We start from the raw sequence: 57,280 nt of genomic DNA on the forward strand, positions 1-57,280 counted from the left end.
CGCCTTGGCGCCCGCTCCAGCCCAGCCGCGCGGCCAGGTCCGGCTTTTGCGAGCGATGGTTGTCTGCCCAGCCGTTGCTGCTGGTTTCCGCCACATGGCTTTCCGGCTTTTCCAGCGCAACATGCAGCGCCAGGCCATCGCCCAGCGGCTGGGAATAGCGCACCAGGGGCTGGCGCACGAAAACCAGTCCTTCGGTGGCGCCGATATAGTCGGTCGATTCCGGCAAGGCCCCGGTGAACTGGAACGTGGTCCAGTCCTGGCCCACCGTCCAGCGATCGACTTTCACGAACGCGCGGCGCAGATAGGGCGTTTCGCGGTTGGGCACCGTCAGGTCGGCATCGGGCCCCGGCAGTGGCTGGAAATCCACCTCGACATAGCCGTCGATGGTATGGCCGGCCACGATGTGGTGGGTGGACAGGTGCAACTCGGTCTGGCGCAGGCTGGTATTGGTAAACCGCCGGCCGCTGCCAGTTGGCGATGGGATCATGGTGGGCACATAGATGTCGCGCCCCAGCGCATTGTTGGCCAGGCTGGTGGATTCCACCCGTGCGATCGACGCCACCATCTTGATCGTGCCGCCCAGGTGTATCGCCGGCTGGCCCTCATCGCGCGGCGACGCCGGGCGATCGGGGGTGATTGCAGCAGATGCCCGTTCCGCTGTGGGTGCCGAGGCGGCAGCCAAGGCCGTTGGCGGAGGCGCTACAACAGCAGGTGCGGGGCCGCCTTGGGGTGTGGCGCGCGCGGCGGCCAGTTCCTGGCGTGCTGCGGCCAGGTCGTCCTGCATCTGCGCCATCTGCGCTTCGATCCGCGCAATGCGCGCTTCCAGCGCTTTTTGCGGGTCGTCGGGCGCCTGGGCAGCATTGTCTGCCGCCGCCGGGCTGGCAAAGGCCGGGGTGCCAAGGGCGGGCGTGGCCAGCATGGTGGCGGCCATCAGCAAGGCGGGGAAGCGAGGAGATTGGGTCAAAGGGGCACCTGGTCCGAAGATGAAACCTTGAACCGCCTGGCGGCGGCATGCGGTGCGACCCGATGCGTTGCTTTGTCTGGCACGCGTTTTATTGCGGGAATGTATAAGGATAATTGCGTATTTTGTCCAACGGTTTGCCGCCTTGCAAAACCGCTTCTCGCACACGCCACAAAAAAGGCGCACCCGGCAGGGCGCGCCTTTTTTGGTTTGGGCTTGTCCGGCTCGACCGGGGCCGACGGGTTCAGCCCTTGGGGGCGAGCACCATCAGCATCTGGCGGCCTTCCATGCGGGGGAACGCCTCGATCTTGGCGATTTCAGCGACATCTTCCTGCACGCGCTTGAGCAGGTTCATGCCCAGCTGCTGGTGCGAAAGCTCACGGCCGCGGAAGCGCAGGGTGACCTTCACCTTGTCCCCATCCTCGATGAAGCGATGCACATTGCGCATCTTCACGTCATAGTCGTGATCATCGATGTTCGGACGCATCTTGATCTCCTTGATCTCCTGCGTCTTCTGGCTCTTGCGGGCGGCGTTGGCCTTTTTCTGCGCCTCGTAGCGGAACTTGCCCACGTCGAGGAACTTGCACACCGGCGGATCGGCGTTGGGCGAGACTTCGACCAGGTCCAAGCCGACTTCGGCTGCCTGATCGATCGCTTCACGCGTGTACATCACGCCAAGATTCTCGCCGTTTTCGTCGATCACGCGCACCTTGGGCACGTTGATCATCTGGTTGTAGCGAGGGCCGCTCTTGACGGGGGGCGCCAACATGCGCCGGGGCGGGGGAGCTATAGTGCTATCTCCTGAAGTTGATCCGGGTGCGAGTCATGGAAAGGACTCAAGGCGCGCTCATATCACAACAGCGCGGTAGATAAAGGGCCTTCGGGCGAATGTGGGCCTGCAATCGGTGTCTTTCAAGCCGCAGCGGCCTGCCACAGTGGGAATTGGGCCACACGTGCGGCCGTGGGCACCAGTGCCGTGATGCTGCGCGCCGGTTGCATTGCCTTGAGCAGCGCGGGATGTGCAGCATCGAGGCCGCCGGTCAGCGCGCCGAATGCCGGCAGGATCAGCTTGCGTTCGCTCATCACCGCGCAGGGGCGGCTGACCCGGCGGCCGCGCGTGGCCAGGCGCAAGCAGGGGTGAAAATGGCCGGAAAGCTCGGGCCGGGTTTCGCTGGCCTGCGCCTCGTGGCGCAGCACGATCCCGTCCACTTCCAGTTCGGCCAGCATTGTCCCCGATGCCGCCCCATCCTTTTCATCATGGTTGCCGGTGATCCACACCCAGTCCACCCGCGCGGCCAGTGCCGCCAGCCGCTCTGCCGCGCGCGGCTCCAGCCGGGCAGGGCCATGGGCATCGTGGAAATTGTCCCCCAGGCAGAACACACGCCGCGCGCCGGTGTGGCTGATCAGCGCAGACAGCCGGTCCAGCGTTTCGCGGCTGTCATAGGGGGGCAGCATCTGGCCGGTTCGCGCAAACCAGCTGGCCTTTTCCAGGTGGAGGTCGGCCACGAGCAGCGCCTGCTGCGCCGGCCACACCAGCGCGCGCGCCGGGCCGAGCAGCCATTCCTGGCCGGCAAAGGGGAAGGGGGCGAACGAAAGGAGAACCATGGCTTTCCCTTGCCGCAGCCCCGCCGATTTGGCAAGCGCTGGTACCCAAGGAGATGGCATGACCGACTGGACCACCCACACCGCCCGCGCCCGCGCCTGGTTCGAAAGCCTGCGCGACCGGATCTGCGCGGAATTCGAGGCGATCGAGCGGGAGGCGGGCAGTGACGCGCGCTTTACCTATCGCCCGTGGAACCGCGAGCACGAGGGCGAGCCGGTGGAAAACGGCGGCGGCGGCGTGCAGGGCCTGATGAAAGGCCAGGTGTTCGAGAAAGTGGGCGTCAACGTCTCCACCGTGCACGGCGCGTTCAGCCCGGAATTTGCCCGCACCATCAACGGCGCGGACCCGGAAAACCCCACGTTCACCGCCACCGGCATCAGCCTGGTGGCGCACATGGCCAATCCCCATGTGCCGGCCGTGCACATGAACACGCGCTTCCTCACCACGCGCAAGGCCTGGTTTGGCGGCGGCGGCGATCTCAACCCGCCATTGCCCTATGAAGAAGACACCGCCGATTTCCACGCCCGCTTCCAGGCGGCCTGCGACGCGCACGATCCGGCCTATCACCCCCGGTTCAAGGCCTGGGCGGACGATTATTTCTTCATCCCCCATCGCAAGGTCCATCGCGGCGTGGGCGGCATTTTCTACGATCACCTGGAATGCGACAGCGACGCCGCGTTCGAGGCGAACTTTGCCCTGACGCGCGACGTGGGCGAGGCGTTCCTCGATGTCTATCCCCGGCTGGTGCGCCGCCGCATGGGCCAGGCGTTTACCGCGCAGGACGAGCAGCAGATGCTTGAATGGCGCGGCCGCTATGCCGAATTCAACCTGGTCTATGACCGGGGCACGCTGTTCGGCCTCAAGACCGGCGGCAATATCGATGCCATCCTGATGAGCCTGCCGCCGCGCGCGGTGTGGAGCTGAAGTCATGGCGATTGCCGACGTTGCCGCGCCGCTGGGGCAGGGCTTTCACGCGCTCGCGCCGGGCGACCTTGCCGCCGTGGTCACCGCGCTGGACATGCGCGAACCGCCCGCCAGCCTCAAGCGCCTGGTGCCCGAAGCCGACGTGCCACTGCAACTGGTGCGCTGGAAAGCGGCTGACCCGGCCAAGTACCGCCTGCTCTACCGTCGCGTGGGCGCCAAGTGGCTGTGGTGGTCGCGCCTGGCGCTGGACGACGCCACGCTCGCTGCGATCATCCACGATCCCCAAGTGGAGCTTTACGCCGTGGCCGACCGCGCAGGGGTGGAAGTGGGCATGCTGGAACTCGATTTCCGCAAGGGCGGCGAGGCGGAAATCGCCTTCTTCGGCCTGATCCCCGGCGCCACGGGCAAAGGCTTCGGCAAATGGCTGATGCGCCGCGCCCTGCAAAAGGCGTGGAGCCATGAAGGCGTAGGCCGCGTGTGGGTCCACACCTGCACGCTCGACGGCCCGAGCGCGCTGCCGTTCTACATGGCGCAGGGGTTTGTGCCTTACGCGCGCTTCGTGGAAGTGTTTCCCGACCCGCGCGGGTTGGGGCTGCTGGGCGAGGAGTCGCCGCAGGTGCCGGTTTTGGGGTGAGAGGGCGATTGGAGTAAGGGGGCGGCATGCTTCGACCAGGGTCGGTCGTTCTGGTGTAATTCTGAGAGCGTCAGCTTACGTTGACACCGGTCATTCCGATATCATTGAGCCCTGGCGTTTAAGCTCGCCTTCATCGCCGCTGTTCGAGGCGGCAAAACGATTCCCTGAAAGCTGCCATCTATTAACCCGCAATCGGCGATCGAGATTGACCGAAGTTGGGACCTCGGCGCCAGTCGGCTTAGGGTAGCCCCACCGACATGGCCGCCGTTTAGGTGCTAAGGAGGCGTTCCGAACAGCGGACGCCCCCCTAATAACCTCATACCACCTAAATGCCCGGCCGATTTACCACACCCTTTGCAGTTCGCTTTAGAACCGCTCGAAACCCACGATCATTCTGCAGACTTGCCTGCTCCGCGAGGTAAGAAACCATCGCCTTCTGCGGAAGCGTAACTCCTCCGGCCAGGCCCACTCGCTCGTTTACATAAGCAAGTGCAAAGAGTTTCCCCGGAGCGAACGTAATCACATTCTGACCTTTTCTTCTCAAATTCTTTATCACTATGCGTTTCGCAATCAGATATTTTTCCCGACCGCTCTTTAAGATAGCCGCGTGAACGATTTCGCGAAGTCGCAATCGGATTAGACTGGCGCTGGGGCCAATCTTCTTCCCTCGAACTATGTGGCCAACAGACGGCGGATTTATGGCAGAAACCCTTCCGTCTAGAGAAAGCCTGCGCGCTATCGCCAGAGCGACAATATATGGAAGCAAATGATTCTGCATATCCCGAAATAAATTATCGATATCACATCTGGAGTTGCACGTTTTTTCATCGAGGCTAGGACATGAAAATCGAGTGTAGTTCTTGATGGCATCAATATCTATTAACAAATTCTCCAGGCTATAGACGTTCAATCTGTAGAGATTTTTTATTTTTTCACTCCTCGCCCTTGAAAGAAGGTCGAGATCTCCATCAACGATATAGAGCCTGGGGCGGTGGTGCGGTCCAGTATCTGCTTTTGCAGTTGCCTCGACTACGGCGCGAGGCCCAAGCGGCGTCACTCGTGATACCTTTGCCCGCCCACCCAATATGCGATTTATTATTTTCTCGTAAACTCCAGTATATGTCGAATCTTCAACGAACACGTCTATATCATTGTATTGCTGATATAGACGTGCGTAAGCGAGCCGCGCGCGACTAGATAGCTCCATTAAACCAGATCTACACAATATTGAGTTTGATCTAGGATAATGGATGGGCTGTGTGTAGCCAATATTAATTGCGTGTCGGGACTCGATTCGGAGATAGCATCGACAAACATTTCCTGCCACTTTAGATGGAGCGATAGTTCCGGCTCATCAATAATGAGAACTGATGATCGATTACTGTCTTCGCCGAACATGAGGGTAGATATAAGAACGAATAGCTGTCTTTCGCCCGATGACAGAACATGTACACCCTCCGATCCAATCGGAAGGCGAATGACGACTTCACCATCTTCTCTGAATTCCAGTTTTTTTCCGGAATCAGAAAGGAAGGAATTCATGATACGAGCATAATTTTCAGTCTGAGAAAATATCGATCTCTCATGTGAGCTGAAATCGTTTACAAGCTTCTCGACGTCTTCAAGCAACGGAAGCCTCGGACCCAACTCCATCCATGTAGAAAATATGGAATCTAGCTCTTTATCCTTACCTGTGTAGAGGTCATTTAGATTTTCGCGCCCACTCAATGCAGACGCCGCCCCTATAAGCATGGAAAAAAATGGGTCCACGGTTTCGGATACCCTAGCTTCGTCAAGGCCTAGTACACGAAAAGCCTGCTTTAAGTTTTTGCGATATTTTTCATACTTTACCAAATCTCTCTTGGAGGGGATGGTCGTTTGTCGCCCCAGCGGAATCGAGAACAATGTCAGGAGCATATTCTCGCGGAGGTGACTGGCCCGCCTCTGGCGCTGCACATTTGCCCTTATCCTGGCTTGTGAAACAGCATGCTCCGCATGCCCGACGCTCTCGTCGAGGAATGCTCTTAGCGTTGCGTGCGGCGTCCTACTGGGCCTCGCCCTTCTCGGCAACGTTGTCCTGCCGAACGGCAGGTTACTTCGGTCTAGCCCAAGAAACAATGGCGTTGGGAGGCGACGTATCTCTTTGATGACATCGATGCCGGTAAAAACGTCTACCGACGTTTCGCGCATCCTAATTATGCCTCCATCTTCATCATACACGGTCTCATGACTATGGCGGAGCATATTCCGATATTCAGAGGTTGAAATTATTCCATGTGAGACCATTATGCCGTTTAATAAAAACGATATTGCCTTGCCATCGCCATCGGGTTTTGCATTTATGACAACGGGCGATCCTTCGTGTTCAAGGAAGACAGAAATAGACTGGAATTTGGCATTCATTAGCCAGTCCACGTCAGGGGTAATTAGGCCCATTATGGCTTTTAGGACGCTGGTTTTACCGGACCCATTGATGCCAATTAAAAAATTTCGTGAAGAAAACAGATCTATATCAAAATCGAGATAGCCGTTTAATCCTTTTGCTTGAAATTTCTGTATCTTCATGTCGCATCCCACCCGCAGCAGGGCATGTTCCTAAAGACTGTTTGCTGCACTGGCTAGGCTATAGAGGGGCTGCCTTGGCCTAGTGCACCGTTCGTTGACCGGGACATCAGTCGTGCTGAGCGATGGCAAGTCAAATTTTGCCGCACGATCGGACTGGGCCCTCTGCATTCGCAATCCGATTCAGGTCAGTCTCTGAGGGCGACTAGCCGGCCGGCGAGTGGTGTAGCTTAACCAAGGGCGGCTTTGACGATCAAGCCTTTGATTCCGGTCAGTCCGTGACGTCAGCAGATCTAGCCGGAGGTGCGAGGACATAATCGGTTCGATAAATGGCGGGTTTCTGCGCAACCGGACGTTCCCGATCACGACGGCGACCGGCAGGAAAGTCCCAATCGAAGCCAGTCCAAGGCTGCGCTTGCGACGCGACGCATAAGCAACCCCAGCGGGCAACGGCAGGTCGGTCCCCAACACCCCCCCAAATCACACTTATCGCCAAAATCCGCCAGCCTTTCCCCTTGCCCTAGGCCACTGCTTTCCCCCATCTAGGGCGAGTAATGCTCCGCCAATATGAACTTGTCGAACGTGTGCTGGCCTATGCTCCCCAGGCGGACGAGGCCATGCTCAACCGTGCCTATGTCTATACCGTGCAGAAACACGGCACGCAGAAGCGCGCCAGCGGGGATCCCTATTTCTCGCACCCGGTGGAAGTGGCCGGGTTGATGACCGAGCTGAAGCTCGACCAAGAAACCATCGTCACCGCGCTGCTCCACGATACGGTGGAGGATACGCTGGCCACGGTCGAGGAAATCGAGCGCCTGTTCGGCCCCGACGTGGCGCGGCTGGTCGATGGGGTGACCAAGCTTTCCAAGATCGAGACGATGACGGAAAGCGAGCGCGCGGCGGAGAACCTGCGCAAGTTCCTGCTGGCGATGAGCGAAGACTTGCGCGTGCTGCTGGTCAAGCTGGCCGACCGCCTGCACAACATGCGCACGCTGCATTTCATCAAGAGCGAGGACAAGCGCCGCCGCATCGCGCGCGAGACGATGGAGATCTATGCCCCGCTGGCCCAGCGCGTGGGCATGTACGAATATATGCGGGAAATGCAGTTGCTGGCGTTCGAGCAACTGGAACCCGAAGCCTATGCCACGATCACCGGGCGCCTTTCGGCCATACGCAGCGAGGGCGGGGGCGAGGTGGGCGACATTGCCCTGTCGATCAAGCAGGCCCTGGCAGAAGCGGGCATGCGGGTGGAAGTGGCGGGGCGCGAGAAGCACCCCTATTCGATCTGGAAGAAGATGGCCGAACGGCACGTCTCGTTCGAGCAGATCACCGATATCATGGCGTTCCGCGTGTTGGTGGACGATGTGGGCGATTGCTATCGCGCGCTCGGCATCCTGCACCAGACCTGGCAGATGATCCCCGGGCGGTTCAAGGACTATATCTCCACGCCCAAGATCAACGGCTATAAAAGCCTGCATACCTCGCTGATCTACAACAACGCCCGCCGCGTGGAAGTGCAGCTCAAGACGCGCGAGATGCACCACCGCAACGAATACGGCCTGGCCGCCCATTGGGCCTACAAGCAGGGCGGGGAGCCCGATGCCCAGGTGGGCTGGCTGCGCGACCTGGTCGAGATTCTCGATGCCAGCCACGATCCCGACGAGCTGCTGGAAAACACCAAGATGGCGATCTACCAGGATCGCATCTTTGCTTTCACGCCCAAGGGCTCGCTGTTCCAGTTGCCCAAGGGCGCCACGCCCATCGACTTTGCCTTTGCCGTGCACACCAACCTCGGGGCGCAGGCGGTGGGGGCCAAGATCAATGGCCGCCACGTGCCGCTGCGCACGCCGCTGGGCAATGGCGACGTGGTGGAAATCATCAAGAGCCGCAATTCCGAGCCGCAGCTTTCCTGGCTGGGCTTTGCCGTCACGGGCAAGGCGCGCGCCGCCATCCGCCGCGCGGTGCGGCAGAAGGAACGTGCCGAAGTGGCCCTGATCGGCCGCAAGCTCTATGAGGAAATCACCGAGCGGCTGCCCACGCAAGTGGGCAAGAAAGCCCTGGCCGATGCGATCAAGCGGCTGAAAATGAACGGTGAGGAAGACCTGATGGTGGCCATCGGCACCGCCAAGCTGGACGATCGCCAGGTGATGGAAGCCTTGGTTCCCGGCAGCACCGCGAACTTGCCCAACCCGGAAGACTGGCCGCGCCAGCAGCGCGCCATTGCCGTGCGCGGATTGACGCCGGGCATGGCGTTCAAGCTCGCCGAATGCTGCCACCCGGTGCCGGGCGACCGCATCGTCGGCCTGCGCCGGCCGGGCAAGGGCGTGGAAGTCCACTCGATCGATTGCGAGCGCCTGGCCGATGGCGTCGATGCCGACTGGATCGACCTGTCATGGGACAAGCGCACCGACGGCGCCGTGGGCCGCCTGCGGGCAGAGCTCTACAACCGCCCGGGCACGCTGGCGGAAATGGCCGGGATCTTTGCCAAGAACCACGCCAACGTGGTCAACCTGGAAATGACCCAGCGCGAAAACCCGTTTCACACTTATCTGGTCGATCTGGAAGTGCGCGACCTGGCCCATCTGACGCGGATCGTCAGCGCCTTGCGCGCCAGCGATGCGGTAGCGCAGGCAGACCGCATCTAGCCGATCCAGCCGTCCTGCCGGCGCGCGCCCTGGTCAGCGATAGCGCTCGATCGCGGTCAGCGGCTGAAACGCTGCTGCGCCGTGCCCGGCATAGACTTCCTGGCGCAGCCAGAGGCTTTCCGCCTCGGCTTCGTCGGCGGCAATGTCGCGCGTCCAGAACCGCAGGGTTGCGTTCCAGCGATAGGCGCGCGCCTTGAGGCGGTCCTTGGCTTCGAACGGCGCATCCACGGCGTTGACGCGAAAGCTGTCGCGCGCCGACGCGGCGAGCAGGTGCGAGAGGATCGTGCTGTCGTCGTCCAGCCGATGCGCGAGCAGGGTGAGCAGCGCGAGAATGTCGTTTTCGGCGCGGTGCCCCTCGTAGAACCAACCGCATTGCGCGACGAGATGGGCCAGCGCCCGCCCGTCGAACCCCAGCGCCAGCCAATCCAGTTCGGCCATGGAGCAGGCCCAGGCCTTGCCGGCGGCGGCGGGCAGGCGCTTGTCGACGAAGGGACGGTCGAACCGCGCGTTGTGGGCGATCACCAGGTCGGCCGAGGCGAGCAGTTCGAGCGCCATGGCTTCGTCGATCGCCTGGTCCCTGAGCACGGCATCGGTGAGGCCAGTCAGCGCGGTGATCCGGGGATCGAGCGGAAACCCAGGGTCTTCGCGCCAGACGCGCGGCTGGCCCACTTCCACGATATGCCCCGCCGCATCATAACGAAAACGCTGGATCGCCAGTTCGATGATCTTGTCGCTCTGCGCGTCGAGCCCGGTGGTCTCCACGTCGAGCACGACCCCGATCCTGAGCGGCGCGCCTGGATCGGCCTGGTGGAACCGGCGCACGGGGCGCAGGCGCCGCAGCACGCGATAGTCGGCGCTTTCCGCCAGGAAACGCGCGGCACGGGCAAATTCGTCGGGGGCAACGGCGGACATGATCGCGCCCTACCGCCAAAATGGACGGAATTGAACCCGGTCCGCAGGCGGCCTCAGGGTTTGCGCATGGCATGGCGGACGAAAACCGCCCGAACGATGGAATCGAGATCCTCGGTGCTGATATCGGGCCGGTCTTCCAATTCATCGAGGACTGCGGCCAGGTCGGCAGGATCATAGTCGATCGCCATCGGCACGCCATGTTCGGGCAGAGTTTCGTTGTGATGCGGATAGCGGCTGCCGGTGCAGTTGTTGAACAGCCACCCCGCCGCCAGCAGCGCCAGCGTATTGCTCGCCGCGGGCGACAGCAGGAATGTCCAGGGCCAGGGCGCGCCATGCGTCCCCATCGCCGCGACCAGCGCCATCGCCCCGCCCGGCGGATGCAGGCATCGCAATGCATGCATGGCCAGAATGGCCAGGCCCACCGCGAGTGGCAAGACCAGCCACGGCCCCAGCCCGACCCTGGCCAGCAGCATCCCGATCAGGGCCGAGACGAGATTGCCGCCCAAGACGGCGCGCGGCTGGGCAAGCGGGCTGGCCGGAACCGCAAACACCAGCACCGCCGATGCGCCGATCGGCGCGACCAGCGCCGCCGACGCTCCAAACGCCCCCATTGCCCAGGTCCCGAGCGCCAGGCTTGTGCCCATGCCCAACCACGCACCAATCGACGAGCGAAGCGGATGTTGGCCGCGCGCCAGCCACGAGCGGCCAGCGCGGGAAGGGGAGAACGCCGCCATCCAGTTCATGCCTCGCTGCCTGGCCATCGCCCCCCGGTCCCATCCTTGGGCGGCAATTTGGATCAAGGCCATGCCGCGCGCTACCGGCCGATAGCGACCCGCGCCGAATTTACCAACCGCGTGAGAGGTTTGGCCCTGGAAAACACGTACGATGATGCCGGTGCATAGCCATGGGGCGAAGCGACGCGCCTTGTCGAACGACCTGGCTTTCGCACGCAAACCTTCGAAAAGGCGCGCATATTCGAAATCATAGCGGGCCTTTGGCGCATCACCTGCCTGCCAACGGTTCGCGTTCCACCCTGACGCGCTGGCGGATCAGCTTCATCGCGCGGCAACCCAGGGCGAACGTGCGCCGATCGGGCCCAGCTTTTCCAGCAAGTGCATGCCCTGCAACTTGCCATCGTAATAACGATGCATCTGCGCCACGGTGATCGAGGCGGGGGTGGGCAGAAGCTCGGGCTGCGTCTCGTATCGGCCGGTGCGGTGCTGCGCTGCCAGCAGATCGAGATAAGGCTGGCCCAACGAGGTCGGCACGAACGCCGAGATGGTGGGGTGGGTAATGAGGTAAGGCTGCACCAGCCCCGACATGGTGCCGATGCTGACGACGATCCCCTGCTGCACATCGACGATGTCGGTGCGTGCATCCGGGTCGGTCGGGCGGATCGGCGGCGCGCCGCAAGGAATCGGCACCGAACCGTCGGGATTGGCCGGAAGCTGCGGAGCGTCTCCGCCAATGACCTTGAGCACTTCGGCGTCTTCGGCAACGGGGCCCCCGTTCTCCATCATGCGGCAGCTTTCCGCCGGGGGCGGACCTTCGATCGCGGTGTCGAAAATGGAACGTCCGGCCCGCAGCAATGTCGCGCGGTCGGGCAGCCGGTTGGGGGTGACATTCTGCGTCCACGCAGCGGGCAGATGCGCAAGCCCGTTGGGGTTGAACATGAAGCCGCCATCGCTGCGCGATCGGTCGACATAGAACTCGATCTCGGTGATCTTGCGATCCGCGAGCCTGATGCGGCCGAACAGCAGGGCCTGGTGCGTGCCCTCGGCGATGTTCGCCAGGAGGAACAGGTTCTGGGTTTCCGGGTCGATGACATAGAATTTGTCACTGGCGCGCGTGGCGGTGCGCCAGATCGTCATCATCGCCAACGCGGCCGGAACGCCGTTTTCGGTGGCGCGATAATGGCGCGCCAACGGCACCGCGCCGGGATCGTGCGCGACGATGGAGGCGAGCACCTGGTCCGCCGTCTGGGCCAGGCAAGCGCGGCTGCAGGCAGTGCCGGCCGGTTCGGCGTGAACCGCCGGTGCAGCGGCAAGCATGGCAGAGCAGAGCAAGTGTCGAAGCGAGAGGCGCATCGTCGGTAGTCTCCAGTAGGAAGGCAACAAATTCATGCCGCTTTGTGCTTGCGCACGCGTGCAAGGGCGGCAATTTGACCGTCATGACCGACGATCAACGGCGAATCCGAACCAAGGCGGCAACCTCTTTCGATGTCGCGCGGCTTGCCGGCGTTTCGCGCTCGGCGGTCTCCCGCACCTTTACCCAGGGGGCCAGCGTTGCCCCGGAAACACGGGCGCGGGTGATGGAAGCGGCCAAGGCCCTGCGATATCGGCCCAACCTGGCGGCGCGATCGCTGATCACGCGGCGCTCGATGATCGTGGCCATCGCCGTCAGCCATCTCGACAACCAGTTCTACCCGGCGATCGTGCAGCGCATTTCCGAGCAATTGGCGCCGCTTGGCTATCGCCTGCTGCTTTACGTCACCCATGGCGAGGAAAGCCACGAGCCGCTGCTGGGGGAACTGCGCCATTTCGGGGTCGATGCCCTGATCCTGGCATCGCGAGGCTTTGCGCCGGAACTGCTGGCCGAATGCGACCTCGCTGGGTTGCCGGTGGTCATGCTCAACAATGCCAGCCCGGCTTCGCACGGCGTCATGGTGGTGGGCGACAATTATCGCGGCGGGGCCGCCCTGGCGCGCTTCCTGATCGCCGGAGAACACCGCCGTTTCGCCTACCTTGCCGGTGATCGCGGGGTTTCCAGTTCCGAAGAACGGCTGGCAGGATATGCCGCCGCGCTGGCCGAAGGCGGCAGGGACGCGCCGCTGGTGGTCGACGCCGGCTTCGAATTCGAGCGCGCCTTTGCGGCTGCCGGCGATGTGCTGCGCGGTCCCGCGCGGCCCGATGCGCTGTTCTGCGCCAACGACAACATGGCCTTTGCCGCGCTGCAGGTGGCCCGGCAAAATGGCCTGGCCCCGGGGCGGGACATTTCCATCGTCGGGTTCGACAATGTCGCGATCAGCGGTTGGCCCGACCTGGCGCTGACCACCTATTCCCAACCGGTCGACGCCCTGGGCGCCAAAGTTGTCGAAGTGCTCGTGGCGCTGATGGCAGGCAAGGCGGATGATACGACCGAGCATCGCGTGCCCGGCCGCCTTGTCGTGCGCGACACCGCACGCCAGCCGGCCCACGGCATCTTCACCTACGCCGATGGCGAACGCGGCTGGCATCCTGGCGCGCCCTAGAACCGCACGGTGGCGGCCACGCCATAGGTGCGCGGCGGGGCGATCAACAGCACGCTGTCGATGGGATTGCTCGCGCCCAGGGTGCGCACCGCCCGGCTCTCGATATTGCGCACAAACGCGCGCACATCCCAGGCCTTGGTGCCCGCGTCATAGCGTAGGAATGCATCGCTGCGGGTGAAGCTGCCCTGATAGGAATCGGTCGATCGCTCGACGGTCGTCCAATAGCCGCTGCTGATATGCGTGTTGGCATGGAACGTCACCGTGCCGCCATTGCCGAGATGGAAGTCGTGATCATAGGCAACGTCGAACGCGGCTGTCGGCGAGTTCGGCATTTCCTCGGCCGTATGATCCACGCTGCCAGCTAGCAACGAGGTATAGCGGAATGCCCCGAAACGGGTGTGCAGGTACGTGGCATTGACCATCAACCTATCGTCGGCAGACAAGCGCAGGCTGGCCTCTGCTTCGGCACCATAAATCTTGGCCGTGGCAGCGTTGGCCGTTACCAGCGCAAAGGAACCGTCGACGAGATCGGGATATTGCGCCTGATAGTCGCGATAGCTGTAGTGGAAGGCTGCAAGGTTCAGCGTAAGCAGATTGCCGAAGAAGCGGTTCTTGCTGCCGATTTCGACCGAAGTGATCTTTTCGGGATTGTAAGAGGCGGCCGGGAACTGCTGCGCAAAACCGCCAGCCTTGAACCCGCTGGCAACTTGCGCATAGAGCAGCGAGGCCGCCGCGAGATCGGCCTCCACGCCCGCTTTATAGGTCAGCGAATTCCACGCCCGGCTGGCAACGGCGTCAGACGCCCCGCTGCCATCGGTATAGACAAAACGCGCGTCCTTGCTGTCGCGCGTATAGCGCAGGCCGCCGGTCAGGCGCAGGGTTCGTGTCAGCGGCACGGTTACATTTGCAAAGGCGGCATAGGACTTTGCCGTGGCCGTGCGCAGTTCCGGGTTGGAAGCGGCCGCCGCCGTGGCGTCGATCGGGCTATCGACCACCTGGCGCAATTCCTGGTCGTGGTAATAGAACAGGCCGGTGACCCACTTGATGGCAGAGCCATCGGGTGAACTCGCGCGCAACTCGACGGAATTCTGGCGCCCCTCGCGATGCACCGACACTGCTGTAGGCGAAAGCAGGACGTTTGCCTCGTTTTTGCTGAAATCGTTGTGCGAGGCGAGCAGCGCGAGATTGGCGATCGAGGTGGTGTAATCGATCTGCGCGCGAGCGTTCCAGGAATCGATATCGAGCAAGCCCTTCGGCTTGTCGCTATACCACGCATCGCCATGCGAAGAGAGCGGCGCCTCGACGCTGCCGACATCGTGGCCGCCTGAATGCAGGTAATCGCCGGCGATCAGGATGCGCAGCGAATCCGTCGGCTTGGTCAACAGCTTGAGCCGACCGGCCGTCATCCTGGCGTCGTTGTTGCCGTTGGATAGATAGCCGCTGTGATTTTCCGTGGCGATGGCCGCGCGCACGGCCGTGTCTTCGCCGATCGGGGCGTTGATGGCGCCTTCGGCATGAACGGCATCGTAGTTGCCGACCTGGGCCGTGGCATAGCCCTCGAAGCGCCCGAGCACCGGATCGTTGGTGACGATGTTGACCGCACCCGCCGTGGCGTTGCGGCCATAGAGCGTTCCTTGCGGCCCGCGCAGCACCTCGACGCGATTGACGTCAAACATCAGGCTTGTCGGCACCTCGGTCTGCTGCTGATAGACGCCATCGACGTTGAGATTGACCGCCGGGTCGCCCAGTTGCGCGTCGGCGTTCGACCCAACGCCACGAATGTAGATCTGGGCGCCGTTGGCATTGCCTTGCACTTGCACCGAAGGCACGGTCGCGATGGCATCGGCCACGCTGTTGCGCGCCTGGTTGAGCAAATCGCCGCCGCTGAACGCGGTGATGGCAACGGCTGCCTTTTGCACGGACTCGCTATGGCGTTGCGCGGTAACGATGATGTCCCCCGCGGCCGAAGCGCCTCCGCTCCCGGCAGACACTTGGGCGTCCTGCGCCCATACGCCGGGGGCGTAAAGCAATGCCGCTCCGGCGAGCAAATGGAAACCAAGGCGCATCGATCCAATCCTCTCTCTGCGTGGTCAAAGGCCACGCTTGCGCCTGTCTTTGCACAGGTGTGCAAAATCCGTTTATCGATTATTTGGGAGCGTATTCATCCATTGCGGCGATAACCGGAAAACCGCATGGCCGATCGGCACCGGCACGATCGGTTCGCGTGGACGGCCCCATGGAAGGCGGTAACCCCACCATCGGCTTTTGCACGCGAGACGCTGCACGCCACGGCGTCCCAGGCCACTATCTGCTTTCCGAGCAGGATCGGGCGCTGTCGCCCATGCTCCAGCGCTGGATGGCGGACCGCATGCGCGCCACCGTGCGCAGCGTGCCTTCCACATGTCCCCATCGCCCAGATAGTCTGGATTTATCGCGCCTAGGCGGCGCTGCGCGATCGACGATCAAGATCGATTTCTCGTTCCCGTCGGATTTGAACTTCATCCGCGAGAGCGCGGAGCCCTGGGTCGACCCGTAGAGATCGAGCTGGTGTGTGCCCACCAGTTTGCAGGCCTTTGGCACGGGCCTGGCGGAGCGGAAGGTCCCCGCCGGCAGAGTCCCTCGCGCGCTATGCGATCGAGCGCACCGCTTGATGCCCCGCGCCCGGTTCGGGCGCGGGGCGGTCCGCTCAGTCGGCAGGGTTCCAGATGGTCGCGAAGGCGTCCTCGTCGTCCTGCCCGGTGGCGGCCGAGGTTGGCGTAGAGTCGGCGCGGGCCGAATTCGGAGGCGGCGAGCGACAGCGATACATAGTCGCGGCCAGACATCTCGCCGCGCCGGATCCATCCGGCCCCGACCTCGACACCGGCCGCGTGTGATTTTCATCGCTTGCGGCCGGGTTGCAGCGACAAAACGGACGGGGCACGTTTTCAGGGCTGCGCCACGGTTATTGCGTTCCCGAATGGCTAGGCGGCGTGGACAAATTCCACAGCGCCACGGCTGGAGGCAAAAACCGCCAGTTCAAGGAGGCGAGGTGAAGCAATAGTGGGCCTAATGCTAGCCGAGCCGACGTGGAAATGGCGGTTTTTGGTCCAGCCCCGCAGGGGTTGCCCTGTAAAAGGCCCTGGCAGCGTTGCTCTGCCTTGAAAGAGGCCCACTCTTCCTGCGGCTTCGCGCCTCGCCAGGGCCTTTTACAGGGCAACCGTGGCGTTGTGGAATTTGTCCGCGCCGCCTAGCGCGATCAGCAATTTCTGACCACTTGGAGATCTTCCAGGTTCGGCGTGTGAACATCTCCTCCCGACGAAGGCCGCCCTTTGCACAAGAACCAAATACTTTCGCTGACACTAAAGCCGATCTAATGTCGGGCCGCTGATGTAATCCCAGTTTCACATTGCGGATGCGTGAAGCAAAGAGGAGGCGTGCCATGGACTATTCCATCGATTATGTTCGGAAGCATCTGCCACCCGAGGACCCGCCGCTCGAGCGAGTGCCGCGCGATGTTGTAAACGAGATCGCGCGCTGGCGTGATGTGATCAAGGATGGCGATGTCGAACTGACCGCGAGGGCGACTCGTTGGACCTATGCGGTGTTCGCCGAGCTTGACCTTGGTCGCTTCCTGTTCGAGCGGGACTTTCCGCTCTTCTGGCCGTCCGTTGCGTTGCCCTCGAGTCCTTTCGAAGCTGTGTCGTTCGGGCTGTTCGACGAGAAGAGCGAGGCAGCGGGCCTCGGCATAATCATCGATGTGCCGGGAATGCGGGACCGCAGGTTTGAAATCGTCGATTACCTTCTGTTCCCGCGCCTCAACAACCAGAAGTTCCCGCTCGCTATCCGTTACTCCGAACTCGACCTACACGTTGCGCACCCGCAGGGCGCGACCAGTGCTTGCTGGGCCAAATGCAATCGGAACAGCTCTGTCTGGGGCGTGCTGACGGCGGGGCACGCGGTCTCGACCCGACCCGGTGGATCGGTGCCCATGGTGACGGGGGGATCCGCGAGCGTGGCCAGGACCTACTATCAACCGGTCGATGCGGCGTTCGTGAAGACTGCCGCGCCGACCGGGGCTACATATCAACTCGGCGTTTTGTCCTTCCCGGCGATGACCATGACGGTGACAGTGCATTGCCAGGGCGGCAGCACGACGCGCACGATCGTCGATGTGACCACCAATTGCGGCGTCACCCACACGCGCAAGATTGGGATTCGCTTCTGCATCGACCGTCCAGCGAGCCCGGGAGATTCCGGCGCGTTGGTGACCGTCGCCAACGGCGATGCGGTCGGCATCTACACTGGCGACATGAAGGTGCCGGGACCACCACCTGGCGTGCGCGGCCACGCCCAGAATTTCGAGCAAGCAGTTTACGCGCTCGACGTCACCCCTTACCTTTGAGGAGCAGGCCGATGGCCGATGAATCGCGAGAAGACTGGGAACTCTCGATCTTTGTTCCGGAGGACACGACTGCAATCGAAGTCACGCCTGATGACGCGGTTGGCGAACATTCGCTGCGAGATTTGCTCTCTGGCGCCAAGCGGGTCACGCGGGTCGGCGCGGTCGAGATCCAGGCGCAATGGGTGCGGACCGTCGATGCGTTGATGAAGTTGAGCTCGACTATCGCCAATCGCTCGAAGGAATGGACGATCGACGAGATCGAGGTCGGATTGACGCTGAGCGCCAAGGGCGAGTTGCTGTTCATCGCCGAGGCTGGAGCCGAGGCCAGCATCAAGTTCACGCTAAAGCGCCGATTGGATGCAGGTGCAGCGGCAAACCCGCCGGCGGCCTTGCCGTAGGGCAACTGATCGCGGCGTTCGGGAACATTCCTTCGTGAGGTAGCCCGAACCGGCCATCGTAATTGTCGCCGCGCAGCCTGGCGCATTTCGTAAGGCACTGACACCCGCCTCGCTGGGCAGAGCACCATGTGAATGCAGAAGGTCGCCGCATGAACGGCGGCTTCTCTGAAACCGGCCATTCGCTGTTGGCCTCCTGAATGACGGGAATGTCCAACGACGCGGCGTTCGCCGCAGGAAATCCGACCAAAGCCGGTCATGCGAGCGATTTCCTCTGAACGTCTCCTTCGAACATGAGCTGCCGTTTGAATGCACCGCCCAGCAGGACCGGGCGGTGCGTTCGATCACGCTTGGGCGGCCAAAGTGCGGGCTACGTCAGCGGCGCTTATGCCCTCTAGCGCGAGCCCGTAGCCGGTCCCTTCATCGATCAGCCGCCGGAGCGTCTGGGTCAGCGCGATGCGGGTGTAGCGGCCGGTGAGCGGCGGCAGCGCGGCGATGCCGTCGGCGATCTCATGGGCGCGGGCGAGCAGGCGATCGGCAGGCACGATCTCGTTCACGACGCCGTAGTCCTTCGCGGTTTCGGCATCGAGCACCTGCCGGGTCAGCAGGAAGTAGCGGCCGCGCACCGATCCGATCACGTGTGGCCACAGGACGTGTACGCCGTCGCCCGGCACGATGCCGAACTCGAAATGCGGCTTGTCCTGGAACACGGTCTGGGGCGTGGCGAGGATGATATCGGTAAGCAGCGCATATTCGCTGTGGAGGAGCACCGGCCCATTCAGCGCGGTGATCATTGGCACCTCGATGTTGAGGATGTTCGACAGCACCTTGCGGCCCTCGCGCAGTATCTTGTCGTAGCCTTGGGGCGTAAAGAAGTCGAAACCGTCGGCGTCGATCGTGTCCATGAAGGCATCCCCCGAGCCCGTCAGGATCACCGCGCGGTTCTCGCGGTCCTCACCGATCTGGTGGAACAGTTCGACGAACTGCTCATGCGTGTGACCGTTAAACACGAGCTTGCCGCCGTCGGTGTGCAGCGCCACTTCGAGCACGCCATTGTCCTTGCGGGTGAGGTGGGCGTTGGGGAATGCGTCGCGATAGGTCTCGAACTTTGCCATGCTGATCCTCTTGGGTAGACCGCCCGGAAGCGGCGGCGTGAGCATCAGCTAGGCGGTTCAAGGCAGCGACGGACGATGGTGCAGGGCGATAAGGCTTATGCCTTGCCGGAATAGCTGCCCGTTATTGCCGCTTCCACAAAGCTCGCGAACTGGCGTGCCTTGGCACTCGCCATCCTCCCGGCCGGGAACACGGCCCAAAGATCGATCGGCGGAAGCGCCCAGTCGGTGAGCACCCGTTTGACCGCGCCGCTCGCCAGTTCGGGCACGAACATCCAGTCCGAACCGATCGTCAGGCCGATGTCGGCCAAGACCGCAGCGCGCAATCCCTCCGCCGCGCTTACCCGCACACGGCCGCGCACCGTAACCGATGCAACCGTCCCCTCCCGTGTGAACGACCACGTGTTCGACAGCTGACTGTAGATGATCGTCTCGTGCTCGGCGAGATCGGCGGGGGTGCGCGGTTCTCCGGCGCGCGCGAGGTAGCTGGGTGTGGCGAACACGGAGCGACCGCCCGTCGCCAGCCTGCGGGCGACTGCGGCGGAATCCGGCAGCGACCCCATACGAAGCGAGATGTCGATGCCCTCCGCGACCAGATCGATGACGCGATCGTCCAGGATCACGTCGATCTCCAGTTCGGGATGGTGTTCGAGGAAGTGTGGCAGCAGCGGTATGATGTGAAGCCGCGCAAAGGTGGTCGCCGCTGAAACGCGCAGGCACCCTGACAATCCGGCGCCGGCACCGCGCGCGGCAAGCTCGGCTTCGTCCGCCTCCTGAAGGGCGGCCTTGGCACGCTCGTAGAAGCGTTGGCCGGCCTCGGTCGGCGTCAATCCGTGAGTGGAGCGGATCAACAGGCTGACCTGAAGCCTGCCTTCGAGCTGCGCGATCGTCTTGGAGACGGCGGGCTGGCCGACATTGAGCTGGCGTGCGGCAGCCGAGAATGACCCGGTTTCCACCACTCGGACAAGAGTCAACATTGCCTGATACCGGTCCATGCCATTCCTCCTTGGAATGAGCGTTATCGCTCAGGCCCTGCTGCCGTGTCGAGCGGAATAGAGGCATTTGTCTTTCACGCCTTCGGATGGGCCGAAGCGATGGGAGCGCCAGAACATGATGACGTGGTTGATGCGGGCTGCTGCGGGGTCGTCCGTGCTCGACAGCCTCCTCGTCTTTCAGATCACCGGCAGCCCGGTTCCGGCGCTCCTCGTGCTGGCGGCACCGATCCTGCACTCCCGTCTGCCTCTCAAGGAAAATGATCATGTTTGACGTCTACGCCTTCGCCACGCCCAACAGCATCAAGGTACCGATCGCGCTTGAAGAGCTGGGCCTCGATTATGCCCTCCACACCGTCAACGTACGCAAGGGCGAACAGAAGGCTTCCGACTTCCTGACGCTCAACCCGAACGCCAAGGTGCCGGTGCTGGTCGACCCCGACGCGGAGAACGGACGGTTCGTCCTGACCGAGTCCGCCGCCATCCTCGTCTATCTCGCCGAGAAGACCGGTCGCCTGCTGCCCACTTCGGGGGCGGGTCGGGCGCGTGTATTCGAGCAGCTTTTCTTCCACGCCTAGGCTCTCAGTCCGGCCTTCGGTCAGTCCGGCTTCTTCCAGCGCTTTGCCACCGAGCCGCAGCCGATCGCCATCGAGCGCTTTTCCAGCGAAGCCAGGCGCACGGTCGCCGTTGTCGATGGCCTGCTGGCCAAGCACCGCTTCGTTGCCGGGGACGCATTCACGATCGCAGACATCGCCCATTTCGGCTGGCTGTGGCGCCGCGAATTCGCCGGCGTCGGGCTCGACGACACGCCCAATGTCGCCCGCTGGTACACCGAAATCGAGGCTCGCCCCGCGGTTCTGCGCGCCATCGCCCGCGTGAATGCACTGATCCCTGCCGCTTGAGCGCCCATCTAGGAGTAATCGTCATGTCCAAGTTGTTCACGCCGGTTGCGGCCGGTGCCCTCTCCCTCGACCACCGCGTCGTCATGGCTCCGCTTACGCGGATGCGGTCCGATCCGGGTGATCGGCCGAACGCGCTGATGCGCGACTATTACGCGCAGCGGGCCTCGCGCGGTGGCCTCATCATCTCGGAAGCGACCCCGATTTCGCGTCAGGGCTATGGTTATGCCGGCGCGCCTGGCATCTATGATGACGCGCAGATCGCGGGTTGGCGGGCGATCACCGATGCCGTGCATGAGCGGGGCGGGCAGATCGTCATGCAGCTCTGGCATCTCGGCCGCCAGTCGCATCCAGACATCCAGCCTGATGGCGAGGCTCCGGTCGCGCCATCGGCTATCGCGGCAGAGGGCTATGGCTATGCCGCACATGGGCCGGTGCCTTTTACGATGCCACGTGCCCTGGAGCGCGCCGAGATTCCCGGCATCATCGCTGAATTCGGTGCAGGCGCCGCGCGTGCCAGGGCCGCCGGATTCGACGGCGTCGAGATCCACGGTGCCAACGGCTATCTGCCCGACCAGTTTCTGCAGGACGGCACCAACAAGCGCACCGACGATTATGGCGGGCCGATCGAGAACCGGGCACGCTTTCTGCTCGAGGTCACCCAGGCCGCGATCGCCGCTTTCGGCGCCGATCGGGTCGGCGTGCGCCTGAGCCCGAGCGGCACTTATGGTTCGATGTCGGACAGCGACCCGCAAGCGACCTTCGGTTACGTGGCAGGCAAGCTCGACGAGCTGGGTATCGCCTATCTTCATGTGGTCGAACCCCGTATCAAGGGAACCGAGCTGATCGCGGCGAGCGAGCCGATCGCGGTGCGTCACCTCCGCCAGCTCTTTCGCGGCACGATCATTGCCGCTGGCGGGTTCGACCGCGTGGGCGCCGAAGCCGTCCTCGACAGTGGCGACGCCGATGCGGTGGCATTCGGTCGGGCCTTCATCGCCAACCCGGATCTGCCCGAACGGCTCCGCCTCGACCGGCCGCTCACGCCTTATGACCGGGCGACCTTCTACGGCGGCGATGCGCGCGGTTACACCGATTACCCGTTTTACGCCCACGCCGCCTGAACGCCATTTCGCGGCGGAATGGGGCGATAGTCCGCTTGCGCGACGGCCAGTCCGGGCGGGACCAGCCCACCTTTCCCCGCTACCCGATACACGGAGACCTGACATGACCCTTCAAGCCAAACTCGACGCCTTCAAGACCGATTTTGAAGCGGGCAATCCGCCCTACAATGTTCCGCCGGCCGTTATCGAAACGATGCACCGCGCAACCGCTGAATTGATCGCTAGTGGCGCCACTACCCGCGTGCTCAAGGCCGGCGACAAGGCGCCATCGTTCACGCTGAGCGACCCGGACGGCAATTCCGTCTCGTCAGAGGACCTCCTCGCCAAAGGGCCGCTTGTGGTAAGCTTCTACCGCGGGGTTTGGTGCCCTTATTGCAACATGGAGCTACAGGCGCTCCAGGCGGCGCTTCCCGAGTTCGAGAAACTTGGCGCCAGCCTGGTCGCGATCTCGCCCCAGACTGCGGTGAACAGTCGCAAATCGGTCCGCCAGAACCAACTCGGCTTTCCGATCCTGTCCGACGCGCACAACGACGTCGCGGCCGTCTTCGGCCTGCGCTTCGAACTGCCCGACTATCTGGTCGAACTCTATAAGGGCCTGAAGAACGACTTGCCGGCGTTCAACGGTGACCCGAGCTGGACGCTGCCGATGCCCGGTCGCTTCGTCATCGCCCGGGATGGCGTGATCCTCTACGCCGAGGTGAACCCGGACTATACCCGCCGCCCCGAGCCCGAGGACATGCTCCCGGCGCTGCGTCGCGCCGCGACCGTCTCTGCCTGAACATCGACCCTGGCTGCTGTTTGCGGCCGGGGCCTTTCCTGACGAGGTGCCTGATGTCTCGAACCTTCCTCATCACCGGCGCCAGCAAAGGCATCGGCCTGGCGCTCGCGCATTGGCTGACACGCGACGGGCATCAGGTCGTCGGTCTTGCACGCCATACTGTGCCAGACTTTCCTGGCGTGCTTCTGCCTGTCGACCTCGCCGACGCACAGGCGACCGATGACGCGCTGATGGATCTTACGGCCCGCTTTCGCTTCGACGGCGTGATCAACAATGTCGGCCTCGTCCGGCCGCAACGGCTCGGCGCGGTGGAACTGCCCGCGCTGGACGAGGTCATGCGTGTCAATCTTCATCCGGCGCTTCAAACCGTTCAGGCGCTACTTCCGGGCATGGCCGAGCGACGCTGGGGGCGGATCATCAACATTTCCAGCCTCACCGTCCTCGGCTCGGTCGAGCGCACTGCCTATGCCGCGGCGAAGGCTGCGCTGGTCAGCTTCAGCCGATCCTGGGCGCTGGAACTGGCGACCACCGGTATCACCGTCAATGCGGTGTCGCCCGGTCCGACCGAGACTGAACTCTTTCGCGCCAACAACCCGCCCGGCAGCGATGGCGAGCGCCGCTACTTGTCCGGCGTGCCGATGGGCCGCTTCGGCCAGCCCGACGAGATTGCCGCCGCGATCGCCTTCCTCTTGTCCGAGAGGGCGGGCTTCATCACCGGCCAAACCCTGCACGTCGATGGCGGAGCCTCGATCGGCAAAGCTGCCTTCTGACGGCGACACCCAATATGGAGATCGAAAATATGACCGATCAAACTGTCCTCGTCGTTGGCGCTTCCCGCGGGCTGGGCTTTGCTCTCGCTGCCGAATGGCTCGACCGCGGCTGGCACGTCATTGCAACGGCACGCGGCAGGTCGGACGGACTGGCCGCACTCGCGGAGCGCCATGACGACAGGTTCGAGATTGAGACAGTCGACATCAATGACGCTGACGGCGTGCGGGCCTTGCGCAATCGGTTGGACGGCCGTCGTCTGGACGTCCTCTTCATCAACGCGGGCATTGCTCGCGCGATCGAGGAGAGCCCCGCAACTGCAAGTGAGCGCGATTTCCTCGACATGATGCTGACCAACGCCTTCTCGCCGGTACGCGCGGCCGAGATGCTACGCGACGTGGTATCCGAAGGAGGGACGATTGCGATCATGACATCCGAACTCGGCAGCATTGCGAACGCCAACGGGGGCTGGCAACTCTACTCGTCCAGCAAAGCCGCGCTCAACATGCTCATGAAGGGCTATGCTGCGAAAAACGCCGCCGACGGGCACACGCTGCTGCTCGTCGCGCCGGGCTGGGTTCGGACTGAAATGGGCGGCAGCGAAGCGACCCTTTCGATCGAGGAGAGCATCCCTCTTGTCGTTGATATGATCGCAGCAAGTCGCGGCAAGCCGGGTTTGCGCTATGTTGACCGCTTCGATGAAGAACTGCCTTGGTGAGCGTTATATAGCTCGCCGCTCGGAAAAGCAGCGCGGAGGCGCAACCGCGCTGCGGGCGCACATACCGGTTGAGTAAACGCTGGTCGTTGGGTCCCGACGGGACATGCCGTTCGATAGATCACTCGGAAACGGCAAAGCGCGTCCCAAGCGCGCGTGTCCGGCTCTCTATCGGAAACGGGCGCCGAAGAGTTCCGATCTCGGTGTTTTCGGCGTGGGCAAACAGGGGCTTGGCGGAGCGGGAGGGATTCGAACCCTCGATACGCTTTTGACGTATACTCACTTTCCAGGCGAGCGCCTTCGACCACTCGGCCACCGCTCCGCGTGCACTGGAAGGCGCGCACTAGCGGGCTGTGTGGGGTTGCGCAAGGGCGGTTTGGCGATCACAACAGCAAAATGTGGATACGCCCCGTTGCCGCGCTTGCGCTGGTTGTTGCCGCCCCCGGTTTTGCACAGGGACAGGCTGCTGCGCCTGTTGCCGCGCCCAGTTCGGCGCCCAGCCCCGCGCAGATCGTCGCGGCGGCGCCGGCTGCGGATTGGGTGGCGATCGCGGCCGATCAACTGCTGGTGATGGATCTGGCACCGGGCCGGGATCGCGCCGCGCGGCGGGTGGTCATCCAGCTTTTGCCCGCGCCCTGGTCGCAAGGCTGGGTGGGCAATATCCGCAAGCTGGCCGCCGCGCATTGGTGGGATGGCACGGCAATCAACCGCGTGCAGGACGGCTATGTGGTGCAATGGGGTGATCCCTTTGCCGAGGACAAGGCACGCGCGCGGGCTTTGCCGGCTGGGCTGCAAAGCGTGCCACAGAGTGCCTACACCTTGGCGGCCGGTGCTGCGCCGAGGTTGGAGGGGCCGCGCCTGACCGATGGCATCTATGCAGCGTCGGGCCGGTTCTACCAGGGCTGGCCGATCGCGGCGGGGTCGGGCGCATCGCCGGAAACTTGGCCGGTGCACTGCTATGGCACGGTCGGCGTAGGGCGCGACATGCCGCCCGACAGCGGCACGGGGGCTGAACTCTATGCGGTGATCGGCGACGCGCCGCGCCAGCTCGATCGCAATATCGCGGTGGTGGGGCGGGTGATTTCCGGCATGGAGTGGCTGTCCAGCCTGCCGCGTGGCAAAGGGGAGATGGGCTTCTATCGCCAGGGAAAAGAGCGCACGCCGATCGTGCGCGTGCGCCTGGGCAGCGAGGTGCCGGGCCTGCCGATGTGGCAATACCTGTCCACCAGCAGCGACAGCTTTGCCCGCTATGTCGATGCCCGCGCCAACCGGCGCGATCCGTTCTACATTCGCCCGGCGGGCGGGGTGGACATCTGCAACGCGCCGGTGCCGATCCGCCCCAAGCCGTGACGCCGCCGTTGTTCATCATGCATCCGTTCGGGCAGCACGGCTGATTGCCGGCCAAGGGAGCCCCACCATGACCGATATTGCCGCCATCCTGCCCAACCTGGTTGCCCTGCGCCGCGACATTCACCAGCATCCCGAGCTTGGCTTTTGCGAACATCGCACCGCGGCGCGCATCGCCGAGGAACTGCGCGCCTTGGGCCTGGCCGTGCACGAGGGCATCGGCGGCACCGGGCTGGTGGGCGTGCTCAAGGGGACGCGGCCGGGCCCGCGCACGGTGGGCCTGCGCGCCGACATGGACGCGCTGCCGATTACCGAGCAGACCAATCTGCCTTGGGCCAGCCGCACGCCGGGTACGTTCCACGGCTGCGGGCATGATGGCCATGTCGCCATGCTGCTGGGCGCGGCGCGGGTGCTGGCGGCCGAACCCGATTTTGCCGGCGCCGTCCATTTCATCTTCCAGCCGGCCGAAGAAGGGCAGGGTGGGGCACGGGCGATGATCGAGGAAGGATTGTTCGAACGTTTCCCCTGCGATCGCGTCTATGCCCTGCACAATTGGCCGGGGCTGCCCGCGGGCACCATCGCCACCCGGCCGGGCGCAATCATGGGCGCGGCCGACAAGTTTCGCGTGGTGATCACGGGCAAGGGCGGGCATGCCGCCATCCCGCAGGATACCCCTGATGCGATCCTGGCCGCAGCGGCCCTCGTGCAACAGCTCAACACCATCGTGTCACGCGCGGTGCCCCCTGTGCAGGCAGCGGTGCTCTCGGTCACCGAAATCCACGGCGGCGAAGCGCATAACGTGATCCCGTCCGATGTCGTGGTGGGGGGCACCGTGCGCACGTTCGATCCGCAGGTGCAGGCGCGGATCGAGGCGCGCATCCAGGCCATTGCGGCAGGTATCGCCACGGCGTTCGAAGTGCGGTGCGACCTTGCCTATGATCGCTATTACCCGGCCACGATCAACGATCCGGTCGCTGCTGCCGATGCCCTGGCCGTGGCCGCCACGGTTTCCCATGCCGAACTGGCGCCCGAACCGGCGGCCACTTCGGAAGACTTTTCGTTCATGCTGCAACAGCGGCCCGGCGCCTATATCTGGCTGGGCCAGGGCGTGGGCGACCATCCCGCGCCGCTGCACAATCCGCACTACGATTTCAACGACGCCGTGCTCGAAACCGGCATCCGCCTGCACTGCGCGCTGGCCCGCCACTGGCTGGCCTGAGAGCCTGAGCCGAAAGTCCTGCGGGCCGGTTTGGCGGGTCTTTTGCGCCACGACAGCGTCGGCCGTTCGCTTACCCTTCCGCGCAATACCGGCGCATCTGCGCCACCAGATGGGCAAAGACCGCGTCGATGCGCGGCGCATGGCGCAAGTCTTCGTGCGTCACCACCCAGGCATCGAGATGGGCCACGGTGATCTGCGGGAACACGCGCACCAGGTCTTGCCGGCCCACCGGCACCTGGATCACGCCGATCCCCAGGCCGGCGGCCACGGCGGCGCGCTGGGTCGGGTGGCTGTCGGTGCGTATGGCAAAGCGCACCGGCCGGCCGACGAATTCGGCCAGGCGGCCGGCCAGGGCCAGGTCTGCGCTGGCGCGATCCGGGCCGATCAGGCGGTGATCGACAAGTTCGGCCGGGCTGGCGGGCAGGCCATGGGCCGCGACATAGGCAGGCGCCGCAAACAGGCCCAGGGCGATCTGCCCGACATGCTGCGCGCGCAGGGCACCTTGGCTCGGCCGGACCATGCGGATGGCGATGTCGGCTTCCTGGTGCAGCAGGTCTGCCGACTGGTTGCTGAGCGCCAGTTCGATATCGAGCGCGCGATGGCGTGCCAGCAAGGGTTCCAGCATCGCAGGCAGCACCGCAATCCCGATGAAATCAGCCACGCTCAGCCGCACGGTTCCGGCAATCTCCCCCGGCGCCCCGCTGGCGGCGCGGTGAAATGCCTGGGCGGCATGGGCCATCTGCCGCGCCGGTTCGGCCAAGGCCAGGGCTTGCGCGGTGGGCACCATGCCCCCCGCGGCGCGAATGAACAGCGGCTGGCCCAGCGACCTTTCCAAAGCATCGATGCGAAAGCGCACGGTCGGCTGCGCCAACCCCAGCGCGCGCGCCGCCGCCGACAGGCTGCCCGTATCGATCACGGCCAGGAACGCCTGGTGACTGTCCCAATCGAGTGTGCGCATGTTCATCGAAAAATGATGAGCTGCTTGCAGCTTCGTGTCAATTTTCGATATGCCATGCAGCGCCTAGGTCTGGGCCTTCGACAATGAAGGATCATGACCATGACCAAGACCATCCTGATTTTGGGCGCCACTGGCGGCATCGGCGGCGCGGTTGCGCGCACGATGCTGGCGCGGGGCTGGGCGGTGCGGGCGCTGGTGCGCGATACCGGCCGGGCGGCAGCCAAGTGGGGGGAGGGGGCGGCGCCGCAATGGCTTGCGGGCGATGCGCTGCGCGCCGACGATGTGATGGCCGCAGCGCAAGGCACGGCGGCGCTGCTCCACGGCGTCAACCCGCCGGGCTATCGCAACTGGGAAACCCTGGTTCTGCCAATGCTCGATGCCAGCCTTGCAGCGGCACGGCGCCACGGCGCGCGCCTGCTCTTGCCCGGTACGATCTACAACTATGATGCGGCGGCAACCCCGGTGATCGACGCTGCCACGCCGCAGCATCCGCGCGGCCGCAAGGGCGCGATCCGTGTGGAAATGGAACGCCGCCTGGCCGCCGCCGCGCCCGACGTGAGCAGCGTCGTCCTGCGGGCAGGGGATTTCTTTGGGCCCGGTGCTGCTCAAAGCTGGTTTTCCCAGGCGCTGGCCAAGCCGCCCTACCGCGTGATCACCCAGCCGGGGCGCACCGGCATTGGCCATGCCTGGGCCTATCTGCCCGATCTGGCCGAAACCTTTGCCCGCCTGCTGGAATTGCCCGAAGGGAAACTGGCCGCGGCCGAACGCCTGCAATTCGGCGGGTTTTGGGACCACGATGGCCGCCAGATGGCCCAGCAGGTGCGGGCTGCACTGGCGCAGCCCGACCTTGCCGAGCGGGCGTTTCCTTGGTGGCTCATGCGGATGGCCGCGCCGCTGGGTGGCTTCCCGCGCGAGGTGGCCGAAGTGGCGCAGTTCTGGCGCCACCCCGTGCGGCTGGACAATGCACGGCTGGTTGCGCTGTTGGGCAAGGAGCCCGCGACGCCCATCGCCCAGGCGATAGGCGCCAGCCTTTCCGCGCCGGCCTGATGCGCGTGGGGGGGCGAGCGCCGTGCCACAGGATTTGGCGATGTGCGAAGACCTTAGCACGCTTGGCAGCATGGAACGATGCCCGCCGGCAATCGTTAAGGCCCGTGATTTCCCCATAGCGAAAGGGCGCATCGTGATTGGCAAGATCGTATCTGCAGTGATCGGCAAGAAGATCGCCGAACGTACCCCCGGCCTGAGCGAAGGCGGTGGCGCGCTGCTGGGCGTGGCTGCGGCCACGGCACTGCGACGCCTGGGCCCGATGGGCATGGTGGCTGCGGCAACCGGCGGCTGGCTGGTGAAGCGCCACTTGGCCAAGCGGCAGGCGCGCCAACAGCAGGCTTACTGATTTCCTGGGCCGCGCGTGCCGGTTGCACGCGCGGCCAATAACTGAACGAAACCGTTTCATTTTTCGTTCGCATCTCCGGGCAGGGCGCATCGGTGCCCGGTCCGTGTGTCCGCTTGCGCTCCGCGCAGGGCGGCTCCAATGGCACAAGGACCCATTCCCATGGCACGCAAGCCCCAGACTCCGTCGACCCCCGCCGAACATTCGCCTGCGCTGGACAACGCCCTGCGTGATCACCAGCCCGGCGCAGGCCAGGCCGATTACGCGACAGAGCCCGGCAATGCGGGCGAAACGCACCAGGACGTGCAACAAGGTGAGCCGGGCGCCTACCTCACCGACAATTTCGGCCATCGCCTGGCGGACAACCAGAACAGCCTGAAGGCCGGAGAGCGTGGGCCTGCGCTGCTGGAAGACTTCATCCTGCGCGAAAAGATCTTCCATTTCGATCACGAGCGCATTCCCGAGCGCATCGTTCACGCGCGCGGATCGGGCGCGCATGGCGTGTTCGAAGTGACCAAGGCGATCCCTGAACTGACCAAAGCCGGCCTGTTCCAGGAAGCGGGCAAGACCTGCCCGGTGTTCGTGCGCTTTTCCACCGTGGCCGGCGGTGCCGGATCGGTGGACACCCCGCGCGATGTGCGCGGCTTTGCCGTGAAGTTCTATACCGAGGAAGGCAATTGGGACCTGGTGGGCAACAACATCCCGGTGTTCTTCATCCAGGATGCGATCAAGTTTCCCGACCTCATCCACTCGGTGAAGATGGAAGCCGATCGCGGCTATCCCCAGGCCGCCAGCGCGCATGACACGTTCTGGGATTTCGTCGGGCTTATGCCCGAATCCATCCACATGATCATGTGGGCGATGAGCGACCGCGCCATTCCGCGCACGTTGCGCACGATGGAGGGCTTTGGCGTCCACACCTTCCGCCTGGTCAATGCCAAGGGCGAAGGACACTTCGTCAAGTTCCACTGGAAGCCGGTGCAGGGCCTGGAATCGCTGATCTGGGACGAGGCGGTGAAGATCGCCGGGGCCGATCCCGATTTCCATCGCCGCGACTTGTTCGAAGCGATCGAGCGCGGCGCGTTTCCGGCCTGGGACCTGGGCGTGCAGGTGTTCGACGAGGCATTCGCCGCCAAGCAACCCTATGACGTGCTCGACGCGACCAAGCTGGTGCCCGAGGAAGACGTGCCGGTGCAGATCGTGGGCCGCATGACGCTCAACCGCAACGTGGACAATTTCTTTGCCGAGACCGAGCAGGTTGCGTTCCTGCCATCGAACGTTTTGCCGGGCATCGATTTTTCCAACGATCCGCTGCTCCAGGGCCGGCTGTTTTCGTACCTCGACACGCAGAAATCGCGCCTCGGCACGACCAATTTCCACCAGATCCCGGTCAACGCGCCCAAGTGCCCGTTCCACAACATGCAGCGCGATGGCCTGATGCAGACGCTGGTGCCGACCGGCCGCGCCAATTACGAGCCCAACTCACTCAACGAAGCGGGTGAGGACAGCGGCCCGCGTGCCAGCCCCGAAACCGGCTTCACCTCGTTCCGTGAAAACGGCGAACGCAACGATCCCACGGAAAAGGTGCGGGTCCGCGCCGAGTTGTTTGCCGATCACTATAGCCAGGCTGCGCTGTTCTTCCATTCGCAGACGCAAAGCGAGCAGGCGCACATCGCCTCGGCGCTGGTGTTCGAACTGTCGAAGGTGAGCCTCGACCATGTGCGCGCACGCGTGCTGTCGCGGTTGCGCAATGTGGACGAGACACTGGCGCAGCGCGTGGCCGATGGCCTGGCGGTGGACCTGCCGGAAAAGGCCCCTGCGGCCCGCAAGCCGGTGGCGATGAAGCCGTCCGACGCGTTGTCGATCCAGAAGCAGGCCAAGAACACCTTCGAAGGCCGCAAGGTGGGCATCCTGTTTGCCGAAGGTTCGGACAAGGCAACGATCGACACGCTCAAGCAAGGGATCGAGAAGGCCGGCGGCGCCGTGGTCCTGGTGGCGCCCAAGGTTGGCGGCATCGCGGTCAAGGGCGGCACGCTCAAGGCGGATGGCCAGCTGGACGGTACGCCCTCGGTCATGTTCGATGCCGTGGCATCGGTGTTGATGCCCGAAGCAGCGGCCAAGCTGGCGCAGCAGGGTGCGGCGGTGCAGTGGTTCATGGACGCCTATGGCCATTGCAAGACCATTGCCCATTGTCCCGGCACGCAAGTTATCCTCGACAAGGCCGGGGTGGAGAAGGACGAAGGCGTGGTGCCCAACGAAGACCTGCTCAAGGTGGGCCCGGTGCGCCATTTCGCCCGCGAGCCGAAGGTGCGCGCGCTGGCGTGATGCCGGGCCCGTCCGCTGCATGAATTCCGTCACCCCGGATCAAGTCCGGGGTGACGAACGTATAGCATAAGCCGAACCATACAGGACACGCCGACAATGACCCAGCGCCAGACCCCGGAAGCAGCGGCACAAGCGATCAAGGTGCCCGAAGCGGCCGGGGGATGGGGATCGCTGGAGGGCATTGTCGCGACCGAGCTATCCCAAGCCGCCGGGCCAGGCGCGCTGGACACGTTGCGCCATCTCAACAAGCCCGATGGCACGGCCTGCACCTCTTGCGCCTGGATCAAGCCGCCCAATCCGGCGGCTTTCGAGTTTTGCGAGAACGGCGCGAAGGCGACGCTGTGGGACCTGACCAGCGCGCGCTGCACCCCGGCGTTCTTTGAACAGCACACGGTCAGCGAACTGTGGGGATTGAGCGCCAACGAACTGGAGCGCGAAGGCCGGCTGACCGAGCCGCTTCGCTATGACCCTGCCAGCGATCGCTATGTCCGCGCCACCTGGGACGAGGCATTTGCCGTGATCGGCAGCCGGCTGAAGCAGACGCCGCCAGACGCCATGACATTCTATGCCAGCGGCAAGGCCGCGCTCGAACCGAGCTATCTGTTTGCCGCTTTCGCGCGGATGCTGGGGCACAACAACCTGCCCGACAGTTCGAACATGTGCCACGAGACCACGTCGGTGGGGCTCAAGAAAGTGATCGGTTCGCCGGTCGGCACCTGCCAGTTGGAAGACCTGGAGCAGTGCGACGCGATCTTTTACCTGGGCCAGAACCCCGGCACCAATTCCCCGCGCATCCTGCATCCCTTGCAGCAGGCGGTGAAGCGCGGTTGCAAGATCGTGACGTTCAACCCGCTCAAAGAAGCCGGGCTGGTCGAGTTCATCAACCCGCAAAGCCCGGTCGAAATGCTCACCGGCAAGGCGACGCGCTTGAGCCATCTCTACCTGCAAGTTCGCCCCGGCGGTGACATCGCCGCGCTGATGGGCGTGTGCAAGCATGTGCTGGCGCGCGCCGAGCGCGAGGAAGGGCTGCTGGACCAAGATTTTATTGCGCAACATTCGCACGGTTTCGAGGCGTTCCGCGCCAAAGTGGAAGCCACCGGCTGGGACGCGCTGGAAGCGGCAAGCGGCGTGACGCGGGCCGAGATGGAAGCGGCGGGCGACGTCTATGCCGATGCCAAGGCGGTGATCGGCATCTATGGCATGGGCCTGACGCAACAGGTGCATGGCAGCGAGGCGATCGGCCTGCTCGTCAACCTGCTGTTGCTGCGCGGCAATATCGGCCGGCCGGGGGCGGGTTGTTCGCCCATTCGCGGCCATTCCAACGTGCAGGGCCAGCGCACCGTGGGCATTACCGAAAAGGTTTCGCTCGCCCCGGTGGAAAAGTACCGCGAAGTGCTGGGCCTGGAAACACCGCAGGAAGATGGCCACAACACCGCCAAATTCCTGGAAGCGCTGCTGGCGGGCAAGAACCGCGTCTACCTGGGCTTGGGCGGCAACCTGGCCATGGCGGTGCCCGACCACGGGCCCGTGCACGCAGCCTGGCGGGAGATGGACCTGACGGTGCACATCGCCACGCGCCTCAACCACACGCACCTGCTGCCGGGCAAGGAAAGCTGGATCCTGCCCTGCCTGGTGCGCTCGGAAGAGGATATCCAGGAAAGCGGCAACCAGTTCGTCAGCATCGAGGACAGCTTTAGCCACATCTACAGCTCGATGGGCCGGCGCAAGCCGGCGAGCGCGCATGTGATGAGCGAGACGGCAATCCTGTGCGAACTGGCCAAGGCCACCCTGCCGTTCCACCCGCGCTGGCTGTGGGACGAATGGCGCGCCGATTACACGCGCATCCGCGAATTGATCGCGCAGACCTTTCCCAAGGAATTTGCCGAGATGGACCGCCGCATGCACGAGCCGGGCGGCTTTTTCCGGGGCAACGACGCGCGCCGCCGCGTGTGGCATACGCAGAGCGGCAAGGCGGAATTCACCGATCCCAGCGTGCTCAATGCAGGGCCACAGGATGAAGCGGCCGATACGCTGCGCCTTGTCACGCTGCGGTCCAACGACCAGTTCAACACCACGGTCTATGGCATGAACGACCGGCTGCGCGGTCTTTCGGGCGAGCGCACCATCGCATTGATGGCGCCGGGCGAGATTGCCCGGCTGGGCCTGGCCGAAGGGCAGCGGATCACGCTGGTGACGGCCACCGACACGGCCACGCGCCGCGCGGTGGGCGGCCTGAAAGTCGTGCCCTATGACCTGCCGGCCGGCACGGTGGCGGGCTATTTCCCCGAACTCAACGCGCTGGTGCCGCTGGGCCTGCGCGACAAGCTGTCTGACACGCCCGCGTCGAAGGGCGTGCCGGTGCGGATCGAGGCGTAAGCAGAACAATCCATTGAATTCACAAGTGACGTCACCTCGGGCTTGACCCGGGGTCCCGCTTTTCTTGCGGCGCTGAAAAAAGGAAGCGGGACCCCGGATCAAGTCCGGGGTGACGCGGTATTGGGTGGGGTGTTATTCCGCCGCTTCCCCCTCATGCGCCACGGGGCAACCCTGCTGCATGGCCACGCGGAATTGCGACGACTGGCGATAGGCGCGGCGGCGGGCGCGGTTGATGCCGCCGAGCGGGCGGTGGGCGGCCAGGGCGTTCCAGGGCGAGAAGTGCAGCGTCTCATCGATGCGCTGCACCTTGTCGGCGCTCCAGCTATCCTGCGGCTCTATGCGCAGCGTGGCGACCTGCACGAACGGCGAAACCTCTTCGGGCCATTCCACGCTGGCATCCTCGACCGGCTGCTGTCCGAGATCGCGCAGCAACTGCACTTCGAATGCCCATTCGCCGGTGAGGCCCGCGGCATCCTGGCGGATGGTTTCGCGCAGGCCATCGGGCCGGCCTTTGGTGTCGATCACCTGGCCGGTCAGCGCCGTCAGCGCCGGTGACAGCGGGCGCAGGCGAAACTTGGCGACGTGATCGCCAAAGCGGAACGGCGTGGTGGAAAAATAGGTTTCGCCCAGGGGATGCACCTGCGGCGCGCCACCCATGGCGGCCAGTGCGCCGGATTCCAGGCCGACCTTGCCCAGCGCACTATTGATGAAGCCGAGCACCGTGGACAGCGCAACCTTGGCACCAGGCGCGCGGTCGGTCGTTGCGGCGAGCAGCTTGAGTTTCCCGGCAAACTTGTCGGCGCTGGGCGCGGCAAACACCGGGCTGTTGACCATCAGGAAGTCCTGCGCGTCGCCTTCGGCCTCGGCCACGAATTCGCCCGGCACGCCTTCCACTTTCAGCGCAAGGCCGCGCGGCAGCACGACATTGTCATCCAGGATATCGCCCGGATTGGTGGAGACACGGAAGGAGGCGCGATAGCTGCCCGGCGTGGCGAACAGACCCTGGGCCAGTTCCGGCGGCAAATGCGCGTCGATGGTGAACGTGCCTTCGAACAGGCCATGGGCCTTGGCATGAACGGCGCGCACCGGCCGGCCATAATCCTTGGCGGTGGTGTGCAGGATGTGGTCGAACGACTTTTCCAGGGAAGCGTCGGTTTCCGCTTCGTTGTCCTGAACGTGTTCGATATCGGGCGAATAGCGGATGGGGGCTGTGAGCACGAAAGCCTTCCTTTCAGGCGGCGGATGCAAAGGGATCGGGCAGGGCGGGGATGATCTTGTCGAGCGTGAGGGGAAAGCTGCGCACGCGCACGCCACAGGCGTTGTAGACCGCGTTGGCAATCGCCCCGGCCGCGCCGCAGATGCCCAGTTCGCCCACGCCCTTGGCCTGGAGCGGGCTGGCCGCCGCATCGCGCTCTTCCAGCAGGATCACCTCGATCGCCGGCACGTCGGCATGGACCGGCACGTGGTATTCGGCGAGGTCGTGGTTGACCAGGTGGCCATCGCGCGTGTCGAAGGCGAGTTCCTCGGTCAAGGCGCTGCCGATACCCCAGACCATCCCGCCCAGGCATTGCGAGCGGGCGGTCTTGGCGTTGAGCACGCGGCCAAAGCCGAAAGCGCCGGTCATGCGGCGCACCCGCACTTCGCCGGTAAAGGCGTGGACGGCCACTTCGGCAAAGAATGCGCCGTAGCTTGCCTGTGAAAATTCCTTGGCGGTCTTGCCCGGTTTGATCGAGCCGGTTTCGACCAGGTCGTGCCCATCGAGCAGATCGGGCAAGGCGCGGCTTTCGCCGCCCGGCGCACTGGCGCTGCCATCCTTGAGGGCAAGGTCGGTTTCGTCGCAGCCCAGGCGCTTGGCCAGCGTTTCGCGGATGGCCTCGCACGCGCGCATCACGGCAGAGCCGGTGGAGATCGCGCCGAAGCTGCCGCCCGAACCCGCGCCGGCGGGAAGGGCCGTATCACCGAGCGTCACGGTCACTTGCGCGATCGGCAGGCCCAGCATTTCGCCCGCAATCTGGCCCAGGATGGCATATGTGCCGGTGCCGATGTCGGTCTGGTCGGTTTCCACCAGCGCGCTGCCATCGGCCTGCAGGGTGACGCGTGCCTGGGCAGGCACCATCATGTTGACACGGGCGGCGCTGGCCATGCCCATGCCGATCCACCATTCGCCCTCGCGGGTCTGGCACGGCCGGGTTTGCCGCGCGCTCCAGCCAAAGGCCTTTGCGCCTTCTTCCAACGCCTGGGTCAACATCCGCGAGGAATAGGGCGTGCCCTCAACCGGCACGGTGGCGGGCAGGTTGCGCTTGCGCAAGTCGATGGGATCGATGCCGATCTTCTCGGCCAGTTCGTCCATCGCCGCTTCCAGCACTTGCATGCCGACCGCTTCGCCCGGCGCGCGGACAGAGCCGGCGGTAAGGCGGCTGATGCGTGCCACCTCCACCTTGAGCAGGCGGTTTTCGCCGCCATAGAGGAATTCCGTGGCCTGGGTGACGGGTTCGGCAAACTTTTCGCCCGGCAGGTTGGATACCAGCGCTTCGTGGCCCAAGCCGATCAACCGGCCGGCGGGATCAGCCGCCAGTCGCACGCGCTGGCGCGTTTCGGAGCGGCGCATCACGGTCTGGAACACCTGCTGCCGGGTCATCACCACACGCACCGGGCGGCCCAGTTCGCGCGCGGCGATCGCGGCCGAGACGGCTTCGTGCGTGATGCCCAGCTTCGATCCAAAGCCGCCGCCGACATAAGGCGCGATGATCCGCACCTTGTCCGCCGCAATGCCCAGGCAATCGGCGATTTCCTTAACGTTGTAGGCCAGCATCTGATAGCTGCCGTGCAGGATCAGATTGTCGCCCTGCCATTGCGCGATGGTCGCATGCGGCTCCATCGCGGCGCTGGCGTGGCCGGGCGTATCGTATTCCACGTCGATGCTGAAAGCGGCCGTCTCCATCGCCTGGTCAAGGTCTCCGCCCTCCACCGGCTTGCTGTCGGACGGTGCTTCCACTTTCACGCCGGGGGCATGCGGATCGAAGGGCGCGGGATCGCTGGCATCTGTATAGTCGATACGCAGCGCCAGCGCCGCGTCGCGCGCCTGTTCAAAGGTTTGCGCCACAACCAGGGCCACCGGCTGGCCGAAATATTCGACGCGTGCGGCGTCCTGTTGCGGTGCCTTGGCGGCCATGCCCTGGGCAGAGCGGCGCGTCATCGCCGGATCGGCGATCACGGCCAGCACGCCTTCGCGCGCCAGAACGTCGTCGCGATGGATCGCGCTGACCTGGCCCTGCGCGATCGAGGCGAGGACGAGAACGCCGTCGACACAGCCGGCGATCCGCCATTCCGCAGCGTAAGTGGCCGTGCCGCTGACCTTGAGCGGCCCTTCGGGGCGATCGAGCGGCTTGCCGATCACGCCCTGGCGCATGTGGTCGAGCCGGTTGCGCTCGTCGGGCTGGTTGTACATGTCGGAAAGGGGCAGGTGCATCAGCTCAACCCTTCGTCGCTTGCGCCAGCGTCGCGGCAAGGGCGCGCGCGGCAAGGGGAATCTTGAAATCGTTGGCGCCAAAGCCACGCGCATCGCGCAGCAAGATCTCCGCGGCCTGGGCAAACAGCGCGGGCGAGGGGACCTCGCCCACCAGCACGGCTTCCACCGCCGGATCGCGCCACGGCACGGTGCCAAGGCTGCCGAAGGCCAGCGCGCAGCGGGCGATACGCCCCTGTTCCATCGTCAGGTCCACGGCCACCGAAACCAGGGCAAAGGCATAGGACGCGCGATCGCGCACCTTGCGGTAGACCTGGCGGCCGCCGGTGGGCGCGGGCAGCTTGACCGCGGTGATCAACTCGCCCGGTTGCAGCACATTGTCGCGGCTGGGGTCTTCGCCCGGCTCGCGGTGGAACATGGCGAGCGGGATCTGGCGCAGGCCGAAGGGCCCTTGGGTGAGCACCACCGCGTCGAGCGCGAGCAGCGCCACCGCCATGTCACCAGGATACGTGGCGATGCAGGCCTCGCTGGTGCCCAGCACGGCGTGGATGCGGTTGAACCCTTCGCGCGCGGCGCAGCCGGTTCCAGGCTCCCGCTTGTTGCAGGCTTGCGTGGTGTCGGTGAAATAGCCGCAGCGGGTGCGCTGGCACAAATTGCCGCCGGTTGTGGCGCGGTTGCGCAGTTGCGGGCTGGCGCCGGCCAGGATCGCCTGCGAGAGCAGCGGCCAATCCTGGCGCACGCGCATGTCGGCCGCGCAATCGGCATTGGTGACGAGCGCGCCGATGCGCAGGCCATCGCCGTCATAGCCGATGGTGTCCAGCCCGGTGTGGCGGATCGAGACCAGCCGTTCGGGCGTGGCGACCTGCAATTTCATCAGGTCCACCAGGTTGGTGCCACCGGCAATCGCCGTGGCGCCCTGGCCCATCGCGGCAAGTGCGGTGTCGGCGCTGGGAGCGTGGTCGAGCGTGAAGGCCTTCATGCCACGTCCTCCGCCGCGATGACGTCTTCCAGCGCGGCAATGATATTGGCATAGGCGCCGCAGCGGCACAGGTTGCCGCTCATCCGCTCGCGCAGTTCATCGGGCGTGGGGGTGGGATGGGCAGCCACGTCGGCGCTGACCGCGCTGGGCCAGCCCTGGGCAAGTTCTTCCATCAGCGCCTTGGCCGAACAGATCTGGCCCGGCGTGCAATAGCCGCACTGGAACCCATCGTGCGTCACGAAGGCGCGCTGCAAAGGGGCCAGCACATCGGGCCATTCGCTCCCTTGGCCGATCCCCTCGATCGTTTCGATCGTATCGCCCCCGTGCAAGGCGGCGAGCGACAGGCAGGAGTTGATCCGCCGGCCATCGACCAGCACGGTGCAGGCACCGCACTGGCCATGGTCGCAGCCCTTCTTCGTGCCGGTCAGGCCAAGATCGTCGCGCAGCCAATCAAGCAAGGTGCGGCGGGGGTCGGTCGGCAGCGCATGCTGCGTGCCATTGACGTTTGCCGTGCTGTCAGGCGCGGTGAGTTGGGCGGTCGCCAGATTGGTGGCCATGGCCGGAAGCAAGCCTCGTCTTGGGGGGATTGTCCGGTTCGAACGCGCAACAGGCCGCAATGATCCTGGGATACCGTTATTGCCGCAATGGGTGGGGCGCGTTCAGGCGAAGCGGCGGGCGCCCAGCGCACTGGCTGCCACCACCGCCATCACCGGCAAGGCGGCCGGGCTCACGCTTTCGCCCAAGACCAGCGCCGCGAGGCCCAGGCCCAGGAACGGTTGCAGCAATTGCAGCTGGCCCACGCTGGCAATGCCGCCCAGATCAAGGCCGCGATACCAGAAGATGAAGCCCACCAGCATCGAGATCAACGAGACATAGGCAAGGCCCGCCCAGCTTTGCCAACCCACGCCCGCGAGGCCAGCGGCAGGGTGCAGCGCCAGCGTGCCGAGCAGCGCGGCGGGCAGGCTCAGCACCAGGGCCCAGCAGATCACCTGCCAACCGCCCAGCGCCCGCGTCAGCACGGCGCCTTCGGCATAGCCCAGGCCGCAGACGATCACCGCCGCCAGCATCAGCCCATCGCCCAGGGCAGAGCCCGCCGCCCCGCGCGACAGGGCAAAACCCGCCACGGCCGCCGCACCCAGCGCGGCAAAGGCCCAGAATGCCGGGGAAGGGCGCTCTTGCGCGCGCAACACGCCAAACGTGGCGGTGCTGAGCGGCAGCAGCCCGGTGAAGACCAGCGAGCGCGCGGCCGAGATATGTTCGAGCGCGAGGGCGGAAAGCAGCGGAAAGCCGAGCACGCAGCCGCCCGCGACGACCACCAGCGCGCGCCATTGCCCGCCTTGTGGCAAGGGCTGGCGGCCGAGCACTAGCATGGCGCCGCCGATCAGCCCGGCAATGAGGGCGCGTGCGCTGGTCAGCAAGAGCGGGGCAATGCCGATGATCGCCAGGCGCGTGGCCGGCATCGACCCGGCAAACATCGCCACGGCGAGCATGCCGTTGGCCCAGCCGCGTTGTCTTGCATCCATCGTTTGCATCCCTGTGTTTTGCAGATGCGCGCCTGTTTCGCGAAAACGGGCTGGTGCGGCCAGATACAGGGCGGTACAGTGATGCAATTCTGTACCGGTCAAAGGGGTGATACAGTTGGCTACGGCAACGCGCATCGACAGTGTGATTGCGGGCATTCGCAGCCGCATTGCCGCGCGCCTGCTGTGCGCGGGCGATCGCCTGCCTTCGGTGCGGCAAAGCGCGGCCAGCTTTGGCGTGTCGCCCGCAACCGTGGTGGAAGCCTATGACCGGCTGGTGGCCGATGGCGTGATCCAGGCGGTGCCGCGCTCGGGCTTTTTCGTCAGCCACCTGGCCAGCGCGCCGCAAAGCCCATCGGCGCGCGCGCCGGTTCGCGACCATGCGATCGACCCGTTCTGGGTTTCGCGCGAGTCGCTGGACCAGGGCGGCGGCGCAGTGGCGATGCCGGGTTGCGGCTGGCTGCCGGCGGAGTGGATGCCCCAGGCGGCACTGCAGCGCGCGCTGCGCGAGGCGATGCGCGACCCTGCCAACCTGGTGCATTACGGCACCACCGCCGGCGACCCGGCGTTGCGCCGCCAGATCGCCTTGCGCTTTGCCGCCGAAGGCATGGTCTGCGATCCCGATCGCATCCTGCTGACCGCCTCGGGATCGGCGGCGGTGGACCTGATCTGCCGCCTGCTATTGCGCCCAGGCGATACCGTGCTGCTCGATGATCCGTGCTATTTCAATTACCAGGCGCTGGTGGCGGCCCATGCCGTGCGGGCGGTGAGCGTGCCGTTTGGCCCGGGCGGCCCCGATCCCGATGCCTTTGCCGCCGTGGTCGCCGCGGAACGGCCGCGCCTCTATCTCACCAATTCCAGCCTGCACAATCCCACCGGCGGCAGCCTGTCGCTGCCCACGGCGCACCGCCTGCCCGGCATTGCCGCCGCGCACGGCATGGTGATCGTGGAGGATGACATCTTTGCCGATTTCGCCCCCGGTCGCCCGACCATGGCCGCGCTCGACGGGCTATCGGGCGTGATCCGCGTGGGCAGCTTTTCCAAGACGATTTCGGCGTCGGTGCGCTGCGGCTATATAGCCGCGCGGGGCGAATGGATTGCCGCGCTGGCCGATCTGCAACTGGCAACCGGGTTTGGCGGGCCAAGCCCGCTGGTCACGGCCGCGATCGGCCTGGTGCTGGGCCAGGGCGCCTATCGTCGCCATGTCGAGCAGTTGCGCCGCCGCCTGTCGCGCGCGCGGCGATACACCGCGCAGGCACTGGCCCGGCTGGGCATCGAGACGCGCCCTGACGAAGGCGCCGGCTTTACCCTGTGGTGCCGCCTGCCCGCCGGGATGGACAGCGCGGTTCTGGCGCAACGCTGCCTGGACCTGGGCGTGGTGCTGGCGCCCGGCAACGTGTTCAGCCCCAGCCAGAGCGCGGGCGCTTTCATGCGCTGGAACGTGGCGCAATCGAGCGATGCGGCCCTGGCCGCGCTGGCGCAGGCGATGGCTAGGTCGTGAACTCATAAATGGCGCCCCCGAGGCGCCAAAATGGCGAACATATCGGGCCAAAGTGACCGCCGCGAAGGCTGGTAGCCTTTGCAAGGGCACTTTGGGCTGAGATGGAAGCCATTTTGGCGTCCCTCCGGGATTTGACCCAAAGGCCCCCTCGCAGCGTCGAAAGCACTTGAAATATGTAAGATATTCCTGCGCGCTTTCTCCTCGCGACGGGGCCTTTGGCCTCAAACCTCGGGGGCGCCATTTATGAGTTCACGACCTAGACCGTGACGGCCTGGGCCACCTGGCCCTCTGCCCCGAAGACGCGGAGATAGCGGGCAATCTCGTCTGGGGTGCCGGTGGCCTTGGCGGGGTTGTCAGACAACTTGACCGCCGGGTGGCCATTGGCGCTGGTGACCTTGCAAACCAGCGAGATCGGTTCGAGCGCGGCGTCGCCATCGGGCGCGCAGCCGCGGAAATCGTTGGTAAGATTGGTGCCCCAGCCAAAGCTCATCCGCACCCGCCCGTGGAAGTGGCGATAGGTCTGCTCGATCGTGTCCACGTCCATGCCATCCGAAAAGATCAGCAGGCGTTGGCGCGGATCGACGCCATGGGCTTGCCACCAGGCGATGATCTGCTCACCGGCCGGAATGGGCGGGGCGCTGTCGGGCCGGAAGCCGGTCCACCCCGCCAGCCAATCGGGGGCATGGGCCAGGAACGCCGTGGTGCCAAAGGCATCGGGCAGGGCGATGAGCAGGTTGCCGTTGTAGTGCTGGCGCCATTCTTCCAGCACGCGATAGGGCGCCTGGGCCAGTTCCGCATCATCCTTGGCCAGGGCAGCGGCCACCATCGGCAATTCGTGTGCGTTGGTGCCGATCGCCTCCAGATCGGCATCCATGGCCAGAAGCACGTTGGACGTGCCGATGAAGCGATCGCCCAGGCCTTCCTTCAGCGCTTCCACGCACCAGCGCTGCCACAGGAAGCCGTGGCGCCGCCGCGTGCCGAAATCCGAGAGGACCAGATCGGGCAGGGTGCGCAAGCGCTCCACCTTGTTCCACAGCTTGGCCTTGGCGCGGGCATAAGTGACATCGAGCGCGAACTTGCCCTTGTCGCGCAGGGCGGCGCGCGAACGCAGTTCGTTGATGATCGCCAGTGCCGGGATTTCCCACATCGTGGTGTGCGTCCAGGGCCCGGCGAAATGCAGTTCGTACTGTCCGTCGCGGCGGTGAAGCGCGTATTCCGGCAGTTGGAAATCGGCGAGCCAGGCGATGAAATCTGGCGCGAACATCTGCTGGCGGCCATAGAAGCTGTTGCCGGCCAGCCAGATCAGTTCTTTCTTGGTGAACCGCACGGTGCGCGCATGATCGAGCTGGGCGCGCAGTTCGCCTTCGTCGATCACATCGGCCAGGCGCACCCGCGTGGTTCGGTTGATCAGCGAAAACGTGGTGGCAACGTCCGGATGCACATGCCGGATCATCTGCAACATCAGCAGCTTGTAGAAATCCGTATCGAGCAGACTGCGCACGATCGGATCGAGCCGGAAATTGTGGTCATAGGCGCGACGGGCGATGTCGGTGAACGTCATGGCCCGTCCTTACGCCATTGTTCGCGCTTGGGAAGATGCGCCCGCCGGCGATCGTGCCGGCGGGCGCGGGAAAAGTCAGGCGAAAGACTGGCGCGGCAGGCCTTGCGGATTGGCCGCCTGCAGCGCGGCGGGCAGCAGTGCATCGGGCAGCGCCTGGTAGCACACCGGGCGCAGGAAGCGGTGGATGGCCATGGCGCCAACCGAAGTGGAACGCCCGTCGCTGGTGGCCGGATAAGGGCCGCCGTGAACCATCGAGCGGCTTACTTCCACGCCCGTGGGCCAGCCATTGGCAAGGATGCGTCCCACCTTGCGCTCCAGCACCGGGATCAGCGGCGCGGCCAAAGCGTGGTCCGCTTCATCGAGGTGCAGCGTGGCAGTGAGTTGGCCTTCGAGGGCTTCGAGCAATTGGGCGATCTCGTCAGTGCTCTGCGCGCGCACCACCAGCGAGGAGGGGCCGAACACTTCCTCGGTCAACCGGGAATCGGCCAGCAGCCGCGCGGCATCCACGGTGAGCAGGCGCGCCGCGCCGGTTTGCGCATTGCCGGCGGCACCGGCGGCCACGACGTTCACGCCATCGCTGCTGGCCAGGGTTTCGATGCCCTGGGCATAGGCGGCGGCAATCGCGCCGGTCAGCATGACCTGGGGCGCAACACCGGCCAGCGCCTGCGCGGCCGAGGCGAGGAAGCGTTCGAGATCGGGGCTGTCGAGCGCAATGACCAGGCCCGGATTGGTGCAGAACTGCCCGGCAAACAGGCTGAGCGAGCCGACATAGGCCTTGCCCAGGTCTTCCGCGCGCGCGGCGAGCGCGGCGGGGAACAGCAGCACCGGGTTGATCGACGACATTTCGGCATAGACCGGGATCGGTTCCGCGCGTGCCGCGGCCACGCCCATCAGCGCCACGCCGCCCCGGCGCGAGCCGGTAAAGCCCACCGCCTTGACCGCCGGATCAGCCACCAGCGCGGTGCCGATATCGTTGCCCGGCCCCTGGACCAGGCTGAACACCCCACCGGGCAGCCCGCTCTTGGCCACGGCCTCGGCAATGGCTTCGCCCGCCAGGCGCGAGGTGCCGGGGTGCGCGGGATGGGCCTTGACCACCACCGGACAGCCGGCGGCGAGGGCCGAGGCGGTGTCACCACCGGCCACGCTGAAAGCCAGGGGGAAGTTGGAGGCACCGAACACGGCCACCGGGCCAAGCGGGATCTGCCGCGCAGCGAGAGCCGGGCGGGGCAGGGGCTGGCGATCGGGTAGCGCGGCTTCGATCACCGCGCCGGCCCAGGCCCCTTCGCGCACGACCGTGGCAAACAGGCGCAACTGGCCCGTGGTGCGGCCCAGTTCGCCCGCCAGGCGGCCCTGCGGCAGGCCGGTTTCAAGCATGGCGCGGGCGATGATCGCTTCGGCCCGTGCTTCAAGCGCGGTGGCGATCGCTTCGAGGAAAGAGGCGCGGGTTTCGGGCGCGGTTTCGCGATAGGTATCGAACGCGGCGGCGGCCAGGGCGCACGCCTGGGCGATATCGGCCAGCGGCGTGATCGAGAAATCGCCTTCCAGGGCATGGCCGGTGGCGGCCTCGATCCCGGTGAAGGTTTCGGTGCTGGTGCGGCTTTCGCCGCCGATCAGATAGGCACCGTCCATGGGCGCATGCTCCTTCGCAGTTTCAATGGCAATCGCGGCTGTGTCTTAGGGCGCGCCACGGGCACCGCCCTTATCGCCTTTGCCGCACGGCAGATAGGAAATCTGCCGTGGTTGCGCTACCATCAATATCGCCCGGTGGCGAGAAACTCCGTCATGCGCGTTGCCTCGGCGGCGATGTCGAGGTTGCGACCGGCGAGCCATTCATCGTTGAAGCACGTCGAAGCATAGCGTTCGCCGGAATCGCACAGGATCGTGACGATCGAGCCCTGTTGCCCGGCCTGCGCCATCTGCGTGGCGAGGCGCGCGCAGGCAACCAGGTTGGTGCCGGTCGATCCGCCCACCCGGCGGCCGAGATGGCGCGAGAGCACGCGCGCGGCTGCGATCGAGGCGGCATCCTCCACCACTTCCATCCGGTCGATCACGGCGGGCACGAACGAGGGTTCCACTCGCGGGCGGCCGATCCCCTCGATCACGCTGCATGCGCCGTCCTTGCGCAGGATTGTGCGGTCGTGCCAGTGGCGGTGGAACACCGATCCCGCCGGATCGGCCACGCAGATGCGCGTGGCATGGCGGTGATAGCGCACGAAGCGCCCCAGCGTGGCCGAGGTGCCGCCGGTGCCGGCGCCACAGACGATCCAGGTGGGAACCGGCGCGGGCTCGCGCGCCATCTGGGCAAAGATGCTTTCGGCGATGTTGTTGTTGCCGCGCCAATCGGTGGCACGCTCGGCAAAGGTGAACTGGTCCATGTAGTGCCCGCCGCGCGCGGCCGCGAGGGCCTGGGCTGCGCCATAGACGGCGCTGGGCTGGTCCACTTTATGGCATTGGCCGCCCAAGGCTTCGATCGCGGCGATCTTTTCAGCGGCCGTGGTGGCCGGGATCACCGCCACGAACGGCAGGCCAAGCATCCGTGCGAAATAGGCTTCGGATACGGCGGTAGAACCCGACGAGGCTTCTACCACCGTGGTGCCTTCACTTATCCATCCGCTGCACAAGGCGTGGAGGAACAGCGAGCGCGCGAGGCGGTGCTTGAGGCTGCCGGTGGGATGGCTGCTTTCATCCTTGAGGTAGATGGCAATGCCGGGCAGCGCGGGCAGATCGAGCGGGATCAGGTGGGTATCAGCCGATCGGGCATAGTCCGCCTCGATCCGGGCGATGGCCCAATCGGCCCAGCGTCGCGGTTGGGCGATGGTGTCCTGGTCCTGGCCGATCTGGCGCGCGTGCATCCCGAAAAATCCCTCCTGCTGGCAAATCCGTGTGCAGCATAGCAGCGCGCGGGGCGCAGGAGGGTGCAAAGACGGCGGCCATTTCCGCCGTCCGTGCAATTCAGATGCGTAAAATCGGGAGCGTGTTGCATCCTGGTTGCGCCTGGCGGCGCAACCGGTTCATTTCATCTCGACGTGGCCGCCAAAGCCATAGCGCATGGCGGAGAGCACCTTGTCGCCAAACGTGGTTTCGTTGCGGCTGCGATAGCGAGCGAACAGCGCGGCGGAGAGCACATAGGCCGGGGCGGCCTGTTCCATCGCCGCTTCCACCGTCCAGCGGCCTTCGCCCGAATCCGCAACATTGCCGGCAAAGCCATCCAGCGCATGGTCGCGCGCCAGGGCATCGGCCGTGAGATCGAGCAGCCACGAGGCAACGACGCTGCCGCGGCGCCAGGTCTCGGCAATGTCGGGCAGGTTGAGATCGAAGCGCTCGTCTTCGGGCAGCGTGTCCGACGCCCGGCTTTTCAGGATATCGAACCCTTCGGCAAAGGCCGCCATCATGCCGTATTCGATGCCGTTGTGCACCATCTTGACGAAGTGGCCGGCTCCGGCCGGGCCCGCGTGAAGATAGCCCTTTTCGGGGCGCGGATCGGCTTGTTCGTCGCGGCCGGCCGTGCGCTCGATCGTGCCGACGCCCGGCGCCAGGGCTTCGAGAATCGGATCGATCGTGGCCACCGCTTCGGCCGCGCCGCCCACCATCATGCTGAAGCCGCGGTCAAAACCCCAGACCCCGCCCGACGTGCCCACGTCGACATAGTGGATGCCCTTTTCGGCCAAGGCCTTGGCGCGGCGGACGTCATCCTTGAAAAAGCTGTTGCCGCCATCGATCACGATGTCGCCGCTCTGGGCCAGATCGGCAAGCTGGGCGACGGTCTGTTCGGTGATCTCGCCAGCGGGCAACATCACCCAGAACACGCGTTGCCCGTCGAACTGTCCGGCGGCGTCGGCCAGCGACGTCGCGCCTTTGGCGCCTTGCTCGACCAGGGCGGCGACGGCCTTTTCCGAAACGTCGAAGGCAATGATTTCATGGCCGGCGCGCATCAGGCGCCGGGCGATACCGGCGCCCATGCGGCCCAGGCCGATGATGGCAACACGCATGCAAGCAATCTCCTGTCGAAATCCTGTAGAGGGTGGCCACACGGCAGATTTCAGCGGCCCCGCGCGATCGCCTCGTGCGCCAGCTTGATCACGTTGTCACGGGTGTAGCCGAACTTTTCCTGAAGTTTGGCGAGCGGGGCAGACGCACCGAACGTGGCCATGGTCACGGTGGCGCCGTCGAGGCCGACATAGCGATCCCAGCCCAGCGCGCCGCCCTGTTCGACCGCCACGCGGGCCCTGACGGCATGGGGCAGCACGCTTTCGCGATAGGCGGCGTCCTGCGCTTCGAAGCGGTGCCAACTGGGCATCGACACGACCCGCGCACGCACGCCCTGGTTTTTGAGCTCTTCCCAGGCGGAGACGACGAGCGGCAGTTCCGATCCGGTGCCGATCAGGAGGACCTCTGGCTTACCCTCGCAATCACCCAGCACATAGGCGCCGCGCACCACGCCTTCGGCACTGGCAAGGTTGCTGCGATCGAGCGTGGGGATGGCCTGGCGCGACAGGATCAGCGCCGTCGGCGTATGCGTGCTTTCGAGCGCCAGCCGCCAGGCCACGCTCACTTCGTTGGCATCGCCAGGGCGGATCGTGTCGAGGCCGGGGATGGCCCGCAGCGTGGCCAGGTGCTCGATCGGCTGGTGGGTTGGCCCATCCTCGCCCACGCCAATGGAATCGTGGGTGAACACGAAGACCGTGGGCAATTCCATGATCGCGGCCAGGCGGATGGGCGCGCGCATGTAATCGGCAAAGACCAGGAACGTGGCGGTGTAGGGCCGCAGGTAAGACAGCGCGAGCCCATTGGCGATCGCCCCCATGGCATGCTCGCGCACGCCGAAATGCAGGTTTCGCCCGCCGCGATCGGCCACGGAAAACGAAGCGACGCCGGTGATCTCGGTCTTGGTGGAGGGGGAAAGATCGGCCGCGCCGCCGATCAGCGCCGGAATACGCGGGGCCAGGGCGTTGAGCACTTTGCCGCCCGCCTCGCGCGAGGCGAGACCCTTGGCATCGGGCGCAAAGCTGGGCAGGGCATCCTGCCAGCCTTCGGGCAGGCGCCCGGCACGCAGCAGGTCGAACTCTGCCGCGAGCGCGGGGTAGACCGCACGATAGCGTTCGAACAGGGCTTCCCACGCTTCGCGCAGCGGGCGGCCGCGCCCGGCAACGGCGGCGGAAAAGCTTTCCTTGACCCCATCGGGCACGAAGAACGACTTGTCCTGTGGCCAGCCATAGGCGGCCTTGGTGGCGCGCACGCCGTCCTCGCCCAACGGCTCGCCATGGGCCTTGGCGCTGCCCGCGCGCGGGCTGCCCCAGCCGATGACCGACCGCACCACGATCAGCGTGGGGCGGTCGGTGGTGGCCTGGAACTGCGCCAGCGCGCCGTGCAAGGCGCCCAGATCGTTGGCATCGTCCACGTGCAGCACTTGCCAGCCATAGGCCTGGAACCGCGCGCCCACGTCTTCGGTAAAGGCAAGGTCGGTCGATCCCTCGATCGAGATCGTGTTGCTGTCATAGATCCAGCACAAGTTGGACAGGCGCAGATGCCCGGCGAGCGAGGCTGCTTCGCCCGAGATGCCCTCCATCATGTCGCCATCGCCGCACAGGGCATAGACGGCATGGTCGAACAGGGGGAAGCCTTCACGGTTGAAATGCGCGGCCAGGGCCTGCTCGGCCATGGCCATGCCCACCGCATTGGCCACCCCCTGGCCGAGCGGGCCGGTGGTGGTTTCCACCCCCGTGGTCATGCGATATTCCGGGTGGCCGGGCGTCTTGGAGCCCAACTGGCGGAAATTCTCGATATCTTCCAGGCTGACGGCGGGCTTGCCGGTCTTGGCGCCCTGCGCGTCGATTTCTTCCACGCCGGCCAGGTGCAACACGGCATAGAGCAGCATCGAGGCGTGGCCAACCGAGAGCACGAAGCGATCGCGGTTGGGCCAATCGGGGCACGCCGGATCGGTGCGCAAGACATCGTGCCACAGTGCATAGGCCACCGGCGCCAGGGCCATCGGCGTGCCGGGATGCCCGGAATTGGCCTTTTGCACGGCATCCATCGCTAGGGTGCGGATCGTGTCGATGGCCAGAACGTCGGGCGCCAGGCGTTCCGGGCTGTGGTCGATGGTATCGGGCATGGCAGGGTTTCCCGTCGTGGCAGGGAGGGGGATCGGGCAGGCGAATTACGGATCAGGCAACGAACCATCCCGCCCCTGGTTTCGCACGACGCGGTGGGCCGAGACGATTTTGCCTTTTTGTGCAGGAGCCTGATGCCTGGCGCGGCGTTTGTTCGGCAATGATGGGCACCCGGGGTGCCCCTGTCGGAAAGGATGCCCAATGCCCGATGCCGAGCTACCCATCGATGCCACGGCGCTGCGGGCCAGGGTGGCCGCCGCCGTATTGCCGCCGCCGATCGTGGAATTCTGGCAGCGCGCGCATGTCAGGCTGATGCCCGATGCCACGCGAACCGTGCTGCGCCCGTTCGAGCTGGCCTATCCGCAAGACTATTCCAGCGAGTCGGGCGACCGCGTGCGCGCGATCGTGGACCGGGTGATCGGCCTCGACGATGCGGCCGTGACCCAGGCCTTGGCCTATATGAAGGAATTGCTCGATGCGCGGCACCGCAACGTGCTGGGCACGCTGGAGCGGCGCGCGGCAGAGATCATCGCCATCGCGCCGCAAGCCGCGCGGCTGGAAGTGGACCGTCGCCTGTTGATCGGTGGCATGTTCCTGCAGGAATACGCCTTCGAGGCCGCCGCCCTGTTCAACCCGTCGATCGTGCCGGCGCCCCGGCAGGAGGGCGCGCCCGATGGGGGCATGCGTTTCATCTGCGCGTTGCGCGGGATCGGTGAAGGGCACGTGTCGTCAATCACGTTCCGCACCGGAGACTGGGATGGCGTGGCGCAAGTGACCATCGATTCCCCCGCGCGGCTGGCTGCGTCCCCCCGGATCGACGCGCAGGATGAAGACGGCAATGCCCTGCGGCTGCACTTCGATGGCGTGCAGGATGTGTCCGAAGCCGTGCTCTTTCCGCTCACGGCGGCGCAGGCCCGCGGGCTGGAAGACCTGCGGCTCGTGCAGTTTGCCCAGGACGATGGCAGCATCTGCTACCACGGCACGTTCACCGCGTTCGATGGCGTGACCGGCCGCACGCAGATGCTCTCCACCCGCGATTTCCGCCGGTTCGACATGCGCACGCTGACCGGGCGGGTGGCGGTCAACAAGGGCATGGCGCTGTTTCCCCGGAAAGTGGGTGGCCGCTATGCCATGATCGGCCGGCAGGACAACGAGAACATCTGGCTGATGCGATCCGACAGCCTGTGGCACTGGGACGAGGCCGAGAAGATCGTGTGCCCGCAATACGTGTGGGAATTCGTACAGATGGGCAATTGCGGATCACCGATCGAGATTGACGAGGGGTGGCTGCTCATGACCCACGGTGTCGGGCCGGTGCGCAACTACACGATCGGCGCCGTGCTGCTCGATCGCGATGACCCCTCGCGCGTGCTGGCGCGGGCCAAGCTGCCGCTGTTGCGCCCTGGCCCGGAACAGCGCGATGGCTATGTGCCCAATGTCGTCTACAGTTGCGGCAGTCTGGCATTGGGGCGGCGCCTGCTGGTGCCCTATGGCATTGCCGACAATTTCGCGAGCTTCGTCACTTGCGACCTTGATCCCTTGCTGGCGCACATGGGCTGACCCTGCAAACAGGGCGTGGACGCTAGCGAGCGGGCGCTAGGCGCGGGCGGTCTGGCGCAGCCAGGCGTTGACGCGCGCGGTGTCGGTCAGTTGCGGCCGGGTGAGTGGCTCGACCAGGTGATAGCCCCGCGGGCTGGACAAGGGATGGTCGGTCAGCCGCACCAGGCTGCCTGCCCTGACCAGGTCGTCGATCAGCGGGGCCCAGCCCAGCGCCACGCCTTGTCCGAGCATCGCGGCCTGTAGCACGATCTGATAGTTGTTGAATGCCAAGTCCTGGCGCGCGGCAGGTGCGGGCACGCCCATGCCGGCAAACCAGTCTGGCCAGTCGAACCAGCGGGTGGGGCCGCCACCACGCAAGTGGAGCAGGCGCATCTGGGCGATATCGGCCGGGGCCAGGGGCAGGGCCAGGGGCAGGGGGCGCTGCGCCAGATAGCTTGGCGCGCAGACCGGATGGACTTCTTCGGCAAACAGGCGGTGCGCGCGGCATCCGGGCCATTGGCCATTGCCGAACAGCACGGCCAGGTCGAAGTCGCTGCCCAGGGCATCGGTGGTGCCCTGCGAGGTGGTAAGGCGGATTTCCACCTCGGGCATCAGGTCGGTCAATTCCGCGATGCGCGGCATCAGCCACCAGGCGGCAAAGCCGAAATCGGTCAGGATCGTGACCGTCCGCGTGGCGCGGTGGCGCGATGCGCTGGCAACGCCGGTGGCCAGCGCTTGCAGCCCTTCTTCCACGCGGGGCAAAAGCCGCTCTCCCGCCGCGGTCAGTTCCACGCCGCGATGATGGCGTTCGAACAGGGATACGCCCAATTCGGCCTCCAGGTGGCCGATATGCTGGCTGATTGCGGCCTGGGTCATGGCCAGTTCGCGCGCGGCGCCCGAAAACGTCCCCCGCCGGGCTGCCGCTTCGAACACCAGAAGGCCGCGGAGCGGCAGCCGTGCATAGGTCCCAGGCGAAAGCTCCACTTATGCCCCCTTAAGCAGACAGCAGCTTCCCCGCCACTTTGCCTTCGTTCTAGCTTATGCCTTCCGATTTGCCAGGGTGGATTGCGGGGCATGACCGAAAAGCCGAACTTCCTCGTTCTCATGGCAGACCAGTTGATGGCCGATGCGCTGCCGTTCCTGGGGCAATGGCCGGTGCACGCCCCGCGGATGGCGGCGCTGGCCGAACGCGGGGTGGTGTTCGCCAATGCCTATTGCCCCAGCCCGTTGTGCGCGCCATCGCGCTTTTCGCTCTTGGCCAGCCAATTGCCCTCGCGCATCGGCGCTTATGACAATGCGGCCGACTTTGCCGGCGACACACCCACGATCGCCCACTATCTGCGTGCCGGCGGGTGGCACACGATCCTGTCGGGCAAGATGCACTTCGTGGGCGCTGACCAGTTGCACGGGTTTGAAGAGCGGCTGACGACCGACATCTATCCCGCCGACTATGGCTGGACCCCGGATTGGACGCGGCCAGAACACCGCCCCACCTGGTATCATTCGATGGACTCGGTGGTCACCGCCGGGCCCACGGTGCGCACCAACCAGATCGATTTCGACGAAGAAGTGGTCTTTACCACGCGGCGCAAGCTGTTCGACATCGCCCGCGATCCGGCAGCACGGCCGTTTTTCCTGGTCGCCTCGCTCACCCATCCGCACGATCCCTTTGCCATCCACCGCCGCTACTGGGATCTGTATGAAGGCGTCGACATTCCCATGCCCCGCCTGGGGCGCGCCGACGTGGCCGACGATCCCCACGCGCAGCGCCTGCGCCATGTTTGCGGCACCGACCTGATGCCGGTGACCGAGGACCAGGTGCGCGCCGCGCGCCGCGCCTATTTCGGGGCGATCAGCTTCGTCGACGAGCAGTTCGGCCTGATCCTCGACACGCTGGAGGAAACCGGGCTGGCCAGCAATACCGTGGTGCTGGTCTGCGGCGATCATGGCGAGATGCTGGGCGAGCGTGGGCTGTGGTACAAGATGAACTTCTTCGAGAACGCCGCACGTGTGCCGCTCTTGGTCCATGCCCCGGCGCGCTTTGCCCCAGCGCGGGTGGATGCGGCTGTCTCGACACTCGACATCCTGCCCACCTTGCTCGATCTCGCTGGCCTGCCGCCGGCCGATGCCGCCCCGGTCGACGGGCAGAGCCTGGTGCCGCACCTGCAGGGCGAGCAGGGCCATGACGAGGCCTTGGCCGAATACCTGGGCGAAGGGGCGATCGCGCCGGTGGTGATGATCCGGCGCGGGGACTGGAAGTTCATCCATTGCCCGGCCGATCCCGACCAGCTTTACAACCTGGCGCAAGACCGCGATGAAACCCGCAACCTGGCCAATGATCCGGCGCATGCCGCATTGGTGGCCAGCCTGCGCGAAGAAGTGGCCGCGCGCTGGGACCTGCCCACCATCGCTGCGCAAGTCGTGGCCAGCCAGCGCCGGCGCCATCTGGTGGCCCAGGCCAATGCCACCGGCACGCTGACCCATTGGGATCACCAGGTGCCGCGCGATGCGTCACGCGAATATATCCGCGCGCACATGGACCTGGAATTGCTGGAAGCGGTTGCCCGTTTCCCGCGCGTGCGCTTCGATTGATCGCAAGGGGGACGGGGCAATGGGGGCAGGCATGGTGCAGCAGACCGACAAGGGCCCCGCAACTGCCCCGCCGGGCCCGGAGGCACCGCGCGCCGGCCTCACTCTGGCAGCGATCGGCGCCGGCACGGCAGCGGCGCATATCGGCAACAATTTCACCACCTATCTCGTGGGTGGATTGATCGACGCCTATGGTTTTTCCGCCAGCGCGATGGGGCTGTTCGCCATGCTGGAAACGCTCGCCTATGGCGCGGCCATGCTGGGCGTGGCGCGCTGGGGCGGCGGGGGCGGCGTGGTCGGGGGGCCACGCCGCCTTGCGCTGGCCAGCACCGTGCTGGTGGTCTTGGCGCAGGCGCTGTCGGGGCTGGGGGGCAACCTGCCGCTGCTCCTGGCCGGACGGCTGGTCACCGGCTTCGGCTTTGGCCTGATGAACGGCGCGGTAAACCTGGCAGCGGGGCAGACGGCGCATCCGGCACGGGCGATTTCGGTGGGCATCGCCTGCCAGACGGTGCTGTTTGCCGTGGTCAACATCGTCTTGCCCGAAGTTTCCGCGCATCATGGCCTGGCCGCGATGTTTGCCGCGCTGGCCTTGCTTTCGGCGGTTCTGGGCCTGGGCGCCATGGCACTGCCGGGTGCGGCGCGCGCCGACCACGCTGCAATGGCGGCGCGCCAGCCGATGACGCGGGCGGGCTGGCGTCTCTTGCTCGCCATGGGCCTGTTTGCCGGGGGAAGCCTGTCGATCTGGCCGTTCATGGAACGCGCCGGCCACGCCATCGGCCTGGCGGCCACCACGTTTGGCCGCTACCAATCGCTGGCTACGATCGCCAGCGCGCTGGGCAATGCCGCGCTTGCCGTGGTGATCACCCGGTTGCCGCGCCGGGCCCTGCTGGCGGGCGGGTTGGTGGCCTGTGCGGTTTCCTGTGCTTTGCTTACCACGGCCAGCCTGGCCTGGGTCTTTGCCGTGGCCCTGGTGGTGTTCAACGCCAGCTGGTTCATTGCCTATCCCATGCTGTTGGGCCTGGCCTATGACGAAGCGCCCGACGGCCGGCTGGCGGTGATGATGACGGCCACCTGGCTGCTGGCCCAATCGGTAGGGGCGCTGGCCGCTGGCGTACTGGCCGATGCCACCGGATCGTTTGCCGGGGTTGGCCTGGTCGGCTTTGCCGGCTGCGCCCTGGCACTGCTGCTGACACTGCCCATGGCGCGCAGCCCGGCGCGGCCAGTGGCCCTCGCATCTTGACAGCGCCGCCCTGGCCCTCTCTGTGCTGGGGCAATGACCGCATCCACGCCCCCATTGCCCGCCGCCCTGCCGATGCACGAGCGCATCCGCCAGGAAATCGAGGCGCGCGTCATGGCGGGCGAACTTCGTCCGGGCGAGCGCATCCCGTCCGAACTCGAACTCATGGCGCATTATGGCTGCGCGCGGATGACGGTGAACAAGGCGCTCTCGCGCCTTGCCGAAAGCGGCCTGCTGGAACGGCGCAAGCGGGCGGGCACGTTCGTGGCGCGGCCGCGCACGGTCTCGATGGTGCTCGACATTCCCGACCTCGCGCTCGAAGTGCAGGGGCGCGGGCAGGTCTATGGCTTTCGCCTGCTTTCGCGCAGCCTGGGGGACACCGCCAGCGACCGCGAGGCGGCGGCCGAACTGGGTGACGTTGGGCCGATCCTGCGGCTTTCGGGCCTGCACCTGGCCGATGGCGCGCCGCTCGCCGTGGAAGAACGCGTGACCAACCTGGCGCTGGTGCCGGGGATGGCGGATGTGGATTTCACCGCCGATCCCCCCGGTGGCTGGCTCTTGCGGCATATCCCCTGGACCGAGGCGGAAAATCGCATCGGCGCGCTTGCCGCCAGCCGCGAACAGGCCAAGGCGCTGGGCATTCCCGCCGGATCGCCGTGCCTGGTGGTGGCGCGCCACACCTGGCGCGGGGCAGACAGCGTCACCTTCGTGCGCCAGGTTTTCGTGGCCGGCGCCTATGAACTCGTCGCGCGGTTCGGGCCGGCGCGGTAGTTGCACAATTTGCGCGCCTGATGCACGATTGGCGCATGGATCGCACAGACCTTCGCATTCTTGCGCAGCTTCAGGCCGATGCCTCGGCCAGCCATGCCGACTTGGCCGAGGCCGTGCACCTGTCTCCCTCGCAATGTTCGCGCCGCATTGCGCGCCTGCGCGAAACCGGTGTGATCCGGGGGCAGGTGGCGCTGCTTGACGAAGCGGCACTGGGGCTGGGCGTGGAAGCCTATGTCACGGTGACGATGGCATCTTATGCGCGCGAGGTGGTGGGCGGCTTTCACGAACGCATCGCGGGGCTCACCGCCGTGGTCGATTGCTGCGCCTTGACCGGAGACGCCGACTACCTCCTGCGCATCGTCGCCATCGATCTTGCCGCGTTCACCCGCCTGATCAACGACGAGATCCTGGGCCATGGTGACGTCGCCAACTTGCGCTCGTCCATCGTGCTCGACCGGATCAAGCGCACCACGGCCTTGCCCTTGCCGCGCGGTTGACGCGTAGAATAGTGCTTTTCTGCGTTAGTCACGCATATTTAGGGGTTTTCCTTCGTAACTTCGCGCGGAACGTGCATCGGCTTTGGAGTAGACTGCCAGGGTCAAGCCGGCCGCTTTTGATGGCCGGCACCTGCTGGTGGAGAGACACGCGCCATGGCCGCATCGACCGATCTTTTCGACAATCCCCTGGGCCTTGATGGGTTCGAGTTCATCGAGTTTGCCAGCGCCGAACGCGGCAGCCTGGGCCCGGTGTTTGCGCGCATGGGATTTACCCACATCGCCAACCACCGCAGCAAGGATGTGGAACTGTGGCGCCAGGGCGGCATCAACCTGATCGCCAACTATGAGACCCGCAGCCCGGCCGCCTATTTCGCGGCCGAGCACGGCCCTTCGGCCTGCGGCATGGGTTGGCGCGTGCGCGATGCGGCCAAGGCCTATGCTGCGGCGCTCGACCGCGGGGCCGAGCCGGTGGAAGTGCAGACCGGGCCGATGGAACTGCGCATTCCCGCCATTCGCGGCATCGGCGGGTCGATCATCTATTTGGTCGACCGCTATCACGGCGGCCAGTTCGGCGATCTTTCGATCTACGATATCGATTTCGTGTATCTGCCCGGCGTCGATCGCCAGCCCAAGGGCGCGGGCTTCCACACGATCGATCACCTCACCCACAACGTCTATGGCGGGCGCATGGCGCACTGGGCCAGCTTCTACGAGCGCGTGTTCGGCTTCCGCGAAATCCGCTATTTCGACATCAAGGGCGAATATACCGGCCTTACCAGCCGGGCGATGACCGCGCCCGATGGCAAGATCCGCATTCCCTTGAACGAGGAATCGCAGAAGGGCGGCGGCCAGATCGAGGAATTCCTGCGCGCCTACAACGGCGAGGGCATCCAGCACATCGCCTTTGCCTGTGATGACCTGATTGCCGGATGGGACACGCTCAAGGCCAGCGGCACCCCGTTCATGAGCGCGCCGCCGGCCACCTATTACGAGATGCTGGAAGAACGCCTGCCCGGCCATGGCGAACCGGTGGACGAATTGCAGAAGCGCGGCATCCTGCTCGATGGCTCCACCGTGCAGGGCGATCCGCGCCTGCTGCTGCAGATCTTTTCCGAAACGCAGGTCGGGCCGGTGTTCTTCGAATTCATCCAGCGCAAGAAGGACGAGGGCTTTGGCGAAGGCAATTTCACCGCCCTGTTCGAAAGCATGGAGCGCGACCAGCTGCGCCGTGGCGTGCTGAAAG

Annotated in this window: 50 protein-coding genes and 1 tRNA gene (2 of these 51 only partly in view); 26 read left to right on the top strand and 25 right to left on the bottom strand. The window is 65.2% G+C overall.

The annotated features are described in order from the left end of the window. The 3 genes from FHW94_RS20300 to pdeM form a co-directional block, all read right to left on the bottom strand. A protein-coding gene (locus tag FHW94_RS20300; RefSeq protein WP_168557659.1) for a hypothetical protein crosses the window boundary here: on the bottom strand, positions 1 to 964 show its 5' portion. 533 nt of this gene lie to the left of the window's left edge; the window shows 964 of its 1,497 coding nt (coding positions 1-964); its start codon is at positions 962 to 964; its stop codon lies off the left edge, out of view. A 241-nt stretch (positions 965 to 1,205) separates the two neighbouring features. Then, a complete protein-coding gene (infC, locus tag FHW94_RS20305; protein WP_168557660.1) occupies positions 1,206 to 1,730 on the bottom strand; it encodes a translation initiation factor IF-3 in 525 nt (174 codons plus the stop codon). Positions 1,731 to 1,873: 143 nt separating this feature from the next. After that, the gene (gene pdeM / locus FHW94_RS20310; RefSeq protein WP_168557661.1) at positions 1,874 to 2,566 is read right to left on the bottom strand and encodes a ligase-associated DNA damage response endonuclease PdeM; all 693 of its coding nucleotides are present in this window, start codon (positions 2,564 to 2,566) and stop codon (positions 1,874 to 1,876) included. Positions 2,567 to 2,624: 58 nt separating this feature from the next. Here pdeM and hemF point away from each other — a divergent pair, with 58 nt between their 5' ends. Then, positions 2,625 to 3,488 (top strand): oxygen-dependent coproporphyrinogen oxidase, encoded by an 864-nt coding sequence (gene hemF, locus FHW94_RS20315; RefSeq protein WP_168557662.1) that lies wholly within the window; start codon positions 2,625 to 2,627, stop codon positions 3,486 to 3,488. 4 nt (positions 3,489 to 3,492) lie between these two features. Continuing rightward, positions 3,493 to 4,122: a GNAT family N-acetyltransferase gene (locus tag FHW94_RS20320; RefSeq protein ID WP_168557663.1), complete on the top strand. Its 630-nt coding sequence runs from the start codon at positions 3,493 to 3,495 to the stop codon at positions 4,120 to 4,122. Between the two features lie 325 nt (positions 4,123 to 4,447). On the opposite strand, the gene FHW94_RS20325 is transcribed toward FHW94_RS20320, so the two are convergent. After that, complete coding sequence (locus FHW94_RS20325) at positions 4,448 to 5,263, bottom strand: DUF4435 domain-containing protein (protein ID WP_168557664.1); 816 nt, start codon at positions 5,261 to 5,263, stop codon at positions 4,448 to 4,450. A gap of 65 nt (positions 5,264 to 5,328) precedes the next feature. Beyond that, positions 5,329 to 6,687, bottom strand: a complete 1,359-nt coding sequence (locus tag FHW94_RS20330) for an AAA family ATPase (protein WP_168557665.1) — start codon at positions 6,685 to 6,687, stop codon at positions 5,329 to 5,331. A 551-nt stretch (positions 6,688 to 7,238) separates the two neighbouring features. Between FHW94_RS20330 and FHW94_RS20335 the strand changes: the two genes are divergently transcribed. Beyond that, entirely contained in the window at positions 7,239 to 9,329 is a 2,091-nt protein-coding gene (locus tag FHW94_RS20335; protein ID WP_168557666.1) for a bifunctional (p)ppGpp synthetase/guanosine-3',5'-bis(diphosphate) 3'-pyrophosphohydrolase, read from the top strand. A 33-nt stretch (positions 9,330 to 9,362) separates the two neighbouring features. Here the strand turns inward: FHW94_RS20335 and FHW94_RS20340 are convergent, their stop codons facing one another. From FHW94_RS20340 to FHW94_RS20350, 3 genes are all read right to left on the bottom strand, one after another. After that, complete coding sequence (locus FHW94_RS20340) at positions 9,363 to 10,241, bottom strand: 3'-5' exonuclease (RefSeq protein ID WP_168557667.1); 879 nt, start codon at positions 10,239 to 10,241, stop codon at positions 9,363 to 9,365. A gap of 53 nt (positions 10,242 to 10,294) precedes the next feature. Then, complete coding sequence (locus FHW94_RS20345; protein ID WP_168557668.1) at positions 10,295 to 11,194, bottom strand: HPP family protein; 900 nt, start codon at positions 11,192 to 11,194, stop codon at positions 10,295 to 10,297. Positions 11,195 to 11,296: 102 nt separating this feature from the next. Next, positions 11,297 to 12,364, bottom strand: coding sequence for a hypothetical protein (locus FHW94_RS20350; RefSeq protein ID WP_210425782.1), 1,068 nt, complete (start codon positions 12,362 to 12,364; stop codon positions 11,297 to 11,299). Positions 12,365 to 12,411: 47 nt separating this feature from the next. On the opposite strand from FHW94_RS20350, the gene FHW94_RS20355 reads away from it, so the two are divergent. Continuing rightward, positions 12,412 to 13,491, top strand: coding sequence for a LacI family DNA-binding transcriptional regulator (locus FHW94_RS20355; protein WP_168557670.1), 1,080 nt, complete (start codon positions 12,412 to 12,414; stop codon positions 13,489 to 13,491). Here FHW94_RS20355 and FHW94_RS20360 read toward each other — a convergent pair. After that, entirely contained in the window at positions 13,488 to 15,557 is a 2,070-nt protein-coding gene (locus tag FHW94_RS20360) for a TonB-dependent receptor (protein ID WP_168557671.1), read from the bottom strand. The two genes, FHW94_RS20355 and FHW94_RS20360, sit on opposite strands and share 4 nt — an antisense overlap. A gap of 170 nt (positions 15,558 to 15,727) precedes the next feature. On the opposite strand from FHW94_RS20360, the gene FHW94_RS20365 reads away from it, so the two are divergent. Further along, complete coding sequence (locus FHW94_RS20365) at positions 15,728 to 16,027, top strand: hypothetical protein (protein WP_168557672.1); 300 nt, start codon at positions 15,728 to 15,730, stop codon at positions 16,025 to 16,027. Here the strand turns inward: FHW94_RS20365 and FHW94_RS23465 are convergent. After that, on the bottom strand, positions 15,990 to 16,313 hold the full coding sequence (locus FHW94_RS23465; protein WP_246866307.1) for a hypothetical protein: 324 nt from the start codon (positions 16,311 to 16,313) through the stop codon (positions 15,990 to 15,992). The two genes, FHW94_RS20365 and FHW94_RS23465, sit on opposite strands and share 38 nt — an antisense overlap. 596 nt (positions 16,314 to 16,909) lie before the next feature. Between FHW94_RS23465 and FHW94_RS20375 the strand changes: the two genes are divergently transcribed. Further along, the gene (locus FHW94_RS20375; RefSeq protein WP_168557673.1) at positions 16,910 to 17,872 is read left to right on the top strand and encodes a hypothetical protein; all 963 of its coding nucleotides are present in this window, start codon (positions 16,910 to 16,912) and stop codon (positions 17,870 to 17,872) included. 11 nt (positions 17,873 to 17,883) lie between these two features. Beyond that, a complete protein-coding gene (locus FHW94_RS20380) occupies positions 17,884 to 18,270 on the top strand; it encodes a hypothetical protein (RefSeq protein WP_168557674.1) in 387 nt (128 codons plus the stop codon). 341 nt (positions 18,271 to 18,611) lie between these two features. On the opposite strand, the gene FHW94_RS20385 is transcribed toward FHW94_RS20380, so the two are convergent. Beyond that, on the bottom strand, positions 18,612 to 19,382 hold the full coding sequence (locus FHW94_RS20385) for an enoyl-CoA hydratase/isomerase family protein (protein WP_168557675.1): 771 nt from the start codon (positions 19,380 to 19,382) through the stop codon (positions 18,612 to 18,614). A gap of 95 nt (positions 19,383 to 19,477) precedes the next feature. Beyond that, on the bottom strand, positions 19,478 to 20,374 hold the full coding sequence (locus FHW94_RS20390; RefSeq protein ID WP_168557676.1) for a LysR family transcriptional regulator: 897 nt from the start codon (positions 20,372 to 20,374) through the stop codon (positions 19,478 to 19,480). Between the two features lie 115 nt (positions 20,375 to 20,489). On the opposite strand from FHW94_RS20390, the gene FHW94_RS20395 reads away from it, so the two are divergent. The 6 genes from FHW94_RS20395 (at position 20,490) to FHW94_RS20420 (ending at position 24,655) form a co-directional block, all read left to right on the top strand. After that, entirely contained in the window at positions 20,490 to 20,645 is a 156-nt protein-coding gene (locus tag FHW94_RS20395; protein WP_168557677.1) for a hypothetical protein, read from the top strand. Next, a complete protein-coding gene (locus tag FHW94_RS23095; RefSeq protein ID WP_210425783.1) occupies positions 20,638 to 20,949 on the top strand; it encodes a glutathione S-transferase N-terminal domain-containing protein in 312 nt (103 codons plus the stop codon). Before FHW94_RS20395 ends, FHW94_RS23095 begins: the two co-directional genes overlap by 8 nt. A 347-nt stretch (positions 20,950 to 21,296) precedes the next feature. After that, positions 21,297 to 22,391 carry an alkene reductase gene (locus FHW94_RS20405; protein ID WP_168557678.1) on the top strand — a complete coding sequence of 365 codons (1,095 nt, stop codon included), beginning with the start codon at positions 21,297 to 21,299 and terminating at the stop codon, positions 22,389 to 22,391. 103 nt (positions 22,392 to 22,494) lie between these two features. Then, positions 22,495 to 23,169 (top strand): peroxiredoxin-like family protein, encoded by a 675-nt coding sequence (locus tag FHW94_RS20410; protein WP_168557679.1) that lies wholly within the window; start codon positions 22,495 to 22,497, stop codon positions 23,167 to 23,169. 53 nt (positions 23,170 to 23,222) lie between these two features. Continuing rightward, the gene (locus FHW94_RS20415; protein WP_210425784.1) at positions 23,223 to 23,939 is read left to right on the top strand and encodes an SDR family oxidoreductase; all 717 of its coding nucleotides are present in this window, start codon (positions 23,223 to 23,225) and stop codon (positions 23,937 to 23,939) included. A gap of 29 nt (positions 23,940 to 23,968) precedes the next feature. Then, positions 23,969 to 24,655 (top strand): SDR family NAD(P)-dependent oxidoreductase, encoded by a 687-nt coding sequence (locus FHW94_RS20420; protein WP_168557680.1) that lies wholly within the window; start codon positions 23,969 to 23,971, stop codon positions 24,653 to 24,655. 228 nt (positions 24,656 to 24,883) lie between these two features. Here FHW94_RS20420 and FHW94_RS20425 read toward each other — a convergent pair. Then, a tRNA-Ser gene (locus FHW94_RS20425) sits at positions 24,884 to 24,974 on the bottom strand. Between the two features lie 74 nt (positions 24,975 to 25,048). Between FHW94_RS20425 and FHW94_RS20430 the strand changes: the two genes are divergently transcribed. Both FHW94_RS20430 and FHW94_RS20435 read left to right on the top strand, forming a co-directional pair. Further along, complete coding sequence (locus tag FHW94_RS20430; protein ID WP_168557681.1) at positions 25,049 to 26,002, top strand: peptidylprolyl isomerase; 954 nt, start codon at positions 25,049 to 25,051, stop codon at positions 26,000 to 26,002. A gap of 67 nt (positions 26,003 to 26,069) precedes the next feature. Further along, complete coding sequence (locus FHW94_RS20435) at positions 26,070 to 27,218, top strand: M20 aminoacylase family protein (RefSeq protein ID WP_168557682.1); 1,149 nt, start codon at positions 26,070 to 26,072, stop codon at positions 27,216 to 27,218. A gap of 70 nt (positions 27,219 to 27,288) precedes the next feature. Here FHW94_RS20435 and FHW94_RS20440 read toward each other — a convergent pair whose 3' ends face one another. Continuing rightward, positions 27,289 to 28,182: a LysR family transcriptional regulator gene (locus FHW94_RS20440; protein ID WP_168557683.1), complete on the bottom strand. Its 894-nt coding sequence runs from the start codon at positions 28,180 to 28,182 to the stop codon at positions 27,289 to 27,291. 93 nt (positions 28,183 to 28,275) lie between these two features. On the opposite strand from FHW94_RS20440, the gene FHW94_RS20445 reads away from it, so the two are divergent. From FHW94_RS20445 to FHW94_RS20460, 4 genes are all read left to right on the top strand, one after another. Further along, positions 28,276 to 29,223, top strand: a complete 948-nt coding sequence (locus tag FHW94_RS20445; protein WP_168557684.1) for an NAD(P)H-binding protein — start codon at positions 28,276 to 28,278, stop codon at positions 29,221 to 29,223. Between the two features lie 133 nt (positions 29,224 to 29,356). Continuing rightward, positions 29,357 to 29,569, top strand: a complete 213-nt coding sequence (locus tag FHW94_RS20450; protein WP_168557685.1) for a hypothetical protein — start codon at positions 29,357 to 29,359, stop codon at positions 29,567 to 29,569. 159 nt (positions 29,570 to 29,728) lie between these two features. After that, entirely contained in the window at positions 29,729 to 31,891 is a 2,163-nt protein-coding gene (locus FHW94_RS20455) for a catalase (protein ID WP_168557686.1), read from the top strand. A 96-nt stretch (positions 31,892 to 31,987) separates the two neighbouring features. Continuing rightward, a complete protein-coding gene (locus FHW94_RS20460) occupies positions 31,988 to 34,267 on the top strand; it encodes an FdhF/YdeP family oxidoreductase (protein WP_168557687.1) in 2,280 nt (759 codons plus the stop codon). A gap of 132 nt (positions 34,268 to 34,399) precedes the next feature. Here the strand turns inward: FHW94_RS20460 and FHW94_RS20465 are convergent, their stop codons facing one another. The 5 genes from FHW94_RS20465 to FHW94_RS20485 all read right to left on the bottom strand — a co-directional run bounded on the left by FHW94_RS20465 (position 34,400) and on the right by FHW94_RS20485 (position 40,235). Continuing rightward, the gene (locus tag FHW94_RS20465) at positions 34,400 to 35,485 is read right to left on the bottom strand and encodes a catalase family protein (RefSeq protein WP_168557688.1); all 1,086 of its coding nucleotides are present in this window, start codon (positions 35,483 to 35,485) and stop codon (positions 34,400 to 34,402) included. Positions 35,486 to 35,498: 13 nt separating this feature from the next. Then, positions 35,499 to 37,736 (bottom strand): xanthine dehydrogenase family protein molybdopterin-binding subunit, encoded by a 2,238-nt coding sequence (locus FHW94_RS20470; RefSeq protein WP_168557689.1) that lies wholly within the window; start codon positions 37,734 to 37,736, stop codon positions 35,499 to 35,501. 4 nt (positions 37,737 to 37,740) lie between these two features. Next, a complete protein-coding gene (locus tag FHW94_RS20475; RefSeq protein ID WP_168557690.1) occupies positions 37,741 to 38,712 on the bottom strand; it encodes a xanthine dehydrogenase family protein subunit M in 972 nt (323 codons plus the stop codon). Then, complete coding sequence (locus FHW94_RS20480) at positions 38,709 to 39,269, bottom strand: 2Fe-2S iron-sulfur cluster-binding protein (RefSeq protein WP_168557691.1); 561 nt, start codon at positions 39,267 to 39,269, stop codon at positions 38,709 to 38,711. The genes FHW94_RS20475 and FHW94_RS20480 overlap by 4 nt, the downstream gene beginning before the upstream one ends. A 102-nt stretch (positions 39,270 to 39,371) precedes the next feature. After that, on the bottom strand, positions 39,372 to 40,235 hold the full coding sequence (locus tag FHW94_RS20485; protein WP_168557692.1) for a DMT family transporter: 864 nt from the start codon (positions 40,233 to 40,235) through the stop codon (positions 39,372 to 39,374). A gap of 106 nt (positions 40,236 to 40,341) precedes the next feature. Between FHW94_RS20485 and FHW94_RS20490 the strand changes: the two genes are divergently transcribed. Next, a complete protein-coding gene (locus tag FHW94_RS20490; protein WP_349237575.1) occupies positions 40,342 to 41,733 on the top strand; it encodes a PLP-dependent aminotransferase family protein in 1,392 nt (463 codons plus the stop codon). Between the two features lie 256 nt (positions 41,734 to 41,989). On the opposite strand, the gene pncB is transcribed toward FHW94_RS20490, so the two are convergent. The 5 genes from pncB to tkt form a co-directional block, all read right to left on the bottom strand. After that, positions 41,990 to 43,294 carry a nicotinate phosphoribosyltransferase gene (pncB, locus tag FHW94_RS20495; RefSeq protein WP_168557693.1) on the bottom strand — a complete coding sequence of 435 codons (1,305 nt, stop codon included), beginning with the start codon at positions 43,292 to 43,294 and terminating at the stop codon, positions 41,990 to 41,992. A gap of 75 nt (positions 43,295 to 43,369) precedes the next feature. After that, positions 43,370 to 44,923 carry an aldehyde dehydrogenase (NADP(+)) gene (locus tag FHW94_RS20500; RefSeq protein ID WP_168557694.1) on the bottom strand — a complete coding sequence of 518 codons (1,554 nt, stop codon included), beginning with the start codon at positions 44,921 to 44,923 and terminating at the stop codon, positions 43,370 to 43,372. Between the two features lie 122 nt (positions 44,924 to 45,045). Continuing rightward, positions 45,046 to 46,146 (bottom strand): PLP-dependent cysteine synthase family protein, encoded by a 1,101-nt coding sequence (locus FHW94_RS20505; protein ID WP_168557695.1) that lies wholly within the window; start codon positions 46,144 to 46,146, stop codon positions 45,046 to 45,048. Positions 46,147 to 46,305: 159 nt separating this feature from the next. Continuing rightward, positions 46,306 to 47,325, bottom strand: a complete 1,020-nt coding sequence (gene gnd, locus FHW94_RS20510; RefSeq protein WP_349237576.1) for a phosphogluconate dehydrogenase (NAD(+)-dependent, decarboxylating) — start codon at positions 47,323 to 47,325, stop codon at positions 46,306 to 46,308. Between the two features lie 8 nt (positions 47,326 to 47,333). Further along, entirely contained in the window at positions 47,334 to 49,406 is a 2,073-nt protein-coding gene (gene tkt, locus FHW94_RS20515) for a transketolase (RefSeq protein ID WP_168557697.1), read from the bottom strand. A gap of 199 nt (positions 49,407 to 49,605) precedes the next feature. Here tkt and FHW94_RS20520 point away from each other — a divergent pair, with 199 nt between their 5' ends. After that, the gene (locus tag FHW94_RS20520; RefSeq protein WP_168557698.1) at positions 49,606 to 50,964 is read left to right on the top strand and encodes a glycoside hydrolase family 130 protein; all 1,359 of its coding nucleotides are present in this window, start codon (positions 49,606 to 49,608) and stop codon (positions 50,962 to 50,964) included. A 36-nt stretch (positions 50,965 to 51,000) separates the two neighbouring features. On the opposite strand, the gene FHW94_RS20525 is transcribed toward FHW94_RS20520, so the two are convergent. Next, positions 51,001 to 51,927, bottom strand: coding sequence for a LysR substrate-binding domain-containing protein (locus FHW94_RS20525; RefSeq protein ID WP_168557699.1), 927 nt, complete (start codon positions 51,925 to 51,927; stop codon positions 51,001 to 51,003). Between the two features lie 90 nt (positions 51,928 to 52,017). Between FHW94_RS20525 and betC the strand changes: the two genes are divergently transcribed. The 5 genes from betC to hppD form a co-directional block, all read left to right on the top strand. Beyond that, positions 52,018 to 53,535, top strand: a complete 1,518-nt coding sequence (gene betC / locus FHW94_RS20530; protein WP_168557700.1) for a choline-sulfatase — start codon at positions 52,018 to 52,020, stop codon at positions 53,533 to 53,535. 31 nt (positions 53,536 to 53,566) lie between these two features. Further along, on the top strand, positions 53,567 to 54,772 hold the full coding sequence (locus FHW94_RS20535) for an MFS transporter (protein ID WP_168557701.1): 1,206 nt from the start codon (positions 53,567 to 53,569) through the stop codon (positions 54,770 to 54,772). A 33-nt stretch (positions 54,773 to 54,805) separates the two neighbouring features. Next, positions 54,806 to 55,540 (top strand): histidine utilization repressor, encoded by a 735-nt coding sequence (hutC, locus tag FHW94_RS20540; RefSeq protein WP_168557702.1) that lies wholly within the window; start codon positions 54,806 to 54,808, stop codon positions 55,538 to 55,540. Positions 55,541 to 55,575: 35 nt separating this feature from the next. Further along, positions 55,576 to 56,037, top strand: coding sequence for an Lrp/AsnC family transcriptional regulator (locus tag FHW94_RS20545; RefSeq protein WP_210425788.1), 462 nt, complete (start codon positions 55,576 to 55,578; stop codon positions 56,035 to 56,037). 153 nt (positions 56,038 to 56,190) lie between these two features. Further along, a protein-coding gene (gene hppD, locus FHW94_RS20550) for a 4-hydroxyphenylpyruvate dioxygenase (protein ID WP_168557704.1) crosses the window boundary here: on the top strand, positions 56,191 to 57,280 show its 5' portion. Its footprint extends 17 nt past the window's final position; the window shows 1,090 of its 1,107 coding nt (coding positions 1-1,090); its start codon is at positions 56,191 to 56,193; the stop codon falls past the right edge of the window.

This window comes from Novosphingobium sp. SG720, from assembly GCF_012275365.1.
GTDB lineage: Bacteria > Pseudomonadota > Alphaproteobacteria > Sphingomonadales > Sphingomonadaceae > Novosphingobium > Novosphingobium rhizosphaerae.

Bases quoted from the DNA above. Each gene is read 5' to 3' on its own strand.
- infC (WP_168557660.1), bottom strand. From the start codon at position 1,730: ATGTTGGCGCCCCCCGTCAAGAGCGGCCCTCGCTACAACCAGATGATC.
- pdeM (WP_168557661.1), bottom strand. From the start codon at position 2,566: ATGGTTCTCCTTTCGTTCGCCCCCTTCCCCTTTGCCGGCCAGGAATGG.
- hemF (WP_168557662.1), top strand. From the start codon at position 2,625: ATGACCGACTGGACCACCCACACCGCCCGCGCCCGCGCCTGGTTCGAA.
- FHW94_RS20320 (WP_168557663.1), top strand. From the start codon at position 3,493: ATGGCGATTGCCGACGTTGCCGCGCCGCTGGGGCAGGGCTTTCACGCG.
- FHW94_RS20330 (WP_168557665.1), bottom strand. From the start codon at position 6,687: ATGAAGATACAGAAATTTCAAGCAAAAGGATTAAACGGCTATCTCGAT.
- FHW94_RS20335 (WP_168557666.1), top strand. From the start codon at position 7,239: ATGCTCCGCCAATATGAACTTGTCGAACGTGTGCTGGCCTATGCTCCC.
- FHW94_RS20340 (WP_168557667.1), bottom strand. From the start codon at position 10,241: ATGTCCGCCGTTGCCCCCGACGAATTTGCCCGTGCCGCGCGTTTCCTG.
- FHW94_RS20350 (WP_210425782.1), bottom strand. From the start codon at position 12,364: ATGAATTTGTTGCCTTCCTACTGGAGACTACCGACGATGCGCCTCTCG.
- FHW94_RS20355 (WP_168557670.1), top strand. From the start codon at position 12,412: ATGACCGACGATCAACGGCGAATCCGAACCAAGGCGGCAACCTCTTTC.
- FHW94_RS20360 (WP_168557671.1), bottom strand. From the start codon at position 15,557: ATGCGCCTTGGTTTCCATTTGCTCGCCGGAGCGGCATTGCTTTACGCC.
- FHW94_RS20365 (WP_168557672.1), top strand. From the start codon at position 15,728: ATGGAAGGCGGTAACCCCACCATCGGCTTTTGCACGCGAGACGCTGCA.
- FHW94_RS23465 (WP_246866307.1), bottom strand. From the start codon at position 16,313: ATGTCTGGCCGCGACTATGTATCGCTGTCGCTCGCCGCCTCCGAATTC.
- FHW94_RS20375 (WP_168557673.1), top strand. From the start codon at position 16,910: ATGGACTATTCCATCGATTATGTTCGGAAGCATCTGCCACCCGAGGAC.
- FHW94_RS20380 (WP_168557674.1), top strand. From the start codon at position 17,884: ATGGCCGATGAATCGCGAGAAGACTGGGAACTCTCGATCTTTGTTCCG.
- FHW94_RS20385 (WP_168557675.1), bottom strand. From the start codon at position 19,382: ATGGCAAAGTTCGAGACCTATCGCGACGCATTCCCCAACGCCCACCTC.
- FHW94_RS20390 (WP_168557676.1), bottom strand. From the start codon at position 20,374: ATGGACCGGTATCAGGCAATGTTGACTCTTGTCCGAGTGGTGGAAACC.
- FHW94_RS20395 (WP_168557677.1), top strand. From the start codon at position 20,490: ATGATGACGTGGTTGATGCGGGCTGCTGCGGGGTCGTCCGTGCTCGAC.
- FHW94_RS23095 (WP_210425783.1), top strand. From the start codon at position 20,638: ATGTTTGACGTCTACGCCTTCGCCACGCCCAACAGCATCAAGGTACCG.
- FHW94_RS20405 (WP_168557678.1), top strand. From the start codon at position 21,297: ATGTCCAAGTTGTTCACGCCGGTTGCGGCCGGTGCCCTCTCCCTCGAC.
- FHW94_RS20410 (WP_168557679.1), top strand. From the start codon at position 22,495: ATGACCCTTCAAGCCAAACTCGACGCCTTCAAGACCGATTTTGAAGCG.
- FHW94_RS20415 (WP_210425784.1), top strand. From the start codon at position 23,223: ATGTCTCGAACCTTCCTCATCACCGGCGCCAGCAAAGGCATCGGCCTG.
- FHW94_RS20420 (WP_168557680.1), top strand. From the start codon at position 23,969: ATGACCGATCAAACTGTCCTCGTCGTTGGCGCTTCCCGCGGGCTGGGC.
- FHW94_RS20430 (WP_168557681.1), top strand. From the start codon at position 25,049: ATGTGGATACGCCCCGTTGCCGCGCTTGCGCTGGTTGTTGCCGCCCCC.
- FHW94_RS20435 (WP_168557682.1), top strand. From the start codon at position 26,070: ATGACCGATATTGCCGCCATCCTGCCCAACCTGGTTGCCCTGCGCCGC.
- FHW94_RS20440 (WP_168557683.1), bottom strand. From the start codon at position 28,182: ATGAACATGCGCACACTCGATTGGGACAGTCACCAGGCGTTCCTGGCC.
- FHW94_RS20445 (WP_168557684.1), top strand. From the start codon at position 28,276: ATGACCAAGACCATCCTGATTTTGGGCGCCACTGGCGGCATCGGCGGC.
- FHW94_RS20455 (WP_168557686.1), top strand. From the start codon at position 29,729: ATGGCACGCAAGCCCCAGACTCCGTCGACCCCCGCCGAACATTCGCCT.
- FHW94_RS20460 (WP_168557687.1), top strand. From the start codon at position 31,988: ATGACCCAGCGCCAGACCCCGGAAGCAGCGGCACAAGCGATCAAGGTG.
- FHW94_RS20470 (WP_168557689.1), bottom strand. From the start codon at position 37,736: ATGCACCTGCCCCTTTCCGACATGTACAACCAGCCCGACGAGCGCAAC.
- FHW94_RS20475 (WP_168557690.1), bottom strand. From the start codon at position 38,712: ATGAAGGCCTTCACGCTCGACCACGCTCCCAGCGCCGACACCGCACTT.
- FHW94_RS20480 (WP_168557691.1), bottom strand. From the start codon at position 39,269: ATGGCCACCAATCTGGCGACCGCCCAACTCACCGCGCCTGACAGCACG.
- FHW94_RS20485 (WP_168557692.1), bottom strand. From the start codon at position 40,235: ATGGATGCAAGACAACGCGGCTGGGCCAACGGCATGCTCGCCGTGGCG.
- pncB (WP_168557693.1), bottom strand. From the start codon at position 43,294: ATGACGTTCACCGACATCGCCCGTCGCGCCTATGACCACAATTTCCGG.
- FHW94_RS20500 (WP_168557694.1), bottom strand. From the start codon at position 44,923: ATGGACGGTGCCTATCTGATCGGCGGCGAAAGCCGCACCAGCACCGAA.
- FHW94_RS20505 (WP_168557695.1), bottom strand. From the start codon at position 46,146: ATGCACGCGCGCCAGATCGGCCAGGACCAGGACACCATCGCCCAACCG.
- tkt (WP_168557697.1), bottom strand. From the start codon at position 49,406: ATGCCCGATACCATCGACCACAGCCCGGAACGCCTGGCGCCCGACGTT.
- FHW94_RS20520 (WP_168557698.1), top strand. From the start codon at position 49,606: ATGCCCGATGCCGAGCTACCCATCGATGCCACGGCGCTGCGGGCCAGG.
- betC (WP_168557700.1), top strand. From the start codon at position 52,018: ATGACCGAAAAGCCGAACTTCCTCGTTCTCATGGCAGACCAGTTGATG.
- FHW94_RS20535 (WP_168557701.1), top strand. From the start codon at position 53,567: ATGGTGCAGCAGACCGACAAGGGCCCCGCAACTGCCCCGCCGGGCCCG.
- hutC (WP_168557702.1), top strand. From the start codon at position 54,806: ATGACCGCATCCACGCCCCCATTGCCCGCCGCCCTGCCGATGCACGAG.
- FHW94_RS20545 (WP_210425788.1), top strand. From the start codon at position 55,576: ATGGATCGCACAGACCTTCGCATTCTTGCGCAGCTTCAGGCCGATGCC.